This window comes from Acidovorax sp. Leaf78 (assembly GCF_001422735.1).
GTDB lineage: Bacteria > Pseudomonadota > Gammaproteobacteria > Burkholderiales > Burkholderiaceae_C > Acidovorax.
On sequence record NZ_LMLZ01000003.1, the window covers coordinates 55,069 to 112,316 of the forward strand.

Annotated in this window: 48 protein-coding genes (2 of these 48 only partly in view); 22 read left to right on the forward strand and 26 right to left on the reverse strand. The window is 68.4% G+C overall.

What is annotated here, in order from left to right:
- Positions 1–193, reverse strand: the 5' portion of a protein-coding gene (locus tag ASF16_RS04135) for a hypothetical protein (protein ID WP_056163159.1). Its footprint begins 101 nt before the window's first position; 193 of the gene's 294 nt are visible here — the first part of the coding sequence; the start codon lies at positions 191–193; its stop codon lies beyond the left edge, outside the window.
- Positions 190–768, reverse strand: coding sequence for a hypothetical protein (locus tag ASF16_RS04140; protein ID WP_235507254.1), 579 nt, complete (start codon positions 766–768; stop codon positions 190–192). The genes ASF16_RS04135 and ASF16_RS04140 overlap by 4 nt, the downstream gene beginning before the upstream one ends.
- Positions 769–1,113: 345 nt before the next feature.
- Between ASF16_RS04140 and ASF16_RS04145 the strand changes: the two genes are divergently transcribed.
- Complete coding sequence (locus tag ASF16_RS04145) at positions 1,114–2,223, forward strand: hypothetical protein (RefSeq protein WP_056163165.1); 1,110 nt, start codon at positions 1,114–1,116, stop codon at positions 2,221–2,223.
- Positions 2,224–2,489: 266 nt separating this feature from the next.
- Positions 2,490–3,317 (forward strand): EAL domain-containing protein, encoded by an 828-nt coding sequence (locus ASF16_RS04150; RefSeq protein WP_056163168.1) that lies wholly within the window; start codon positions 2,490–2,492, stop codon positions 3,315–3,317.
- A 103-nt stretch (positions 3,318–3,420) separates the two neighbouring features.
- Here the strand turns inward: ASF16_RS04150 and ASF16_RS04155 are convergent, their stop codons facing one another.
- From ASF16_RS04155 to ASF16_RS04175, 5 genes are all read right to left on the reverse strand, one after another.
- Positions 3,421–4,818 carry an MFS transporter gene (locus tag ASF16_RS04155; RefSeq protein WP_056163170.1) on the reverse strand — a complete coding sequence of 466 codons (1,398 nt, stop codon included), beginning with the start codon at positions 4,816–4,818 and terminating at the stop codon, positions 3,421–3,423.
- A complete protein-coding gene (locus ASF16_RS04160) occupies positions 4,818–6,479 on the reverse strand; it encodes a class I adenylate-forming enzyme family protein (RefSeq protein WP_056163173.1) in 1,662 nt (553 codons plus the stop codon). The genes ASF16_RS04155 and ASF16_RS04160 overlap by 1 nt, the downstream gene beginning before the upstream one ends.
- 579 nt (positions 6,480–7,058) lie before the next feature.
- Positions 7,059–8,381, reverse strand: a complete 1,323-nt coding sequence (locus tag ASF16_RS04165; RefSeq protein WP_056163176.1) for a Glu/Leu/Phe/Val dehydrogenase — start codon at positions 8,379–8,381, stop codon at positions 7,059–7,061.
- Positions 8,382–8,545: 164 nt separating this feature from the next.
- Positions 8,546–9,439, reverse strand: coding sequence for a PPK2 family polyphosphate kinase (locus ASF16_RS04170; protein WP_056163180.1), 894 nt, complete (start codon positions 9,437–9,439; stop codon positions 8,546–8,548).
- A 182-nt stretch (positions 9,440–9,621) separates the two neighbouring features.
- A complete protein-coding gene (locus ASF16_RS04175) occupies positions 9,622–10,632 on the reverse strand; it encodes a GlxA family transcriptional regulator (RefSeq protein ID WP_082516736.1) in 1,011 nt (336 codons plus the stop codon).
- Between the two features lie 126 nt (positions 10,633–10,758).
- On the opposite strand from ASF16_RS04175, the gene ASF16_RS04180 reads away from it, so the two are divergent.
- Positions 10,759–11,571: an MBL fold metallo-hydrolase gene (locus ASF16_RS04180; protein ID WP_056163183.1), complete on the forward strand. Its 813-nt coding sequence runs from the start codon at positions 10,759–10,761 to the stop codon at positions 11,569–11,571.
- Positions 11,572–11,620: 49 nt separating this feature from the next.
- On the opposite strand, the gene ASF16_RS04185 is transcribed toward ASF16_RS04180, so the two are convergent.
- Both ASF16_RS04185 and ASF16_RS04190 read right to left on the reverse strand, forming a co-directional pair.
- Positions 11,621–13,780, reverse strand: coding sequence for a TonB-dependent siderophore receptor (locus tag ASF16_RS04185; protein ID WP_056163185.1), 2,160 nt, complete (start codon positions 13,778–13,780; stop codon positions 11,621–11,623).
- Between the two features lie 251 nt (positions 13,781–14,031).
- Entirely contained in the window at positions 14,032–14,967 is a 936-nt protein-coding gene (locus ASF16_RS04190) for a LysR family transcriptional regulator (protein ID WP_056163187.1), read from the reverse strand.
- Between the two features lie 72 nt (positions 14,968–15,039).
- On the opposite strand from ASF16_RS04190, the gene ASF16_RS04195 reads away from it, so the two are divergent.
- Complete coding sequence (locus tag ASF16_RS04195) at positions 15,040–15,522, forward strand: PACE efflux transporter (RefSeq protein ID WP_235507255.1); 483 nt, start codon at positions 15,040–15,042, stop codon at positions 15,520–15,522.
- A 27-nt stretch (positions 15,523–15,549) separates the two neighbouring features.
- On the opposite strand, the gene ASF16_RS04200 is transcribed toward ASF16_RS04195, so the two are convergent.
- Complete coding sequence (locus tag ASF16_RS04200) at positions 15,550–15,936, reverse strand: hypothetical protein (RefSeq protein ID WP_056163189.1); 387 nt, start codon at positions 15,934–15,936, stop codon at positions 15,550–15,552.
- Between the two features lie 228 nt (positions 15,937–16,164).
- Between ASF16_RS04200 and metH the strand changes: the two genes are divergently transcribed.
- The gene (gene metH / locus ASF16_RS04205; protein ID WP_082516737.1) at positions 16,165–18,903 is read left to right on the forward strand and encodes a methionine synthase; all 2,739 of its coding nucleotides are present in this window, start codon (positions 16,165–16,167) and stop codon (positions 18,901–18,903) included.
- A gap of 16 nt (positions 18,904–18,919) precedes the next feature.
- A complete protein-coding gene (locus ASF16_RS04210; protein ID WP_056163191.1) occupies positions 18,920–19,306 on the forward strand; it encodes a hypothetical protein in 387 nt (128 codons plus the stop codon).
- 92 nt (positions 19,307–19,398) lie between these two features.
- Here the strand turns inward: ASF16_RS04210 and ASF16_RS04215 are convergent, their stop codons facing one another.
- Positions 19,399–19,965: a shikimate kinase gene (locus ASF16_RS04215; RefSeq protein ID WP_056163194.1), complete on the reverse strand. Its 567-nt coding sequence runs from the start codon at positions 19,963–19,965 to the stop codon at positions 19,399–19,401.
- Between the two features lie 92 nt (positions 19,966–20,057).
- On the reverse strand, positions 20,058–21,203 hold the full coding sequence (locus ASF16_RS04220) for a serine hydrolase (RefSeq protein WP_056163196.1): 1,146 nt from the start codon (positions 21,201–21,203) through the stop codon (positions 20,058–20,060).
- A gap of 182 nt (positions 21,204–21,385) precedes the next feature.
- On the opposite strand from ASF16_RS04220, the gene ASF16_RS04225 reads away from it, so the two are divergent.
- Together ASF16_RS04225 and ASF16_RS04230 are read left to right on the forward strand one after the other, a co-directional pair.
- Entirely contained in the window at positions 21,386–22,324 is a 939-nt protein-coding gene (locus ASF16_RS04225; RefSeq protein WP_056163199.1) for a YihY/virulence factor BrkB family protein, read from the forward strand.
- A 166-nt stretch (positions 22,325–22,490) separates the two neighbouring features.
- Entirely contained in the window at positions 22,491–23,324 is an 834-nt protein-coding gene (locus ASF16_RS04230; RefSeq protein WP_056163200.1) for a glycine zipper 2TM domain-containing protein, read from the forward strand.
- 77 nt (positions 23,325–23,401) lie between these two features.
- Here the strand turns inward: ASF16_RS04230 and ASF16_RS04235 are convergent, their stop codons facing one another.
- From ASF16_RS04235 to fdxA, 4 genes are all read right to left on the reverse strand, one after another.
- On the reverse strand, positions 23,402–24,589 hold the full coding sequence (locus ASF16_RS04235) for an amidohydrolase family protein (protein WP_056163203.1): 1,188 nt from the start codon (positions 24,587–24,589) through the stop codon (positions 23,402–23,404).
- A 104-nt stretch (positions 24,590–24,693) separates the two neighbouring features.
- Complete coding sequence (locus ASF16_RS04240) at positions 24,694–25,410, reverse strand: TetR/AcrR family transcriptional regulator (RefSeq protein WP_056163205.1); 717 nt, start codon at positions 25,408–25,410, stop codon at positions 24,694–24,696.
- 67 nt (positions 25,411–25,477) lie between these two features.
- Positions 25,478–26,254 (reverse strand): ferredoxin--NADP reductase, encoded by a 777-nt coding sequence (locus ASF16_RS04245; protein ID WP_056163208.1) that lies wholly within the window; start codon positions 26,252–26,254, stop codon positions 25,478–25,480.
- 76 nt (positions 26,255–26,330) lie between these two features.
- Positions 26,331–26,660, reverse strand: coding sequence for a ferredoxin FdxA (fdxA, locus tag ASF16_RS04250; RefSeq protein ID WP_056163211.1), 330 nt, complete (start codon positions 26,658–26,660; stop codon positions 26,331–26,333).
- Positions 26,661–26,834: 174 nt separating this feature from the next.
- Between fdxA and ASF16_RS04255 the strand changes: the two genes are divergently transcribed.
- The 13 genes from ASF16_RS04255 (at position 26,835) to ASF16_RS04315 (ending at position 43,404) form a co-directional block, all read left to right on the forward strand.
- Positions 26,835–28,481: a hypothetical protein gene (locus ASF16_RS04255; protein ID WP_056163214.1), complete on the forward strand. Its 1,647-nt coding sequence runs from the start codon at positions 26,835–26,837 to the stop codon at positions 28,479–28,481.
- Positions 28,482–28,494: 13 nt separating this feature from the next.
- A complete protein-coding gene (locus ASF16_RS04260; RefSeq protein WP_056163217.1) occupies positions 28,495–29,436 on the forward strand; it encodes a UPF0280 family protein in 942 nt (313 codons plus the stop codon).
- Between the two features lie 27 nt (positions 29,437–29,463).
- Positions 29,464–30,105: an amino acid synthesis family protein gene (locus ASF16_RS04265; RefSeq protein WP_056163220.1), complete on the forward strand. Its 642-nt coding sequence runs from the start codon at positions 29,464–29,466 to the stop codon at positions 30,103–30,105.
- A 53-nt stretch (positions 30,106–30,158) separates the two neighbouring features.
- Positions 30,159–30,743, forward strand: a complete 585-nt coding sequence (locus ASF16_RS04270; protein ID WP_056163222.1) for an amino acid synthesis family protein — start codon at positions 30,159–30,161, stop codon at positions 30,741–30,743.
- A gap of 78 nt (positions 30,744–30,821) precedes the next feature.
- Positions 30,822–32,027: an ABC transporter substrate-binding protein gene (locus ASF16_RS04275; protein ID WP_056163224.1), complete on the forward strand. Its 1,206-nt coding sequence runs from the start codon at positions 30,822–30,824 to the stop codon at positions 32,025–32,027.
- Between the two features lie 229 nt (positions 32,028–32,256).
- Entirely contained in the window at positions 32,257–34,164 is a 1,908-nt protein-coding gene (locus ASF16_RS04280; RefSeq protein ID WP_056163228.1) for an ABC transporter permease, read from the forward strand.
- The gene (locus tag ASF16_RS04285) at positions 34,161–34,961 is read left to right on the forward strand and encodes an ABC transporter ATP-binding protein (protein WP_056163231.1); all 801 of its coding nucleotides are present in this window, start codon (positions 34,161–34,163) and stop codon (positions 34,959–34,961) included. Before ASF16_RS04280 ends, ASF16_RS04285 begins: the two co-directional genes overlap by 4 nt.
- 2 nt (positions 34,962–34,963) lie before the next feature.
- Complete coding sequence (locus ASF16_RS04290) at positions 34,964–35,719, forward strand: ABC transporter ATP-binding protein (RefSeq protein ID WP_369817110.1); 756 nt, start codon at positions 34,964–34,966, stop codon at positions 35,717–35,719.
- Between the two features lie 72 nt (positions 35,720–35,791).
- Positions 35,792–36,517 (forward strand): bifunctional nicotinamidase/pyrazinamidase, encoded by a 726-nt coding sequence (gene pncA, locus ASF16_RS04295; RefSeq protein WP_200926863.1) that lies wholly within the window; start codon positions 35,792–35,794, stop codon positions 36,515–36,517.
- 118 nt (positions 36,518–36,635) lie between these two features.
- Entirely contained in the window at positions 36,636–37,808 is a 1,173-nt protein-coding gene (locus ASF16_RS04300) for an ABC transporter substrate-binding protein (protein WP_200926864.1), read from the forward strand.
- Positions 37,809–38,003: 195 nt separating this feature from the next.
- The gene (locus ASF16_RS04305; RefSeq protein WP_056163234.1) at positions 38,004–38,495 is read left to right on the forward strand and encodes a (2Fe-2S)-binding protein; all 492 of its coding nucleotides are present in this window, start codon (positions 38,004–38,006) and stop codon (positions 38,493–38,495) included.
- Positions 38,492–42,319, forward strand: coding sequence for a molybdopterin cofactor-binding domain-containing protein (locus ASF16_RS04310; protein WP_056163237.1), 3,828 nt, complete (start codon positions 38,492–38,494; stop codon positions 42,317–42,319). Before ASF16_RS04305 ends, ASF16_RS04310 begins: the two co-directional genes overlap by 4 nt.
- Positions 42,320–42,447: 128 nt before the next feature.
- Positions 42,448–43,404, forward strand: a complete 957-nt coding sequence (locus ASF16_RS04315) for an SMI1/KNR4 family protein (RefSeq protein ID WP_235507256.1) — start codon at positions 42,448–42,450, stop codon at positions 43,402–43,404.
- Positions 43,405–43,464: 60 nt separating this feature from the next.
- Here the strand turns inward: ASF16_RS04315 and ASF16_RS04320 are convergent, their stop codons facing one another.
- On the reverse strand, positions 43,465–44,010 hold the full coding sequence (locus ASF16_RS04320) for an EVE domain-containing protein (RefSeq protein WP_082516739.1): 546 nt from the start codon (positions 44,008–44,010) through the stop codon (positions 43,465–43,467).
- 185 nt (positions 44,011–44,195) lie between these two features.
- A complete protein-coding gene (locus ASF16_RS04325) occupies positions 44,196–44,573 on the reverse strand; it encodes a VOC family protein (protein ID WP_056163242.1) in 378 nt (125 codons plus the stop codon).
- Between the two features lie 188 nt (positions 44,574–44,761).
- Here ASF16_RS04325 and ASF16_RS04330 point away from each other — a divergent pair, with 188 nt between their 5' ends.
- The gene (locus ASF16_RS04330; protein ID WP_056163245.1) at positions 44,762–46,090 is read left to right on the forward strand and encodes a flavin-dependent oxidoreductase; all 1,329 of its coding nucleotides are present in this window, start codon (positions 44,762–44,764) and stop codon (positions 46,088–46,090) included.
- Between the two features lie 60 nt (positions 46,091–46,150).
- Here the strand turns inward: ASF16_RS04330 and ASF16_RS04335 are convergent, their stop codons facing one another.
- From ASF16_RS04335 to ASF16_RS04370, 8 genes are all read right to left on the reverse strand, one after another.
- Complete coding sequence (locus ASF16_RS04335) at positions 46,151–46,579, reverse strand: VOC family protein (protein ID WP_056163248.1); 429 nt, start codon at positions 46,577–46,579, stop codon at positions 46,151–46,153.
- A gap of 307 nt (positions 46,580–46,886) precedes the next feature.
- Positions 46,887–48,617 carry a tannase/feruloyl esterase family alpha/beta hydrolase gene (locus tag ASF16_RS04340; RefSeq protein ID WP_056163251.1) on the reverse strand — a complete coding sequence of 577 codons (1,731 nt, stop codon included), beginning with the start codon at positions 48,615–48,617 and terminating at the stop codon, positions 46,887–46,889.
- 138 nt (positions 48,618–48,755) lie between these two features.
- Positions 48,756–50,465, reverse strand: a complete 1,710-nt coding sequence (locus ASF16_RS04345) for a tannase/feruloyl esterase family alpha/beta hydrolase (RefSeq protein WP_056163252.1) — start codon at positions 50,463–50,465, stop codon at positions 48,756–48,758.
- A 131-nt stretch (positions 50,466–50,596) separates the two neighbouring features.
- The gene (locus ASF16_RS04350) at positions 50,597–52,294 is read right to left on the reverse strand and encodes an acyl-CoA dehydrogenase family protein (protein WP_056163255.1); all 1,698 of its coding nucleotides are present in this window, start codon (positions 52,292–52,294) and stop codon (positions 50,597–50,599) included.
- Positions 52,295–52,765: 471 nt separating this feature from the next.
- The gene (locus tag ASF16_RS04355) at positions 52,766–53,755 is read right to left on the reverse strand and encodes a Bug family tripartite tricarboxylate transporter substrate binding protein (RefSeq protein WP_056163257.1); all 990 of its coding nucleotides are present in this window, start codon (positions 53,753–53,755) and stop codon (positions 52,766–52,768) included.
- Positions 53,756–53,854: 99 nt separating this feature from the next.
- Positions 53,855–54,619: an SDR family NAD(P)-dependent oxidoreductase gene (locus ASF16_RS04360; protein WP_056163260.1), complete on the reverse strand. Its 765-nt coding sequence runs from the start codon at positions 54,617–54,619 to the stop codon at positions 53,855–53,857.
- Between the two features lie 42 nt (positions 54,620–54,661).
- Entirely contained in the window at positions 54,662–56,530 is a 1,869-nt protein-coding gene (locus ASF16_RS04365; RefSeq protein WP_056163264.1) for a feruloyl-CoA synthase, read from the reverse strand.
- A 53-nt stretch (positions 56,531–56,583) separates the two neighbouring features.
- Positions 56,584–57,248: the 3' portion of a crotonase/enoyl-CoA hydratase family protein gene (locus tag ASF16_RS04370; protein WP_056163447.1), read on the reverse strand. Its footprint extends 121 nt past the window's final position; only the last 665 of its 786 coding nucleotides appear in the window; its start codon lies beyond the right edge, outside the window; the stop codon is at positions 56,584–56,586.

Consider the following 57,248-nt stretch of genomic DNA (forward strand, 5'->3'; position numbering starts at 1 on the left):
TGGCCAGCGCAGTGTCAAAAGACTTTCCAGCGAGAACCGCCAGAGCTTGGTTGTGCAGTGCGTAGGCTAGGTGTGCCGCCGCCCGAACCGATGGGTCACCGTCGGCAGTGGGCCCGAGTTGCCCAGCCAGCAACATCCTGAGCTCGAACACGGCAAATGCAAGGATCTTGTGGTGGTCTGGAGAAGGGTTCATGACGTCTGCTTTCTGCGTGAAGGTAACGGACGAATTCCTGGCTGCCGCAACAACGCCGCCAGCACCAGCGCCTCCGCCACCACCTCCATTGCCTCTTCCAAAGTAGCCAACAACTCCGGCAGCCACGCCCCGTGCGGCTGCACATTCGGCCACTGGTCCACCCCAATCGCCAAAAGCCCGACCGCAAAACCGGCCCACAGCCAGCCACGGGTACTGCGGTGCGACAACGCCCCGTGCAGCCACGCCAGCGTGGCTACGCCCACCACGGCCACCGCGAGCATCGGCGCCTCGCGCACCACACCCCACCGGCACGCATCCAGCCACTCGTGGCAGCGAAACTTCCAAAGCTCGTGCAGCATGAATTGTTCGTCCAGCGCCAGCGCGCCGAAGGCCAGCGTGAGACACACACCCAGCCGCCACGGCAGGCAGCGCTCGGCGGTCAGTCGCATCGCGGTGATGCACAGCGTGAGCAGCAGTGCGCTCGACAGCCACGATGCGGGTGAGGTGTCGGAGCGGAAGGCGCGCTCCCAGCCGGGCGCAAAGAGCCAGGCGCTGAGCAGCAGGAAGGCCAGCACCGCGCCCAGCAGCGCAGGCGCAACCCACGGGTGGGGCGCTGGGCTGAAGGCCTGGGAAGTGTGCGGTGCGATGGGGCGCGGGGACATGGCGGTTGGATGCTGAGGGCTGCCACCAACAATGTGTTGGGCAGAGCAGGCACAGCGGATTCTGAAGCAAAAATGTGCTGTACCGCGCTCTGGTTGAGCGCTAGGCGCTATACATTCAATAGCTGAATGCCTTGGAAGAGTGGACGCCGGCTGATCGGATGCGGTGGTGGCAGGTTGCGCGGCAGCCGTGGGTCACCGCCCACCCTGGTCATGCGATTGGAATCACTACAAAATCCACCATCCCCCCGCCCCCTTGCCATGGCCCTCCCCATCGACCCCTCCCGCAGCGCGCTCCCGCCCGTGGCCCAGTTCCTGGCCGAGGCGGCGCTGCAGCGGCAGACATCGCTGCTGGGGCTGGACAAGGCGCCGGCGGTGCATGCTCCGGCCGGCGCTGACCCGGCCGCGCCGCCTCCCACTGCGGGCTCGCCCCCGTCGCCCACCAGCCCACTGCCCCTGCCAGCCGACAAGGCCAGCATCTCGGCGCAGGCGCGCGAGCAGCTGGGGGCGGGCTTCGACCCCCGGCGCCCTGGGGCCGATGCTGCGCAGGGCGGTACCAGAACCGGTGGCGTACCGCTGCGCATGCCTGTGCCTCCACCATTGCCCACAGGGGCGCCCGCGGTGGCAGCGCCTAGTGCTGGGGCGGCGTCGGCCACTTCCAGCGCTGCCTGGCCGGCCACCGGCCTCGGTGCGCCGCTGATGCGCATGGTCAGCGCACTGGTGCAGCAGGTCACGGCCGGCAGTGGTGCGCCGCAGCGTGTGGTGTCCGCACAGCCCTGGCCGGTGGGTCTGGCGCAGGCGCTGGAGAACGGTTCCATCGACCCGGAGCAGCCTCCGCTGCAGACGTGGCTGGTGCGCCAGGGCTCGGCCCAGACGCCCGAGGGGCCGCGCGGCTTTGCGCTCACGCTGCGCGTGCCGGTGCCCTGGCTGGCCGCGCAGGCAGCCCCCTCCGCAGCCACCGCGGCCGCCGCTCTGCCCGCGGGCGCCCTGCAGGTGCCGTTTGCGGGCGGGGGCCAGGCGCTGCAGTCGGGAGTGATTGCACTGGTGCTGCAGGGCGCCGACGCTGCTACGCCCCGCACCAGCGCGCTGCTGGTGCTGGACTTTCAGCCCCAGCTGGCCGCCACGGTGTATGGCCGCGACATGCTGGCGCAGCAACAGGCCGGTCGCCTGGACCCATGGACGCAGATGGCCGTGCTGCAGGCCAGCGGCCAGGTGCCGCGGGAGGAAGACCGGGCGCGCAATGGTGCGTCGGGTTTGTGCGAGACGGCGGGCTGCCCCTATGCAGCCCGGTCCGAATGCTTGCAGCCGTTTTGCCTGGCGATGCGGGGCGTGGTGCCGGCCGAGCCGGTGGGGCCGGCACCCACGGCGTAGGGCGTCTGTGGGCTAGCCGCACGGGGCCGGTGCGGCTGGTGTGTCGACCGGCTGCGGGGCAAAGTTGCGTATGACTGCGGCGGCAACGGCTGCAAGCCTGCGGAATCGCATTGGCAGCGCTGCCTCTCAGCAGCTCCTCAGCAGCTCCTCAGCAGCCCCTTAGCCGCCTCGGTTGTCTCAGCTGTCCTACGGCCGCGGGTCTCCAAAGAGCGCACCCTTCTGGTGGATGGCTGCATAATTTTGCAGATCGAACGGACCTTTGAGCAATGCACGCAATTCCTCCCGCCCACGTCGTCAATGCTGCGTTTCCCGTCGATTTCGTTCCGCTGGCGGGCACGCCGCAGGACTGCGAAGCGTGCGGCAAGGGCGAGGGGCTGGGGTTTCAGTTCGACTTCGCGTACCAGCCCATCGTGGACGTGGAGCGGCGCGAGGTCTATGCCCACGAGGCCCTGGTGCGCGGCCCGGGCGGCGAGGGCGCGATGACGGTGCTGTCGCAGGTGAACGACCGCAACCGCTACCGGTTCGACCAGGCCTGCCGGGTCAAGGCGATCAAGGGCGCTGCCCGGCTGGGAATCGCGCAGCCGGTGTCCATCAATTTTCTGCCCAACGCCATCTACCGGCCCGAGGTCTGCATCCGCACCACGCTGGAGGCAGCGCGGGCGCACGGCTTTCCGCTCGAGCAGATCATCTTCGAGGTGACCGAGGGAGAGCGTGTCGAAGACGGCCCGTGGTTTGCGAGCATCCTGCGCGAGTACAAGCGCTGCGGATTTCGCACCGCCATCGACGACTTCGGTGCCGGCTATGCGGGCATGAAGCTGCTGTCGGATTTTCAGCCCGACATCATCAAGATCGACATGGACCTGATCCGCAACGTCGACACCAACCGCGCGCGCCAAGCCATCGTGCGCAGCCTGGTGCGCCTGTGCGAAGAGATGCACATCCAGGTGATTGCGGAAGGCATCGAAACCCCTGGTGAGCGCGACTTCCTGGCCGACACCGGCATCCGCCTGATGCAGGGCTACCTGTTCGCCAGGCCGGCCTATCGCGCGGTGGCTGCGCTGAACGCGTCAGCGTTCGACAGGCCGCGCCAGTAATTCAGGCGCTGACCCCGGGTGCCGCTGCCGCACTGCAGACCGGGCGTTGCGCGGTCTGCAGTGGGGGCGACGCAATGGCGCAGAAGCTCAGTGGTCCAGTGGCTCAGGACGTGCCCATGCGCGACAGGATGCCTGCATGCCGCGCGCGGGTGATCGGGTAGGCCACCAGCAGCGGAATCGCCAGCACCAGGCACACCGCCGGCAGCACGCCGGTCATCAGGGTGATGCCCTGCAGCGCACTGGCCGACTGCGCCACGTTGGGCACGTAGCCCGTCACGTCCAGCATGCCCGCCACCATCACCGTGGCCAGCGTGCGCGCCAGCTTGTCCATCAGGCCGTACAGCCCGTAGTACATGCCCGTCTGGCGTTCGCCGGCCTGCATGTGGCCGTGGTCGATGGTGTCGGGCACCATGGCAAAGGGCACGATCCAGTGCGCACCCATGCCGATGCCGATGACGACCAGGATCCCGGTGACCATGCGCTGGTCGCCCGGCCCCACCCAGTAGAGCGCCACCAAGCCGCCAGCGCACAGCACCAGGCCCAGCACGTACGCCCAGTTCTTCTCCCAGCGGTCGACCACGTACTTCCACCCGAACAGCGACAGGCCCACCACGCCGAGCAGCGTGCCCATGTAGCGCGGCAGGTCGCCCTTGTCGCCCTGCAGCTGGTAGATCACGAAGTATGCGAGCGAGGCCTGCACCAGCGTGAGGCCCAGGCGCACCAGGGTCGCGGCGCTCATCAGCAGCAGGAAGGGGCGGTTGCGCAGCGTGGTGCGCAGGGTCTCGCGCACGCTGTCCCACATGGGCCGCGCGTCGGCGGGGGCGTCGGTCTGCGCGGTGGGTGCGGCGCTGCCCTGGGGCTCGCGCACGCGCCAGGCCACCACGGCCACGGCCACACCGGCGATCAGGCCGAAGCATGAGCCCGCCAGCGCATAGCCCGTGCGCGCGTCGGGTGCGGCCCGCACCAGGATCGGCATGAACACGCTGCCCGCAAAAAAGCCGATCAGCGCGCCCATCGATGCATAGGCCGTGAGGCTGGTGCGCTCGTCGTAGTCGGTGGTCATGTTCGCGGCCATGGCCTGGTAGGGCAACTGCACCAGCGTCATGAGCGTGTCGAACACCGTGTACGTGATGGCGATCCACAGGAACGCAGCCACGGGCGACAGCCCTGGCGGCACCATCCACACCGCAGCCGCGGCAATGCCCAGCGGGATTGCGCCATAGATGAGGTAGACGCGGTGGCGGCCCCAGCGCGAGCGCGTGCGGTCGGTCACCCAGCCGAACAGCGGGTCGTTGACGGTGTCCCACACCTTGCCCACCAGCAGCGCCGCGCCGGCCACGGCGGGCGCGACCAGGGCCACGTCGGTGTAGAAGATCATGAGCATGAAATTCATCGCCGCGATCAGCATCTGCAGGCCGACGTTGCCGACCGCGTAGCTGAGCTTGGTGCCCAGGGTCAGGGGCGATGGCGTGGCGGTACCCGGTACGTTGCTGGGGTGCATCACGGTGCCACCGCCGGGATGGACGCGGGCACTGCGGCGGACGTGGTTGCAGGGGCGGCTGCGGCGCGCGGCGGTGCGGCTTCGAGCATCAGCCGCACTTCGCGGCGCAGCATCTTGTTCAGGAAGCTGCGCGGAATCTCCTCGACGATGCGCACATCGTCAGGCTGCAGATGCGCGGGCAGCTGCTGCACCAGGTACTGCGCGATCTCGCCTTCCAGCGTGCGCCAGTCGTGCTCCTTGCGCCAGCTCTGGCGCAGGCTCAGCACCAGCACGGCCTGCGCACCATGCTGCACCAGGCAGGCCTCCTTGACCGAGGGGTGGGTGTGCGCCACCTCTTCCACTTCGCGCGGGTTGAGCAATTGGCCGTTGCGCGAGACACGGTCCGCGCTGCGTCCCAGCACGTGCAGGTAACCCGCCTTGTCGAAATACCCCAGGTCGCCCATCACCACCCAGCCGTCTCGCAGGGTCTCGCTGGTCTTCTCGGGGTCGAGCCAGTAGCCGTCGAAGCGCACGGGTGTCAGCACGGTGATCAGGCCCATCTCGCCCTGCGGCAGCGGCTTGAAGTCGTCGCTGCGGATGACCACCTGCACGCCCGGCATGACGCGGCCCACGGTGGAGAGCACCTCCAGCCCCAGCGGGTTGCCCTGGGCATCCACGTGTTCGTGCGGCAGCAGCCAGGTGATGGGCGGCAGCGCCTCCAGGCAACCGTAGCCCTGCTGGAAGATCGGCCCGAAGCGGCGGATGGCCTCGGCGATCTTGGGGGCGGGCGTCATCTCGGAGCCGTATGGCACATGGGTCAGCGACGACAGGTCGTACTGGTCCAGCGTAGGCTCGTCAAGCAGGTCAATGATGGCCGAGGGCGAGAGGAACGCGCGCGATACGCGGTGCTTCTGGATCAGTCCGGCCAGCGTGGTGGCGCTGAAGTCCTCGGGCATCACCAGCGCTGCGCCCGACAGCAGCGTGGGCAGCACCAGGCCCGAGCCCGGCCCCGTGAGCGGCAGGCCCAGCATGTTCACATCCGGCCCCCCCACGGGCGGCGTGAAGTTGATCGAGCGCGAAATGAAGCGCACGCTGTCCAGGTACTTGCGGTTGCTGTAGCCGATGGACTTGGGCAGCCCGGTGGTGCCCGACGTCATGTGCAGCGCAAAGATGTCGTCCTCGTGCACCTCGGCCGTGCCACGCGCGGGCGTGGTCTGGGCCAGGGCCTTTTCGTACTCTTCACCGATGGCCAGCGTGCGCAGGCCCGGCAGCTTCTCGCGCACGGCCTGCAGGATGGGGGCGCTCAGCAGCGGGTCATGGATGAACACCGTGGGCTTGACGCGGCCCATGGTGGTCAGCGCCGCATCGGCCGGCAGGTGCTTGTGAAAGCTGGCAAAGATGGTGCCGTTCTCGAACGTGGCCAGCCGCACCTCGTACTGCTCGCCGGTCTCGGGCAGCAGGGTGAACACCACGTCGCCTTTTTTCACGCCCTGCGCCTGCATCCAGGCCTGCAGCCGGTGCACGCGGTCCTGCAGCTGTGCATAGGTCAGCGTGCCGCGCCGGTCGATGAGCGCAGGCTTGTCCGGGTTCCGAAGGTAGGCCAGGCGGGCCACGGCGCGCGCGGTGCGCAGGCGGTTGAGCATGAAGCGCGCTACAAAGCTGCGCAATGAAGGTAAGGCCACCAGAATCTCCCGAAAATCGCATGAACTAAGCAAGGAAGTTTTTCACGGCTTACCGTTTCAAGAGATGACCATTTGTATGTGCACGTATCCATTGGTTTCGGATTCGCCTGTGCGGCGCGTTTGCCTTGTTGAACGGTTTGCATCGACCCCCCACACCGTCGCCACCGCGCAACAGCAGGGCACTGAGCCCTTGTTCGGGGTCCATCAAAGCCAGCGATAAACGCTGCTTCAAAGCACTCCGCGGTCAGTTCTTTGGATGCATCGAACCCAGCATCAAAGACCAGCAAAGTTACAAATACGCCACTGCAACCGCACACCGACGACCATCAGTCCGCAGCCGCAGCATCGCCGCGGTTTGCGGTTCCGCCCGCCAAGTAAAACGCATAAAAAAACCGCCAGCACCGGATCACGGCACTGGCGGTTTTCTCAAGTCCAGCCCCCGAATAAGGGACCGGGCAATTTCAACTCACACCGCCCCACCACAGGGCGCGCCCCACACCAGGGCCACCGTGGAACTGGCTTCGCCAGGCCACTGGTGGCGTCCCCCTCGGGGGGAAGCGGCGCAGCCGCTCAGGGGGGTCAAGGGTAAAGTCCACGCATCTCGCGCGCATGCAGGATGCGCTGGCAGGCCACGATGAAGGTGGCGGTGCGCAGGCTCACCTTGTGCTCTTGCGACACCTGCCAGATGCCCGCAAAGGCCTCCTGCATGATGCGCACTAGGCGGGCGTTGATTTCGTCCTCGCTCCAGAAGAAGCTGGAGAAGTCCTGCACCCATTCGAAGTAGCTCACCGTCACGCCACCGGCGTTGGCGATCACGTCGGGCAGCACCAGCACGCCCTTGTCGTGCAGGATGTCGTCGGCCTCGGTGGTCGTGGGGCCGTTGGCGCCTTCGATCACGAGCTTGGCCTTGATCTGGCCCGCGTTGTCCTTGGTGATCTGGCCTTCCAGGGCCGCAGGGATCAGGATCTCGCAATCCACACCCCAGAACTCCTCGGGCTTCATCACGTCGGCGCCGGCAAAGCCGCCCACGCCGCCACGGGTCTTCACGTGGGCCAGCAGGGCGGGCACGTCCAGGCCGTTGCCATTGAAGATGGTGCCGGTGTGGTCCTGCACGGCCACCACCTTGGCGCCGGCTTCGGCAAACAGCTTGGCGGCAATGCCGCCCACGTTGCCAAAGCCCTGCACCGCCACGCGGGCGCCGCTGAGCGCCAGGCCCGTCAGCTTGGCCGCTTCGACACCCACGGTGTACACGCCGCGGCCGGTGGCCTCCACGCGGCCGAGCGAGCCGCCCAGGTCCACGGGCTTGCCGGTGACCACGCCGGTGGCGGTGGCGCCGGTGTTCATCGAATACGTGTCCATCATCCAGGCCATGATCTGGCCGTTGGTGTTCACGTCGGGTGCCGGGATGTCCTTGGAGGGGCCGATCAGCAGGCCGATCTCGCTGGTGTAGCGGCGCGTCAGGCGCTCCAGCTCACCCATCGACAGCTTCTTGGGGTCCACGCGGATGCCGCCCTTGGCACCGCCGTAGGGCACGTTCACCGCGGCGTTCTTGACCGACATCCAGGCCGACAGGGCCATCACTTCGGACAGCGTCACGTCCTGGTGAAAACGCACGCCGCCCTTGCCGGGGCCGCGGCTCAGGTTGTGCTGCACGCGGTAGCCTTCGTAGTGGGCGATGGTGCCGTTGTCGAGTTCGATCGGCACGTCCACGATCAGGATGCGCTTGGGGCGCTTGAGCGTTTCCACCCAGCGCGCCAGGTTGCCCAGGTAGGGGGTGACGCGGTCGACCTGCTGCAGGTAGTTGCCCCACGGGCCGAGGTGGTCGGCTTGCAGGTACGAAGGCACGCTGTGGACGACGGCGCCCGCAGCGGTGGTGGCAGGGGCGCCGGAAGATGAAGACATGGTGAGTTCCTTGTGGGATCGATCAGTTCAGGCTGCGAAGCTTATGCCTGTGCCCTCACGCTGTCTAAGGCCGGAGTGTTTGCGGGTTATGCGTTTGATGCATAACCTGCCGAAAGCGCCTGTTCATGCGGCATTGCAGCAAAACCGGCGCTTTCCACTGCGGGTCATTCGACCTTGAGCTGTGCCAGCGCCGGGTCGCCCTCGGGGTAGCGCAGGTCCAGGTTCTGCAGCACCTCGCGCAGCACGGTGGCGATCATCAGGTTGCGGTGCGTCTTGGAGTTGGCCGGCACGATGGTCCACGGCGCCCAGGGGGTGTGCGTGGCGGACAGCAGCGTGTCGTACGCGTTCTGGTACTCGGCCCACTGCTTGCGCACCTCGATGTCGCCCTGGCTGAACTTCCAGTGCTTGGCCGGGTCGTCCAGGCGCTCCTGAAGACGCTGCTTCTGCTCGTCGGCGCTGATGTGCAGCAGGAACTTGAGCACCACCGTGCCCGTCTCGCTGAGCATGCGCTCGAAGTCGTTGATGTGGGCCAGCCGCTGCTGGTGCTGCTCGGGCGTGATCCAGCCGTTGACCACCGGCACCAGCACGTCCTCGTACTGGCTGCGGTTGAAGACCGTGATGTCGCCCGCCTGCGGCACCTGCTGGTGGATGCGCCACAGGTAGTCGCGGGCGCGCTCGGCCTCGGTCGGTGCCTTCCAGCCCACGGCGTGCACCCCCAGCGCGCTCATGCGGCCGAACACGCCGCGGATGGTGCCGTCCTTGCCGGAGGTGTCGGTGCCCTGCAGCACCACCAGCAGCTTGTAGCGCTTGTCGGCGTAGAACAGGTCCTGCAGCGTGTCGAGCTCCGCGGCCAGCGCGTCCACGGCCGCCTTGTCCTGCGCCTTCCCGCCCAGGGAAAACGGCTTGGCGCCCGGGTCGTAGTCGCCCAGCGACACGCCGCGCTGCGGCTTGCCGCGGCTGCCGTCCTTGCCGTCATCGGCGGTGGGTTTGCCGGGCTGCCATTGCGACCACAGGTCGGCGGTCTTGCTGCGGGATTTGGGGATCAGGGGTGAGGGCATGGATGTGAGGGGCGGTGCGTGGATGGGGCACAGGTTAGGGCAACAGGGCGCGTTTCACAAATGGTCTGCGCGGGCCGCTGCTGGTTGCCAAGGCCGTGCCGGGCGCCCAGGCGCACCCTGGCCCGCAGCGACAGCGACAGCCGTGCATGGGCGGGCCCGGGTTCGGATGAGCGGAAGGCGCGTCACCGCTGCGCCATTCGGTAGGCCAGCGGCGTCTGCCCGGTGGCCTGGCGGAAGGCGCGGTGCAGGCCGGCTTCGCTCGCAAAGCCCAGGTCTTCGGCGATGCGCTTCAAGGGGTGTGGCGTGTCGCACAGCGCCTCGCTCACCTGGCGCAGCTTGATGCGGCGCATCCAGTGCGCGGCCGACAGCCCCGTGTGCGCCTGCACCCGGCGCGCCAGCGTGCGGGGCGAGAGGCCCAGTGCCTCCGCCAGCGCGGGCAGGCGCAGTTCGGTGGCGGGGCTGCGCTGCACCCAGAGCATGGCGCGGCGCAGGTCGGCGTCGGCCGTGGCCATGAGGTCGTGCCCCGCAAACGCCGGGTGGGTGGTGCGCGGGCGCGGCAGCATCAGCAATGCCTGCAGGTCGGCCAGGGCCTCGGGCGCCAGGCGCGCACCCAGCGCGTGAAGCATCAGCGGCAGGTAGCCGTTGGCGCCGGCTGCCGTGGTGGCGGTGCCGTCCTGCACCAGGGGCTCGTCAAAACGCCAGTGCACGGCGCTGTATTGCCGCTCCAGCGCGGCCCGCAGCCACCAGGTGGCCGTGGCGCCGCGCCCGCGCAGGCGCCCGCTGGCGGCGGCCAGCAACACGCCAGCGCAGTAGCTCCACACCTGCGTGCGGCGGGGCAGCGCGGCCAGGGCCTGCACCGCCGGGGCCAGTGGCTGCAGTTGCGCGGCGAGGCCGTCGGTGGACGATAGCCACAGGCCGGGGACCAGCACCGCGTCCAGGTCCGCAGCGGCCAGTGCAGCGCTGGGCGTGAGCGAGGGTCCTTGCCAGGTGGGTACGGGCTGCAGGTCGGCGCCCACCCACAGCGTCTGCGCCACGGGCCGCTGCGCCCGCAGGCCGGCTGCGCGGGCCATGTCGGCGGCGGCGAACAGGCCGGCCGGCATGCAGCCGGGGTACAGCAGCAGGCCCAGGCGCAACGCTGTGGTCGGCGGCGGTGCGTGCCGACGGGGGGCCGATGGCACAAGGGGCGCGGTCATGGGCAAAAAATGGGGTGGCTAGAAATGGCAAGAAATTGTCAGATCAGGCCATTCTCGCGCAGGCCGTGGCATCCAACAATCGGGCATCGACCTATCCACCCACCGGCCTTGTTGGAGACCCCCGCCATGCACATCACCCATCTGCGCAATGCCACCGTCCTGCTGGAGTTCTCAAGCCAAGGCCGCCCAGTGGGCCTGCTGGTGGACCCGATGCTCGCGCCGCGCGGCACGCTGCCGGCGCTGCGCTACCTGGGCAAGGGGCGTGAGCGCAATCCCATCGTCGACCTGCCGCCGGGCACGGACGCTGCGCTGGAGCGGGTGACGCACGCCCTCATCACCCACTGCCAGCGCGGCCACTTCGACCACCTGGACAGCGCGGGCAAGCGCTTTCTGCGCGAGCGGCAGATTCCGGTGATCTGCATGCCGCGCGATGCGGCCTACCTGGCGCAGCGGGGCCTGGTGGTGTTGCCGCTGTCAGGCCCGGAGCGCCAGCCGTTTGCACTGGGCGGCCACGTCACGCCGGTGGCCTGCGTGCACGGGCGGGGCTGGATCGCCCGCTTCATGGAGCACGGCCATGGCTACCTGCTGGAGTTGCCCGGCCAGCCCAGCGTGTACCTGGCGGGCGATACGCTGCTGACCCCCGCCGTGCGCGACTGCCTGGCGCGCCTGCGGCCGGACGTGGCCGTGCTGCCCGCAGGCGGCGCGCGCTTCGATGTGGGCGCGGAGATCCTCATGGACGCCGCCGACATGGCCCAGGCCGCCGCGCTGACCCCGGGCACCCTGGTGGTGAACCACCTGCAGGCGCTGGACCACTGCCCGACCACCCGCGAAGCAGTGCGGGCGCTGGCGCAGCAGGGTGGCTGGGACCACCGCCTGTGGGTGCCCGAGGACGGAGAGCGCAGGCGCTTCCTCCCCACGGACACTGCTGTGTGCTATTAAAACAATAGCTGTTTGCGCTTGCTGATCCAGCGGCAGGGGCAGTTTTCGTTCAAAACGACACCTGCACGCCCGCCACCACCTGCCGCTGCGCGCCCGGGATGACGGTGAGCGCGCCCCACGACGCCGTGTAGTAGGTCTTGTTGAACAGGTTGTGCACGTCCAGCGTCAGGCGCGTGCGCTTGTCGATCTGCCAGTAGCCCGTGAGGCGTGCCGTGGTGTAGGCCGGCAGGCGGTAGGTGTCGGTCGCGGTGCCGGTGCGCTCGCCCACGTGCACCAGGCCGCCGCCCACGCCGTAGCGGCCGCCCCAGGGGGCCTGGTCTTCGCGAATGGCGAACAGGCCGGCGCTCACGCGGGGCACGTTCAGCAGGCGCTTGCCCAGCAGGGCGGCGTTGTTGTCGCGGGTCACCTCGGTGTCGGTGTAGGCCAGGTTGGCGGTCATGCGCCAGTGGGCGTCGATCTGCCCGGCCACATCCAGCTCCAGGCCGCGGCTTTGCACCTCGCCTGCGGCGATGCTGAAGTTGGCGTTGGTGGGGCTGCGCGTGAGCACGTTGGTCTTGCGGATGTCGAACAGCGCCACGCTCGCGTTCAGCCGCTGGTCGGCCGACTGCCACTTGGCGCCCAGCTCCAGCGCCTGGCCCTTTTGCGGGTCGAACGCGCGGCCGCCTTCGTCGGTGCCCGCGTTGGGGCGGAACGAGCGCCCAGCCGAGGCGTAGACGGACGTGTTCGGATCGATCAGGTACGTGACGCCGATGCGCGGCGTGGCGGCGGAATGCTCCTGCACCTGGCGCGTGGCGGCCAGGCGGTTTTCGCTGTCCTGGTGGAAGCGGTCAAAGCGCACACCGGCCAGCAACTTCCATTTTTCTGTCAGGTCGATCTGGTCCTGCACGAACAGGCCCGTGGCGCGGGTGCGGTCCACCAGGTCGAAGCCTGGGGTCAGGTTGCCCACGGGCTGGTTGTACACGGGGTTGTAGATGTCGATGGCGAACGGCTGGCTGGCCAGGCTGGAGTAGCGGATGTCCTGCGCCGCGGTCAGGCGCCAGGTCTCCACGCCGGCCAGCACGGTGTGGGCGAGGCCGCCGGTGCGCAGCTTGCCCTCGACTTCGGCCTGCAGCGACGCATCGCGTGCGGGCAGGCTGCGCCAGCTGTCGCGGCGCGTCAGGGTGCGGCCGTCGGCGGCCAGGGCGCCGGTCAGGTCCACGGCGGCGCCATACAGGTCCGTCTCGCGGTACGACGCGCCCACGCGCGTGCGCCAGCCCTGGCCCAGGTCGTGGTCCAGCGTCACCTGGTGCGTGTCGCCGTTCACGTGCAGGTTGGGGCGGCTGGGGTCGCCCAGGTAGCGGTCGGACGGCAGCGCGCCCACGTTGCCGCGCACCTGCACGATGCCGCGGTCCAGCGGCGTGCGGATGCGGATGAACTCCGCCTCGTAGTTCAGCACCGTGTTGGGCCCCAGGTTCCAGGTGATGGACGGGGCCACCACCAGCTTGCGGTTGTCCACCAGCGCGGTGCGGCTGGCGCCGTCTTCGGCCGCCACGTTCAGGCGGTAGGCCACGTCCTTGCCCAGCGGGCCGGTGGTGTCGAGCGTGGCACGCCGGTAGCCCTGGCCGCCCACCTGCAGGCCGGCCTTGTGGGCGGCGGTGAACTGCGGCTTCTTGGTGACGATGTTGAGCGTGCCCCCTGGCTCGCTGCTGCCGTACAGCGCGGCCGCCGGGCCCTTCAGGAATTCGATGCGTTCGACCGAGCTCACGTCGCGCTGCGGGCCGTAGCCCCGGTTGGACGCAAAGCCGTTGAGCAACTGGCCGCCGTCGGTGTTGCTGAAGCCGCGGATCGCGTAGTTGTCCCACGTGCCGCCGAAGTCGTTCAGCCGGGTGATGCCGCTCACGTAGTCCACCGTATCGGCCAGGCGCGTCGCGCCCAGGTCCTCCATCAGCTGCTGGGGCACCACGCGCACGGACTGCGGGGTTTCGATCAGCGGGGTGTCGGTGCGCGTGGCGCCGGTGTTGCGCTGGGCGCCCTGGTAGCCGGTGGCGGCACTGCTGTCGCGCACCTGCACTTCCGACAGCGCAGGGCTGGCGGTGGTGTCGGTCCGTGGAGCCGATGGGGCGGTGGGGGCCGTCTGGGCCATGGCGGCGCTGGCCGTGAAGGCGCACAGGGCCAGGGTGGCGCGCGCCACGGCAGACTGCCGTGCGGGCGGGGAAATCAAGGGATGCATGGTGCAGATCGGTGAAGAAAAAACGGCGGGGCTTGCTGCCGCGCGCCGTGCCAGCCGCCGCACGGCAGAGGGGTCTTGCTGAGCGGGGCCACAGGCGGGGTTGCGGACCAAAGGCCGCCATTATCATTGCAAATGCAAACTATTCGCATTTGCTTTGGTGGCAATGCTCCGATGCTTTCCAGGTCGGGGTCGGGGTTCCGCTCCTGGTTCAAGCGCCAGCGCCCGGCCTCCTCGGCGGCGCTCAGCGGGGCTCAGCGGGGCTCTGCCTTGGCCGCCGTTCCCATCAACGCCACAAAACGCGTGGCCCCCAGGCCCAGGGGCCGTTCCTTGGACCACACCACATCCACCCACAGAGCGGTGCCGTTGCTCAGGTTCTCGAACGGCATCTCCACCAGCCGCCCTGCCTCGATGCGCGGCTGCACCAGCGCACGCGGCTGCCAGCCCCAGCCCAGTCCCGCCTCGATCAGGCCCAGCGCGGCCAGGTGGTTGTCCGTACGCCAATGGTGGCGGGCAAACACAAAACGCGGGTCGGTCTGCGCCAGGTCACGGCTGGCCACGACGATCTGGCGGGTGGTGGTCAGGTGTTCTTCGCGCAGCATGGCGCGTTCGGGCAGCTCGCCCCGCGCCAGGGCCGAGGCGCGCGCGCCCTGCAGTACCGCGTGGTCCGGCGCCATCACGGCCACCAGGGTTTCGGTGCCCACTTCCTGAAAACCCTCGCGCCCGTCGATGCTGGGCCGCTCGAACACCAGCGCCAGCTGCGCGCGGCCGCTGTGCAGCAGTGCCAGGGCATCCACCTGCGGCGCGGTCAGCACCTCCACCTGCAGCAGCGGGTATTCCGACGCCAGCGTGGCCAACGGGCCCGTCCAGCGGGCGGCCAGCAACTCGGGGGCGATGGCCAGCGTCAGCCGCTCTTCCAGTCCCTGCGTCAGCGCCAGAGCCTGGGCGTTGAGCTGCTGCAGTTGCCCCGCGAGCAACCGGGCCTGCGGCTCCAGCGCGCGCGCCGCCGCTGTGGGCCGGGGCTCGCGGCCACTGCGGTCGAACAGCTGCACATCCAGCTCGGCCTCCAGGTGGGCGATGGTCATGCTGACGGCCGAAGGCACCCGCGACAGCGCCCGTGCAGCGGCCGAAAAAGAGCCGTGGTCGAGGGCGGCCAGGAACACCTGCAGGCTGTCGGAGGAGAAAGCCATGCGGGTCAATCTATCAGAAAATCTGAAACAAGCTGACTTTATGTATCAGTGCGGCGCACATAAAGTAGCGCCATGACTTCCAGCACGACGCATCTCCAGACCACGCCATCCACTCCCGCTAGCACGGGGCTGCAGGGCATCAAGCGCCGGGTGATCTACGTCACTCTGTACGAGCTCATCGCCATCGCGGCCGCCACGCTGGGGCTGGCGCTGCTGACGGGCCAGGGCGCGGGCCATTCGAGCGTGGTGGCCGTGGCGGCGTCGGCCATCGCCATCGTGTGGAACATCGTCTTCAACTGGGCCTTTGAGCGCTGGGAATCGCGCCAGGCCATGCGCGGGCGCAGCGTGGGCCGCCGGGTGGCGCATGCCATCGGCTTCGAGGGCGGGCTGGTGTTCACGCTGGTGCCGCTGTTCGCCTGGTGGTTCGGCGTGAGCCTGTGGACCGCCTTCGTCATGGACCTGGGGCTGATCGTGTTCTTTCTGTGCTACACGTTCGTTTTCAACTGGGGGTTCGACCGCATCTTCGGCCTGCCGGCGTCGGCACAGGCGGCCTGAGCGCCCTTGGCACCGGCCACGCAGGGTTCAAATGCGCTTGAGCCCGAGCGCCTTCAACTCGGCCTCGCTCAGGCGCGACAGCACGTCGCTGCGCAGCTTGTCCAGCTGGGCGCGGTGGCTGAAGTCCAGGTCCACGCCGTGCACCGGCAGGTTGCCGTCACCGCCCAGCGCATAGGCTTCGCCCGTGGTCTCGTTGAGCACCAGCCACATCCGGCGCACCTGGCCCCGCTGGCCGCCCGAGGTCTGCTGGGCGACGTAGCCGTCCGCGTCGGCGCGCCGCGTGAAGACGGCCTTGAGGATGTCGTCCCCGAGCAGCGATATCCACACGCCCCAGCCCTCACGGAGCGATGCATCGAAGCGTTGGCCGGGCAGTTGGGTCGCGGCGTAATAGGCGGTGTCTACGGGGTGTTTCATCAGCGCAAGGAAATGGAAGCAGCGGGAGCCACCGCATCTTAGCGGCGTGCAGGCGGCACATCACGGCTTTTGCGCCAGCCCCGCGGATTCAGCCCTGGCGGCTGGCGCCCGTAAAATCAGGGCTTCCCCAAAGAGCGTCGCAGCGGGCCCCCACGCCCGCAAGGTCGGTCATCCCTGGATGCGATGACGCTCGGTGGCCCCCACGAACCGATTGCACGAGTGAGCCTGATGTCCGCTGTCCCCGTTCCTCCCATGAAGCTGTCCGGCCTGGAGCCGGTAACCATCGGCGAGGGCACGCTGTTCGTCAACATCGGCGAGCGCACCAACGTCACCGGCTCCAAGGCGTTTGCCCGCATGATCCTGAACGGCCAGTACGAAGAGGCCCTGGCCGTGGCCCGCCAGCAGGTGGAAAACGGCGCCCAGGTGATCGACGTGAACATGGACGAGGCCATGCTCGACAGCAAGGCCGCCATGGTGCGCTTTTTGCAGCTCATCGCCTCCGAGCCCGACATCGCGCGGGTGCCCATCATGGTCGACAGCTCCAAGTGGGACGTGATCGAGGCCGGCCTGCGCTGCATCCAGGGCAAGGGCATCGTCAACTCCATCAGCATGAAGGAGGGCATCGACAAGTTCAAGCACGAGGCGCGCCTGGTCAAGCGCTACGGCGCGGCCGCCGTGGTCATGGCCTTCGACGAGAAAGGCCAGGCCGACACCTTCGAGCGCAAGATCGAGATCTGCGAGCGCGCCTACCGCGTGCTGGTCGACGAGGTGGACTTTCCGCCCGAGGACATCATCTTCGACCCCAACATCTTCGCGGTGGCCACGGGCATCGAGGAGCACAACAACTACGCGGTCGACTTCATCGAGGCCGTGCGCTGGATCAAGCAGAACCTGCCCGGTGCCAAGGTCTCGGGCGGCGTGTCGAATGTGTCTTTCAGCTTCCGCGGCAACGACCCGGTGCGCGAAGCCATCCACACCGTGTTCCTGTACCACGCCATTCAAGCTGGCATGGACATGGGCATCGTCAACGCCGGCATGGTCGGCGTGTACGACGACCTGGAGCCCACGCTGCGCGAGCGCGTGGAGGACGTGGTGCTCAACCGCCGGCCCGACGCGGGCGAGCGCCTGGTCGAGGTGGCCGAGACGGCCAAGAGCGGCGCCAAGGACGAGAGCAAGCGCCTGGAATGGCGCGGCACGCCCGAGGCCCCCAAAACCGTGGGCGAGCGCCTGTCGCACGCGCTGGTGCACGGCATCACCGACTTCATCGTCGAAGACACCGAAGAGGCCTACCAGGCCATCGTCGCCAAGGGCGGACGCCCGCTGCACGTGATCGAAGGCCCGCTGATGGACGGCATGAATGTGGTGGGCGACCTGTTTGGCGCGGGCAAGATGTTCCTGCCCCAGGTGGTCAAGAGCGCACGCGTGATGAAGTCCGCCGTGGCCCACCTCATCCCCTACATCGAGGAAGAAAAGCGCCAGGACGAGCTGGCCGGGCGCGACGTGCGCAGCAAGGGCAAGATCATCATCGCCACCGTGAAGGGCGACGTGCACGACATCGGCAAGAACATCGTCACCGTCGTCTTGCAATGCAACAACTTCGAGGTGGTGAACATGGGCGTGATGGTGCCCTGCCACGAGATCCTGGCGCGCGCCAAGGTCGAGGGGGCGGACATCGTGGGCCTGTCGGGCCTGATCACGCCCAGCCTGGAAGAAATGCAGTACGTGGCCGGCGAGATGCAGAAGGACGACCACTTCCGCATCAAGAAGATCCCGCTGCTCATCGGCGGCGCCACCACCAGCCGCGTGCACACCGCCGTCAAGATCGCGCCGCACTACGAAGGCCCCGTGGTCTACGTGCCCGACGCGTCCCGCAGCGTGAGCGTGGCCCAGAGCCTGCTGGGCGACGGCGTGCAGACCTATGTCGACGAACTCAACGCCGACTACGACAAGGTCCGCATCCAGCACGCCAACAAGAAGCAGACCCCGCTGTGGTCGCTGGCCAAGATCCGCGCCAACAAGACGCCGGTGGACTGGGTCTCTTTCAAGCCCACCGTGCCGCGCGCGCTGGGCCGCCGCGTGTTCAAGAACTTCGACCTGGCGGAGCTGGCCCGCTACATCGACTGGGGCCCGTTCTTTCAGACCTGGGACCTGGCCGGCCCGTACCCCGCCATCCTGACCGACGAGGTCGTGGGCGTGGAGGCCGCGCGCGTGTTCGCCGACGCGCAGGCCATGCTGAAAAAGATCATCGAAGGCCGCTGGCTCACCGCCAACGGCGTGATGGGCCTGTACCCCGCCAACAGCGTGAACGACGACGACATCGAGTTCTACACCGACGAGACGCGCACCGAGGTGGCCATGACCTGGTACGGTCTGCGCCAGCAGGCCGAAAAGCACACCATCGACGGCGTGACGCGCCCCAGCCGCTGCCTGGCCGACTTCGTCGCGCCCAAGAGCAGCGGCATCGCCGACTACGCCGGCCTGTTCGCGGTGACGGCGGGCCTCGGGATCGAGAAGAAGGAAAAGGCCTTCATCGACGCGCTGGACGACTACTCGGCCATCCTATTCAAGAGCCTGGCCGACCGCCTGGCCGAAGCCTTTGCCGAAGCCCTGCACCACCGCGTGCGCACCGACTTGTGGGGCTATGCGGCTGGCGAGCAGCTGTCCAACGACGACATGATCGCCGAAAAATACACCGGCATCCGCCCCGCCCCCGGCTACCCCGCCTGCCCCGACCACAGCGCCAAGAGCGAACTGTTCCGCGTGTTGCAGTGCGAAGAAGTCGGCATGACCCTGACCGAGAGCCTGGCCATGATGCCCGCGGCCAGCGTGAGCGGCTTCTACATCGGCCACCCCGAGAGCGTGTACTTCAACGTCGGCAAGATCGGCGAGGACCAGTTGCACGACATGGCGACGCGCCGGGGCATGGAAGAGGCGGTGCTGGCGCGGTTGCTGGCGCCGAATCTGTAGTGCGGACGCAGTGCCGATGCCCGTGAAGATGTCGCTTGTGAAAAAGTCCTGCCTGGCCGCGGCCCTGCTGGGCGCAGCCTGCGCCGCAGCGCTGGCTGCCGACTGGGCGTTCGCTTTCAAACCGGTGGCCGCGCAGATGGCGATCTACTCCGGTGGCTTGGGCGACCCCGCTGCGCCGACGGCGCAGGATGCCAAGGTGTCGTTCCACATGCAGGGCAAAGCGGCCCGGGACCTTTTCGACCGCCTGGGCCCGGACGTGAAAAATGAGTGCACGACCGACCCCAAAGTCCGCGTCCGCATGAAAGAGCGGCTGCAATGCATTCAATACTCGAACTCGGACACCAGTTGCTATTTCGGATTCGATCTGAAAGACGGCAAAAGCATCGGCGGCAGCATCTGCTGATGCGGCTGGGCTGAGGGTTCCAGCATCGCGCTTGTTTGCCCTTTGCCAGGTGGGCGCCCCGGGCGGAGCGCCATCAGGCCTGTAGCGCAGGTTTATGCGACCGGTGTGGCCCCAGCGGCCGGCGCCGCTGTTCCCTCGACGCTCGCAGCCATCTCCAGCTGCATCATGATCATGTTGACCAACGTGTGCACCGTGGGGCGGCCGGTCTCGATGATGAAGTGGGCAGTCTCGCGGTACAGGCCGTCGCGCTGCGTGTAGAGCTCGCGCAGCTTGTCCATCGGGTTGCCGCCCTGCAGCAGGGGGCGCGTGCGGTCGTGCTTCACGCGCTTGTAGATCTCTTCGGCCGAGGCGCGCAGGTAGAGCACCGAGCCGAAATCGCGCAATACCCCGCGGTTCTCGGCACGCAGCACGGCGCCGCCGCCGGTGGACAGCACCATGCCGCCGCTGCCGCGGCACACCTCGGCCAGCACCTCGGATTCCAGGTCGCGAAAGCGGGCCTCGCCTTCCGCCTCGAAAAAGCTGCGGATGGTGGTGCCGATGGTCTGTTCCAGCCGGTGGTCCAGGTCGATGAAAGGTACCCCAGCGCGGTGGGCCAGCTGCCGGCCGACGGTGGATTTGCCCGAGCCGGGCATGCCGACCAGTGCACAGCGAATCTGCATAAATGTCCTGTTGTGATGCTGTACCAACTGGGCGCAGAGTGTAAGGGCCCGGCGCCTGCACGGCCCGGGGTGCAGGCGGCGCGGTGCAAAGGTCAGAGCGCGGCGTAGACCAGTGCGGGCCACAGGGCGCAGAGATAGCGCAGCTGCCCGGGCGCCTGGGTGAGCAGGATGGCGAACAAATCCTCGGCAGGGTCGACGAAGAAGCAGGTGCCGCCCATGCCGCTCCAGCTGTAGCTGCCGGCCGACCCGGGGCTGGTGGCCAGGCCGGTGGCGCTGCGCACGGCCACACCCAGGCCGAAGCCGTGGCCCGGCGGCAGGAGGTCGCCCACCACCGGGATGCCGCCAAGGTGGTCGGCGGTCATGAAGTCCACCGTGGCGCGGCTGGCCAAGCGGATGGGTCCATCCGGGCCGTGCAACGTACCACGGCCCAGCATCAGCGCCAGAAACCGTGCGTAGTCGGCCGCAGTGGACACGAGGCCGCCGCCAGCCGATTCAAAGGCCGGCGGCGCCGACACGTCGTTGAGCGCCATCGCTGCCGTGCCGGTCCGCGGGTCAACCGCAAAGGGCTCGGCCAGGTCCGCCAGCCGGTGGGCCGGCACCGCAAAGCCGGTGTCCCGCATGCCCAGCGGGCCCAGCACGCGCTGCTGCAGGATGGTGGAGAGCGGCGCGCCTTCGACCGCTTCCAGCACGGCGCCCAGCACGTCGGTGGCGCGGCTGTACTCCCAGGCGCTGCCGGGAGGGTGCACCAGCGGCAGCGGGCCCAGTGCCGACACCTGCGCGGCATTGGTCAGGCGGCGCGACCCGATGCGCGCCGCGCGGTAGGCATCGGCCACGGTGCCGGGCTCCCAGGCGTAGCTCAGGCCGGCCGTGTGGCGCAGCAGGTCGTGCACGGTGGCCTCGCGCGCTGGCGGGTTGCTGGTTCCGGTGGCCTCGTCGTACACGCGCTGGCCGGCAAACGCTGGCAGGTAGTGCGACACGGGCAGCGACAGCAGCAGCCGGCCTTCTTCCATCAGCATCAGCGCCACCAGGGAGGCGATCGGCTTGGTCATCGAATAAATGCGGAACACGGCATCGGCCGCCATGGCGGGCGCGTCGCTGCCCGGGCGCAGCGCGCCCACGGCCTCGTGCAGCACCGTGTGGCCGCGGTGGTGGACCAGCGCCACCGCGCCGGGCAGCAGGCCCTGGTCAACGTGGCGCTGCAGCGCCTCACGCAAGCGGGGCAGGGCAAGGGGGTTCATGATCGATCTCCAGGTTCCAGATGTGCGTGCATACGGCAGGGCCGCCGAGTATGCGCACACCGGGCGATGGTGCCGTCGCCTGTGCAACAGCGGTGGACGGGACCCAAGTGTCGGACCGAACCTACCTGCACTGCCGGCTATCGCGGCTGGATGCGGGCGCCGCGCCGCGCTAGGCTTGCCGCATGACCGCCTCCAGCCTGCTTCGCCGCGCCCTGCGCCTTGTCGATCCCTTGTGGAAAATGGTGCAGCCCTTCTGGCGCGCCATCAATTTGTGGCTGGACGCCGACGGGCTGCGCATGAGCGCCGCCATGTCCTTCTACGGCATGCTGAGCCTGGCCCCGTTGCTGCTGCTGCTGGTGGGCGTGCTGGGGTGGTGGATGGACCGCAGCTACCTGGAGACCAACCTCATCTCGCAGGTGCAGGCCGTCATGGGCCAGCAGGTGGCCGAGGTGATTCGGCAGGCCCTGGCCAGTGCCAAGGAGCCGTCGGAAGGGCGGCTCGCGTCCCTGGTGGGTTTTGTGGTGCTGGTGTCGGGCGCTACAGGCGTGTTCGTGGAGTTGCAGTCGGCACTGGAGCACTTGTGGCGCGGCGAAGCGCCGACGCAGCAGCGCGCCGCCTGGTGGCGCATGGCGTCGCTGCGGCTGCGGGGCCTGGCGTATGTGCTGGCCCTGGGCTTTTTGCTGTTGGTGTCGCTGGTTCTGTCCACGCTGATCAACCTGTTTGCGGGCTGGGCAGGGTCGCACCTGTCGTCTGCGCCGGTGGCGCCTGCCATGCAGATACTCAACGAGGTGGTGGCCTTCGGCTTTGCGGTGCTGCTGTTCATGGGGCTGATGCGCATTGGCGGCGGTGCCCGCCCGTCTTCGCGCTGCATCCTCGCGGGGGCCGTGGTGGGCGCGACGCTGTTCACCGTGGGCAAGCAGCTGCTGGCGTGGTACCTGTCCACCGCGGCGGTGGTGTCGGCCTATGGGGCTGCGGGGTCGCTGGTGGTGCTGCTGATGTGGATCTACTTTTCGTCGGCGGTGCTGCTGTTCTCGGCCAGTTGTGCACGCGCGTTCCAGGAGACGCATGGCGCGCCATCGGAGCCTGCGGTAGCGCCCGACCCGGCGTTCACCGCGCATTGATGTCGTCCACCGCCGCGCTGCCCAGGCCCGCCACGTGACCATCTGCCGGTAAACAGCTTCTTACGTCCTTTACAGGGGCTATGTCCGGTTTTCAGGCACCCGCAGGTACTCTGCAGCCACCCGTCCAGCGTTGTGTTGGTACCGCTGGATCTTTCGGAGAAAAATCATGAGCCTTATCGTTTCGTCATCGTCCCATCCTTTGTCCGCCACATCCCACGCAGGCGTTGCCGGTGCGGCCTCGGGTCACTCGCTCAAATGGCTGTGGGCTGCCATCGGTGTGCTGGGGGTGAGCGTGGTGGCCTTGGGCACCACCTTGGTGGTGCAGAACGCCGGCAAATCGTCTGCCGAAGCGCCTCCCGCCGCCGTGGCAGCCCTGGCGCAGCCGGCGCCCGGCATGCCCCCGGTCGATGGACCGGCACAAAACAAGCCTCTGCCGCAATCTGGACAAAGGAATGTTGCTACAAATAATGTAGCAAACCAGGCGCCAAGCTATTCGCAAGGCGCGTCTTACCAGGGGGGGTCTTACCAAGGTGGATCTTCGCAAGGCGGCTATGCGCCGTCCCAGCCTGCAATGCGCACCGCAGCGCCTGCGCCCGTGTGCGCATCGTGCGGCCGGGTCGAGTCCGTGCAGGCGGTGCAGCAGGCGGCACCCGCCACCGGGGTCGGCGCGGTGGCTGGCGGCGTGCTGGGTGCCGTGGTGGGCAACCAGGTTGGCAAGGGGTCTGGCCGAACCGCGGCCACGGTGCTGGGTGCCGTGGGCGGCGGTTATGTGGGCCACAAGGTCGAAGAGCGCACGCGCACGCAGACGGTCTACCAGATCGCCGTGCGCATGGAAGACGGTTCGGTGCGACGCTTCACCCGCGCGCAGCCTCCGGCCGTGGGCACACCGGTCGTTTTGCAGGGCAAGGGCTTCCGCGTGGATGACGGCACGGCCGCGCGCGCCGCAGAGTCCTATCCGCGCGCCCAGCCAGGCGCTGTGCGCGTGGCCGATACGTATTGAGCCAGCCCTGAACCCCAATGCAAAAGCCCGCAATTGCGGGCTTTTTTGCTGGGCGAAGGCGCAGTGAGTGGCTGCGGTTACAGCACCACCGGGATTTCCGTCGCAGGCGGCGTGTTGCGGCTGCGGCCGCAGCGCACCAGGCCGTCGATCATCACCATGCCGATGCCCGGGATGTCGCCCAGCTGCACGCTCTCCAGCAGCGTGGCGCCGGCCGTGTGTTGCGCGCGGTCCATGAACACGAAGTCCGCCGCGCGACCCGGCTCGATCAGCCCGCAGTTGAGGTTGCGGATGCGTGCCGTGTTGCCCGTGGCAAAGCAGAACACCAACTCGGCGGGAATGTCGGCAAAGCTCGATATCAAGGCAATCATGCGGAGCATGCCCAGCGGCTGCACACCCGAGCCGGCCGGGCCGTCAGTGCCCAGAATCACGCGGTGCGGGCACTTGAGTTCAATGGCGGCGCGCGCTGCCTGAATGGCGATCTTCTCGTTGCCGTTGTGCACTAGCTCGATCGCGCGGGATGACTTCTCGCACAGCTCGCACACGTGCTTCCAGGGCAGCGAGGTGTGGCCGCCGTTGATGTGGCCGATCACGTCGGCATCGGCCTCCAGCACCACATCCTTGTCGATCAGGCCCGAGCCCGGAATGGACGGACCGCCCGTGTGGATGGTGCTCTGGATGCCGTGCTTGCGCGCCCAGGCCACCATCTGCTGGGCCTCGTAGCCGGCCTTGACTGAGCCCAGGCCCACCTCGCCCAGCAGCGTCACACCCGCGTCGGCCAGGTCCTTGAAGTCCTGCTCGGTCATGCCTTTTTCGATGACCGGCGCGCCTGCGATCACCTTCACGCCGCCGGGGCGGAAGTTGTCGAACGAGCGCTGCGCGGTGATGGCCAGCGCCTTCAGGCCCACGATGTCTTTCGGGCGGCCCGGCAGGTGCACTTCACCGGCCGACACCATCGTGGTCACGCCGCCGTTCATGGTGGAGTCGATCCAGCCGATCTGGTTTTGCCGCGGCGTCCAGTCGCCAAAGACCGGGTGCACGTGGCTGTCGATCAGGCCGGGCGCCACGCAGGTCTGGCGCGCATCGATCACGGTCTGCGCGTGTTCGGTGTCGCAGTCCTTCTCGCGGCCCACGGCCACGATGAGTCCGTCGTTGACGACGATGGTGTCGGCATCGAGGATGGGGCGGTCGAGGTCGCCCGACAACAAAAGACCGATGTTCTTGATGACCACTTTGCCCGACTTGCCGCCGGCTGCTGCTTCTGCCATGGATTCTCCTCGTGGGTGGGGGTTCGGGGCTCGTTGCGGCCCTCGCTCAGAAAATCGTTGCGTCTTGTGGGCTCTGCGGCGCCTATCGGCCGGAGCAAAAACCTTCAGGCCGCTGCCTTGCTCTTGGGCAAACTGGGGCCTGGCGCCACCGTGCGCAGCACGCTGTCGATGACGAAGGACTCCCAGTGCGCCAGCGCATCGGGCGTCTCCAGGTCTTCGCCCAGAAAGGCCGACAGCGTGTGGCGGTTGGACATGTAGAAGTAGCCCGTGGCGGCGATCAGCAGGTACACGTCGCGCGCCGACACATCCTTGCGGAACAGCCCTTGTGCCTGGCCGCTTTCCAGCACGCGGCGGATCACCTCGATGGCGGGCGACGAGTATTCGCGGGCCCGCATCGACTTGGAGATGTGCTTGCCCTTGTGCAGGTTCTCGGTGTTGAGCAGCGTGATGAACTCGGGGTTCTTGCGGTAGTAGCCCACCACGAAGCGGATCACGGCCTGCAGTGCCTCGACCGGCTTGGCGGTGTCCAGCGTGAGCTTGGACTCCGCATCGTTCATGCGCCGGTAGGTTTCCTCCAGCACCTCGATGAACAGGCCTTCCTTGCTGCCGAAGTAGTAGTAGATCATCCGGTCGAAGGACTTGGCCGCCTTGGAGATCTTCTCCACGCTGCCGCCTTCGTAGCCGTAGCGGGCGAACACCTTGGTCGCCGCTTTCAGGATGTTGTCGCGCGTGGTCTGTGCGGCCTGCTCGCGCACCCCCGTCTTGCGCACGGTGGGAGATCGGCTGGACGCTGTCCGGGTCTTGGGAGGAGTGGCAGACATGGCGGGTCCTGGTGGGTGGGGCCGGCGCCCGGGGCCTGATCCTCAGGCCCCGCCGCCGGCCGGGAGATCACTGCTCTGCGAACGCGCGTTCGATCACGAAGTCGCCCGGCTTCGTGGTGTTGCCTTCCTTGAAGCCGCGCTCTTCCATCATGTGCTTGAGGTCGCGCAGCATCTCGGGGCTGCCGCAGATCATCACGCGGTCTTCCAGTGGGTTGAGCGCGGGCAGGCCCAGGTCGCGGGCGAGCTGGCCGTTCTCGATCACGGTGGTCACGCGGCCCTGGTGCTTGAACTCCTCGCGCGTCACGGTGGGGTAGTACTTGAGCTGCTTGCTCACGATCTCGCCCAGGAACTCGTGCTGGGGCAGTTCGTTGGTGATGTAGTCGTGGTAGGCCAGCTCCTTCACCTCGCGCACGCCGTGCACCAGGATGACTTCCTCGAACTTCTCATACGTCTCGGGGTCGCGCATCAGGCTCAGGAACGGCGCCACGCCGGTGCCGGTGGACAGCATGTACAGGCGCTTGGCGGGCAGCAGGTAGTCGATGAGCAGCGTGCCGGTGGGCTTCTTGCCCACCACGATGGTGTCGCCCACCTGGATGTGCTGCAGGCGCGAGGTCAGCGGGCCGTCGGGCACCTTGATCGACAGGAACTCCAGGTGCTCTTCGTAGTTGGCGCTGGCGATGCTGTAGGCGCGCAGCAGGGGTTTGCCGTTCTCGCCACGCAGGCCGATCATCGTGAAATGGCCGTTGGAAAAGCGCAGGGCCGTGTCCCGCGTGGTGGTGAAGGAGAAAAGGCGGTCCGTCCAGTGGTGGACGGAGAGGACGCGTTCTTCTAGAAAGGCGCTCATGGTGCTTAGTCGAAAAAGTTGAAAGTACAGAAGAAAACTGGCTGAAGTCCGCGCTGGCGGCGTACTGGAGCGGGGCTCAGAACGCGATATCCAGGCCGGAAAGCTTGTGGCTCACAACCCTCCATTGTTCCGCATCTGGCAAAGCCGGTTTTCTTTTGGTGATTGTGGGCAGGCCCGGGGCCAGCTTTTTGTTGAATTCGAGGAAGATTTCCAGGCCCGGGGGCAGGTCGTCTTCGGCATAGATGGCGTTGGCGGGGCACTCGGGGATGCAGACCGCGCAGTCGATGCACTCGTCGGGGTCGATGACGAGGTATTCAGGCCCCTCCTTGAAGCAGTCGACCGGGCAGACATCGACACAGTCGGTGTACTTGCACCGAATACATGCATCCGTCACTACGTGCGTCATTTTGGGGCTCCTCGTGCACCGTTTCAGGGGGTGCGAAAACACCATTGCGGACCATCATCGATTGCGCTACATTCGCGATCAATGTAGCAATCACAACATTTAAGTTAAGTGAATGCTACACAAAATGCAATGCGCGTACAAGCATTTGAAAAGATGCAATGAATGGGCTCCACGATGACTGAACACACCAAGACCGACGGGCTTCCAGGCATGGATGCGCCAGAGCTGCCGCAGGTGCTGGAGCGCGCCCGGCCGCGCAACGAGCGCATGAACGCCGCCAAGGTGGAGTGCAACGCGTGCCCGGTGCTGTGCCAGATATCGGAAGGCCGCGCCGGCGCGTGCGACCGCTATGCCAACCACGCCGGCGTGCTGGTGCGCGTGGACCCGGTGGTGCTGCTGCGCAAGACGCTGGAGGCGGGCGAAGTTGCGCTGGTGCCCTTCGCAGGCCGCTCGTCCGCGGCGGATGCCGACGCGCCGGTGGATGCCGCGGGCAGTACCGCCGAAGGTGCCGCCGCGCAGCCCGCCTGGAGCGGCGACCTTCTCTTGTCGGAAGAAGTGTTCGTCACCGGCGTGGGCTCGTCCACCACCTACCCCGACTACAAGCCCGCCCCTTTCATCGTGGGCTCCAAGGTCGATGGCGTGGACATGGTCACCGTGGTCACCGAGGGCATCTTCAGCTACTGCAGCTTCAAGGTGAAGATCGACACCGACCGCTTCCTCGGCCCCGAGCAGGCCAACGTGCGCTGCAAGGGCGAAGTGGTGGGCCACGTCACCACGGCCGAATACGGCTCGCAGATGCTGTCGCTCGGCGGCGTGCACCACCTCACGGGCGGCAGCAAGAAGGAAGGGCGCATCGCCAACGAGATGATGCAGCTCTTGGGCAACAAGCAGGCGGTGGAACTCACCATCGACGGCGGCTCGCAGCTCGTCATTCAGGCCGGGCAGGCGCCCATCGTCAACGGCGTGGCCGAGCAGCGCATGCGTGTGGGCTGCGGCTCCGCGGCCATCGGCATCTTCGCGCGCCAGTTCTTCGGCCAGGCCGACGAGGTGGTGGTGGTGGACGACCACATCACCGGCGTGCTCACCGAGCACCAGGCCGGCCGCTGCCTGGACATGAAGTCCTCGGGCATCCAGATGCGCGGGCGCAAGTCCACCCCGGGCCGCTACTTCCAGGTGGCCAATCCCGGCACGGGCTGGGGCGGCACCGACATCGCCGACCCTCTGTCCATCATCGAGGGCTGGGACGCATCGGTCGCGTGGCCGGGCCTGCGCCTGCTCATGACCTCCACCACGGGCGAGCACGCCAGCTGGTACGTGCTGAACGAATCGCTGGTGCCGGTGGAGGCCGAGATGCCCGATGCGGTGCGCCGCATCGTGGAGCGTATCGGCGAGAACTGCGAGCCCTCGCTCACCTCGGTGCTCTTCCTGGGCGGCGCGGGCGGCAGCCTGCGCGCGGGCGTGACGGAAAACCCCGTGCTGCTCACGCGCTCCATCAAGAACGCGCTGGTGAACGTGACCTGCGGCGGCGCACCCGCCTATGTGTGGCCCGGCGGCGGCATCACCGTGATGGCCGATGTGCTGCGCATGCCCGACAACAGCTTCGGCACTGTGCCCACCCCCGCCATCGTGGCGCCCATCGAGTTCAGCATGCGCCGCACCGACTACGAGGCCCTGGGCGGCCATGCCGAGCAGATCCGCAGCCTGCGCGAGGTGCTGGAGCACGGCGCGTGGCACAACGACGGCGCGCCGCAGGCACTGTCCTGGCAGGCACTGCCCGCTGCCAACCCCTGGCCGCTGGGCCGCCCGCCCCTGCTGGGCTGAACGGGCTCTTGTCATGCACGCCTGCCGCAACTTTCTGCCTGATGGCCGCTGGCACTTCCAGCACGGACCCATCGACCTGGTCATCCAGGCCGAGGGTGACCGCACCGCCGTGGCCGCTGCGCACGAGCGCGCCTGGCAGCGCTTCGAGGGCCTGTTGCAAGAGCTGGTGAACGAGCTGCCCGGCTTGCGCGCCCCGGTGGGTGAAACCACCTCCTTGCAGGGGGTGGTCGCGCAGCGCATGTGGCTGGCCTGCCACCCGTACCGCAAGGGCTTCATCACCCCCATGGCCGCCGTGGCCGGGGCGGTGGCGCAAGAGATCCTGGCGTGTTTTGCGCAGGACGGCATCGCGCGCGCCTGGGTCAACAACGGCGGCGACATCGCACTGCACCTCGCCCCCGGCCAGTCGGCCTCGGTGGGGGTGTATGCGGACATCGCCAGGCTCGATGCCGCCCAACTGCGCCACGGGCTGCTGCTGGACGGCCAACTGCGCATCAACAGCACCATGCCGGTGCGCGGCGTGGCCACCAGCGGTTGGCGCGGGCGCAGCCAGTCGCTGGGCATCGCCGACAGCGTCACGGTGCTCGCGCGCACCGCGGCCGAGGCCGACGCCGCCGCCACCGTGGTGGCCAACGCCGTGAACGTGCTGGACGAGCGCATCACCCGCATGCCCGCCTGGCTGGTGCGCGACGACAGCGACCTCGGTGCCATTCCCGTCACGGTGGATGTCCCGCCGCTGCCGCGTGCACAGGTGCTGCGCGCGCTGCACCAAGGGCTGCAAAAGGCGCAAGAATTGCAGTCCCGCGGGCTGATCTGGTGCGCGCTGCTCGCGTGCCAGGGCGAGTTCGCGGCCACCCGCATGCCCGAGGCAGCGCTGGCGGGGCTGCCCGCACGCACCGAAGGCCCGGCAGGCGCGGTGAGCGCGGTGCACGAAGAAGTTGGTTCAGTATTTGCTTAACGAATTCACAAGCCCACAGGCCATCCCATGATCCAGATACGACGCGTTTTCACCCACCTCGAGGACATCCGGCACGAGTTCGGTCCCGTGGCCGATGTGCCGCTGCTGCGGGGTGCCATCGGCGCGGTGCTGACCAACCCCTACGCCGGCCGCTACGAGGCCGACATCCTGCCCATGATGGAGGCGCTGCAGGACGTGGGCCTGGACATGGCGCAGCGCCTGCTCAAGGCCATGGGCGTGCCCGCCGAGCGCATCGAGACCTACGGCAAGGGCTCCATCGTGGGCGCGGCCGGCGAACTGGAGCACGGCGCGCTGTGGCATGTGCCGGGCGGCTACGCCATGCGCGAACTGCTGGGCTGGAAAGGCGACCGCAACGCCTACGCCAAGGGCCAGGCCGAAGAGAAGACGGGGCAGCCCGCCAACGCGCTGTCCATCGTGCCTTCCACCAAGAAGGTGGGCGGCCCGGGTGCTGCGCTCGACGTGCCGCTCACGCACATCAACGCCAGCTACGTGCGCAGCCACTTCGATGCCATGGAGGTGCGCGTGCCCGGCGCGCCGCTGGCCGACGAGATCGTCTTCATCCTGGCCATGACCACCGGCCCGCGCGTGCACGCCCGCGTGGGCGGTCTCAAGGCGCAGGACATCAGCCAGTGGAACGGCCTGCGCTAGGGTCCCGCACCACAACACGACCGCAACAGTACAAGAACCCAGGAGTACAAGACATGCCCGCCAAGATCCGGAAAATCATCGTGCAGACCGACGAAGTGCGTGTGGAGATGGGGCGCGACGTGCAGCCGCCCGTGCGCAAGGCCCTGGCCATGGCCGTCATCGAGAACCCGTTCGCCGGCCGCTACGCCGAGAACCTCGATGAGCTCACGGCCATCGGCGAAGAGTTGGGCGCGCTGCTCGGCCAGCGCTGCGTGTTGGCCCTGGGCATCGAGCCCGGCCAGGCGCACAGCTACGGCAAGGCCGCCATCGTGGGCGAGGCCGGCGAGCTGGAACACGCCGCAGCCATCCTCCACCCCAAGCTCGGCGCGCCGCTGCGCGTGGCGGTCGAAAAGGGGGCCGCCCTCGTGCCGTCCAGCAAGAAGATCGGCGGCCTGGGCACCGCCATCGATGTGCCCCTGGGCCACAAGGATGCCGCCTACGTGCGCAGCCACTTCGACGCCATGGAGGCCCGCGTGGCCGATGCGCCCCGCGCCAACGAGATCGTGGTCGCCATCGTCGTCACCGACAGTGGCCGGCCGCTGCCCCGCATCGGCGGCCTGCAGGTCTCCGACATCCAGGGCGTGGACGGCCTGCGCTGAATGCGCCGTACCGCACTACCATCTCCCCCGTTCCCGACCATCTCCCACACCCACCCTACCTTTTCCAGGAGTGTTCCCATGACGATGCGACAAAACCTCATGCGTGCCACGGCCGCAGCCGCGCTGGCCATCACGCTGGCCCCTGTGCACGCACAGGATGTCATCAAGATTGGTGAGATCAACAGCTACAAGGCGCAGCCCGCTTTCCTGGAGCCCTACAAGAAGGGCATGGAGCTGGCGGTGGACGAGATCAACGCATCGGGCGGCCTGCTGGGCAAGAAGGTGCAGTTGGTGATCCGCGACGACAACGCCAACCCGGGCGATGCCGTGCGCGTGGCCGAAGAGCTGGTCTCGCGCGAGAAGGTGGATGTGCTCACCGGCTCATTCCTGTCGCACATCGGCCTGGCGCTGACCGACTTCGCCAAGCAAAAGAAATTCTTCTTCCTGGCCAGCGAGCCGCTGACCGACAAGATCGTCTGGCAAAACGGCAACCGCTACACCTACCGCCTGCGTGCGTCCACTTACATGCAGGTCGCCATGATGGTGCCCGACGCGGTGGCGCTCAAGAAAAAGCGCTGGGCGCTGGTGTACCCCAACTACGAGTACGGCCAGTCGGCCGTGGCCACGTTCAAGCAACTGCTCAAGGCCGCGCAGCCTGATGTCGAGTTCGTCGTCGAGCAAGCGCCGCCGCTGGGCAAGGTCGATTCGGGCAGCGTGGTGCAGGCCCTGGCCGACGCCAAGCCCGATGCCATCTTCAACGTGCTGTTCGGTGCCGACCTGTCCAAGTTCGTGCGCGAAGGCAACACCCGTGGCCTGTTCAAGGACCGCGAAGTGGTCAGCCTGCTGACCGGCGAGCCCGAGTACATGGACCCGCTCAAGGACGAGGCCCCCAACGGCTGGATCGTCACCGGCTACCCCTGGTACGGCATCCAGACCCCTGAGCACAAGGCCTTCATGACGGCCTACCAGGGCAAGTTCAACGACTACCCGCGCCTGGGCTCCGTCGTGGGCTACAGCGCGATCAAGTCGCTGGCTGAAGGCATCAAGAAGGCCGGGTCGACCGACACCGAAAAACTCATCGTCGCGTTCAAGGGCCTGCAGGTGACCACACCGTTCGGTCGCGCCACCTACCGCGCCGAAGACAACCAGTCCACGATGGGCAGCTACGTGGGCCGCACCAAGAACGAAGGCGGCAAGGGCGTGATGGTGGATTACCGCTATGTGGACGGCGCCAAGGTGCAGCCGACCAACGAAGAAGTCAAGAAGCTGCGCGCGGCAGACTGAGTGCGCGTTCAACAGGCGGCCCCGCGCGGGCGCCTGCGATCGCCATCTCCCTGCCAGTGTGATCTGTAAAAAGCTGCACCACCGTTCACGCTGAGCTTGTCGAAGCGCTGCGAAGGGCTTCGACAAGCTCAGCCCGAACGGCTTGGGATGGCGCTGCGCGTTTGCCTCACCCACACCGCAGGCACCGACCTGCAGGGATGAACTTTGCCGTGACCCCGAAGGATCTGGAATGAGTTTTTCGAGTTTTATCGTTCAGCTGCTCAACGGATTGGCGGGCGCGTCCTCGCTGTTCCTCGTGGGCGCCGGGCTCTCGCTGATCTTCGGCGTCACGCGCATCGTGAACTTTGCGCACGGCTCGTTCTTCATGGTGGGCATCTACGTGGCCTATTCCATGGTGGCCAAGCTGGGCACGGGCCTCGCGTTCTGGCCTGCGCTGCTGCTGTCTGCCGTGGTGGTGGGCGCGCTCGGCGCGGTGGTCGAGGTGGTGCTGCTGCGCCGCATCTACAAGGCGCCCGAGCTCTTCCAGCTCCTGGCCACTTTCGCGCTGGTGCTGGTCATCAAGGATGCGGCGCTGTGGATCTGGGGCCCTGAAGAACTGCTCGGCCCGCGCGCGCCGGGCCTGTCGGGGTCGGTGGACATCCTGGGCCGCCAGTTCCCGTCGTACGACCTGTTCCTCATCGTCGTGGGCCCGGTGGTGCTGGGCCTGTTGTGGCTGCTGCTCACCCGCACCCGGTGGGGCACGCTGGTGCGCGCTGCCACGCAGGACCGCGAGATGGTCAGCGCGCTGGGCGTGAACCAGGCCTGGCTGTTCACGGCGGTTTTCGCGCTGGGCGCGCTGCTGGCGGGCCTGGGCGGCGCACTGCAGCTGCCGCGCGAGCCGGCCACGCTGGAGATGGACCTCAACACCATCGGCGCCGCCTTCGTGGTGGTGGTGGTGGGCGGCATGGGCTCCATTCCGGGGGCGTATGTCGCGGCGCTGCTCATTGCAGAAATCAAGGCCGTGTGTATCTGGCTCGGTGTGGTCGAAATCTTCGGCTACAGCGTCTCGTTCTCCAAGCTCACGCTGGTGGTCGAATTCCTCGTGATGGCCGTGGTGCTGGTGGTGCGCCCCTGGGGCCTCATGGGCCGCCCGCAGGCCGCCAGCCGCAATACCGGCCTGCCCGAGGCACCGCTGCGTGCGCCGGACCGCTGGTTCAAGATCGGCGGCATGGCGCTGCTGGCCGTGTTGGTGCTGTTGCCGATGCTCACGGCCGGCTCGCCCTACCTCACCGTGCTGTTCATCGACCTGTTGATCGCCGCGCTGTTCGCGGCCAGCCTGCACTTCATCATGGGGCCGGCGGGCATGCATTCGTTCGGCCATGCGGCGTACTTTGGCCTGGGGGCCTACGCGGCAGCGCTGCTGGTGCGCTCGGCCGGCATTCCGATGGAGCTGGCCCTGGTGGTGGCGCCGCTCGCGGCGGCCGCCGGTGCGCTTCTGTACGGCTGGTTCTGCGTGCGGTTGTCGGGCGTGTACCTGGCCATGCTCACGCTGGCCTTCGCGCAGATCACCTGGGCCATCTGCTACCAGTGGGACGGTTTCACCGGCGGCAGCAATGGCCTTACCGGCGTGTGGCCCGCGGCCTGGCTGTCGGACAAGCGCAACTACTACTACCTCACGCTCGCGCTGGTCGTGGGCGGCGTGCTGCTGCTGCGGCGCATCCTGTACTCGCCCTTCGGCTACGCGCTGCGGGCGGGGCGCGACTCGGTGCTGCGCGCGGATGCCATCGGCATCGACGTCAAGCGCATGCAGTGGACGGCCTTCGTCATCGCCGGGCTGTTCGCGGGCCTGGGCGGCGCGCTGTTCGCGTTCTCCAAGGGCAGTATCTCTCCCGAGACGCTGCACGTGGGCCGCTCGGTCGACGGCCTGGTGATGGTGCTGCTCGGCGGCATCCAGACCCTGGCCGGCCCCGTGGTGGGCGCGGTCACCTTCACCTGGCTGCACGACACCGTGGCGCGCAACACCGACTACTGGCGCGCCATGCTGGGCGCCATCATCCTCATCCTGGTGCTGCTCTTCCCGCAGGGCATTGCAGGCGCCATCAAGCAGGTCTTCGACAACCGGCGCGAAGCCAAGAACATGAAGGAGGGCCAGGCATGAGCCTGCTCAAAGTCACGGGCCTGGGCAAGTCGTTCGGCGGCGTCAAGGCGGTGGATGGCATCCACTTCGAGCTGGCCGCGGGCGAGCTGCTGGCGCTCATCGGCCCCAACGGCGCCGGCAAGTCCACCACCTTCAACATGGTCAACGGCCAGCTGCCGGCCGACGTGGGCTCCATCCAGCTCGACGGCCAGGAGCTGGTGGGCCGAAAGCCCCGCGACATCTGGCGCATGGGCGTGGGCCGCACCTTCCAGATCGCCGAGACCTTCGCCTCGCTCACCGTGGTGGAGAACGTGCAGATGGCGCTGATCTCCAGCGACAGCCGCCTGTTCTCGATGTGGCGCAAGGCCGCGGACCACAAGCGCGACGAGGCGCTGGCGCTGCTCGACCAGGTGGGCATGAAGTCCCAGGCCGACCGCCCCTGCAGCGTGCTGGCCTATGGCGACGTCAAGCGCGTGGAGCTGGCCATCGCCATGGCCAACAGCCCGAAGCTGTTGCTCATGGACGAGCCCACCGCCGGCATGGCGCCCAAGGAGCGCAACGAACTGATGGCGCTGACCAAGCAGCTCGTGATCGACCGCGGCATGGCCGTGCTGTTCACCGAGCACAGCATGGACGTGGTGTTCGCGTACGCCGACCGCATGATCGTGCTGGCGCGCGGGCGCCTCATCGCCGAGGGCAAGCCCCTGGAGCTGCGCGACCACCCCAAGGTGCAGGAGGTCTACTTCGGCACCGGCAAGACCTTCGAGAAGAAAACAGCAGCAGCGGCCGCAGCGGCCCCGTCTGCGGAGACGGCATGACCATGACCATGACCATGACGAGCAGCGCAACGAACGAAGTTCTCCTCAAGGCCCAGGGCCTGCAGGCCTGGTACGGCGCCGCGCAGATCCTGTACGACGTCGACCTGGAAGTGCGCCGCGGCGAGGTCGTGGCGCTGATGGGCCGCAACGGCGCGGGCAAGTCCACCACGCTCAAGACGCTGATGGGCATGCTCGCCAAGCGCAAAGGCAGCATCCAGTTCATGGGCAAGGACCTGTCCAAGAGCGACCCGCACGACGCGGCCCGCCTGGGCCTGGGCTTCGTGCCCGAAGACCGGCGCGTGTTCACCGACCTCACGGTGATGGAGAACCTGGAGGTAGGCCGCCAGCCCGCGCGCCACTGGCCCGACGGCACGGCCGCGCCGGTGTGGACGCCCGAGCGCCTGTTCAAGCTCTTCCCCAACCTGGGCGAGATGCCCCAGCGCCCCGGCGGCCGCATGAGCGGTGGCGAGCAGCAGATGCTGACCGTGGCCCGCACGCTCATGGGCAACCCGTACCTGGTGCTGCTCGATGAGCCTTCCGAAGGCGTGGCGCCTGTGATCGTGGAGCAGATGGCGCAGATGATCCTGGAGCTCAAGGAGCAGGGCGTGAGCATCCTGCTGTCCGAGCAGAACATGCATTTTGCCGAGCTGGTCTCCGACCGCGCCTATGTGCTGGAGAAGGGCCAGATCCGCTACCAGGCCACGATGGCCGAACTGGCGGCCAACGAAGAGGTGCGCAGGGCCTACCTCAGCGTGTGAAGCGAATCCCCGGCGGTGGCCCCACCGGGCCGCCGCCGATGTGTCAGTGCGTTCCCAACCGGAGTGATCACCATGCCAACTGCACTGCGTCGTCGCCTTCTTCTCCAATCGGCCGCGTTCACCGTGGCCGGAGTCTGCCTTCCCACCGCGTGGGCGGCGGGCAAGATCAAACCCGGCGAGCGCGCAGCGCTCATCGTGGTGGATGTGCAGAACTGCTTCGTGCCGGGTGGCACCTTGCCGGTGGCCCAGGGCGACGAGGTGGTGCCGGTCATCAACCGCATCGCCACCGCCTTCGAGAACGTGGTGGTCACGCAGGACTGGCACACGCAGGGCCACGCGTCGTTTGCCAGCAGCCATGCGGGCAAGAAGCCGTTTGAAACCGCCAAGCTCAGCTACGGCCCGCAGGTGCTGTGGCCCGACCACTGCGTGCAGGGCACCGACGACGCAGCGCTGCACAAGGACCTCAAGGTCCCGCAGGCGCAGGTGATCTTGCGCAAGGGCTTCCACCAGCATGTGGACAGCTACTCGGCATTCGAAGAAGCGGACCGCAAGACGTCCACGGGCCTGGCGGGGTACCTCAAGCAGCGCGGCATCCGGGCGGTGTTCGTCACCGGTCTGGCCACCGACTTCTGCGTGGCCTGGACGGCGCTCGACGCCAGGCGCCTGGGCTTTGAGACCTATGTGGTCGAGGACGCCTGCCGCGCCATCGACCTCAACGGCTCGCTCGCAGCCGCCTGGAAAAACATGGCAGCGAAAGGCGTCAAGCGCATTCAGTCCAGCGATATCGAGGTCGCGTAAGGCCGTCCCACCGGAGCACACGGCACCCGGTTAGACGGATTCACAACACACCGCAGAAAGTGTTGCAAAGCCCCTCTGATTAAAGGGAAGATTGCGCCTTTGATGTAAGGAGCGTTTCATGAAGTTTCGTGGGATGGAGGAAGGGCGCATCGACCGCCGGGTGGTGCTCGCAAGCCTGGGCGCCGCCGCTCTGGCAGGGGCGGGGCCGGCCGCCGCCGAGACCGGAGTGACGGACTCCCGCATCAAGGTGGGGCAGTCGGCCGTGTTCACCGGGCCTGCCAAGGATTTCGGGGTGGACTACAAGGCCGGCATCGCGCTGGTCTTCGACAAAGTCAACAAAAGCGGCGGCGTGCAGGGCCGCACGCTCGAGCTGGTGTCGCACGACGACGCCTACGACCCCAAGAAGACGGCCGAGAACACCGCCAAGCTGATCGACGAGGACAAGGTCTTCGCGCTGATCGGCTACGTGGCCACGGGCAACCTCATCGCCGCCATGCCGCTGGCCGAAAAGGCGGGCGTGCCCATGTTCGCGCCGCTGGTGGGCACCACGTCGTTTCGCACAACGCACAACCGCTATTTGTTCCACGTGCGCGCCAGCTACGAGACCGAGCTGCGCAAGATCGTGGGCCACCTGGCCACGCTGGGCATCACCAACATCGCGGTCATCTACCAGAACAGCGCGTTCGGCAAGTCCAACCTCGACACCTGCCTGCAGATCGCGCAGGGCCTGAAGGTCAAGGTGGTCGAGTCCGTGCCCATGGAGATCGCCGCCACCGACGCCAAGGCGCAGGTCGCCACGCTCACCAAGGCCCAGCCCGGCGCGGTGGTGATGATCATGGCCGGCAAGATGGTGGAGGTCTTCCTGCGCGACTACCGCGCGGCGGGCGCCGCGTCGCCGCTGTACACCATCTCGGTGGGCATCACCGATGCGCCGGGCTCGGCGCAGCGCCTGAACGGCGGCATCGAAGGCCTGGTCACGGCGAGCATCGTGCCGTCGCCACAGGCCAGCCGCATGCCCATCGTGGTGGACTACCGCAAGGACCGCACCGACGCGGGCGAGAAGATCGACAGCTACACCATGCTGGAGGGTTACATCGCCGCGCGCGTGTTCGTGGAAGGCCTCAAGCGCGCGGGCCGCAACCTCACGCGCGACGGTTTCATCAAGGCGCTGGAAGACATGGGCACGACCAAGATCGGCGACTTTCCGCTGCAGTACGGCCCCACCAACCACAACGGCTCGAACTTCGTGGACCTGGAGATGTACACGCGCACCGGAGCGCTCAAGCGCTAAGGATATGGTGCAACCCCCTGTGGCGCTTCGCGCCTTCCCCCTTCTCTCGCATTGCTGCGCAATGCGGGAAGGGGGACGCCGCCAGCGGGGCGGGGCGGCCCTTCCGCGGCGGCCCCTGACTTGGGCTGCGTCAGTGTCGTACGTCGCTGACGCAGCAACCGTGTCTTTCGTCCGAAGTAAACAACCATCCAGCAAATGCAGTTAGTCGCTGTTGTCAACGGCCAGCCCTGCCCCCTGCCTGCGGCCACGTCCGGCAGCGCCACGCTGCTGCACGTGCTGCGCAACGACCTGGCGCTCAACGGCCCCAAGTACGGCTGCGGGCTGGGGCAGTGCGGGGCGTGCACGGTGCTGGTGGACGGCGTGGCCGCGCGGGCCTGCGTGATTCCGGCGCAGGGCGTGGCAGGGCGTGAGGTGACCACGCTGGAGGGCCTGCCCGCGCGCTGCGGCACTGCGGCGGGGCGCCACCCGGTGCAGCAGGCCTTCATCGACGAGCAGGCCGCGCAGTGCGGCTACTGCCTGAACGGCATGGTCATGATGGCCGTGGCGCTGCTGGAGCGAAACCCCCACCCCGACGAGGCCGCCATCCGCCGCGAGCTGTCGGCCAACCTGTGCCGCTGCGGCACGCATGTGGAGATCATCCGCGCCGTGCAGCGCGCGGCGGTGTTGATGCAGGAGGCCAGGGCATGAGCACGCCGCCCGCCAGCACTGCGCCGCTGCGCGCCCACACGCCGCTGACCCGCGCCGACTTCCACGCGGCCGACGGCGTGCTGCTGGTGGTGCGCAACCCGCCGCCCGCGCCGCCGCCGGTCAAGGGCCAGCCCGCGCTGGTGGCCGGCAACCCGGCCGAGGGCGTCGAAATACTGATCGCCGTGTGGGACGACGGCAGCGTGACCGCGCTCAACGGCCATGTGGACCTGGGCACCGGCATCCGCACGGCGCTGGCGCAGATCGTGGCCGAAGAGCTGGACGTGGACCTGGCCCGGGTGAACATGGTGCTGGGCGACACCACGCGCGCGCCCAACCAGGGCGCCACCATCGCAAGCGCCTCCATCCAGATCCACGCCAAGCCGCTGCGCCTTGCCGCAGCGCAGGCGCGCCACTGGCTGGTGGCCCGCGCTGCAGCGCGCCTGAACGTGCCGGCGGACGCGCTGCAGGTGTCGGGCGGCGTGGTGCAGCTGGCGGCCGACTCCGCGCAGCAGTTGCGCTACGGCGACCTGCTGGCGGGCCAGCACACGGTGCTGGAGCTGGCCGACGCCACACCCACCAAACCCACGGCCGACTACCGCGTGGTCGGCCAGTCGGTGCCGCGCGTGGACATCCCTGCCAAGGTCAGCGGCGAGCTGGTCTTTGTGCACGACATGCGCGTGCCCGGCATGCTGCACGGCCGCGTGGTGCGCCCGCCGTATGCGGGGGCCGACCATGGCGACTTCATCGGCAACACGCTGGCATCGGTGGACCAGGCGTCCATCGCGCACATCGCCGGCATCCGCGCGGTGGTGGTGATCCGCGACTTCGTGGGCATCGTCGCCGAGCGCGAGGAGCAGGCCGAGCAGGCCCTGCGCGAGCTGCGCGTGCACTGGAAGGACTGGCCCGGCTTTCCGCGCCAGGACAGCCCCGAGGCCATCGCCCAGGCCATCCGCGCCAACCCGGCCACACAGCGCCGCCTGGTGGAGGAAGGCGATGTGGACGCAGCCCTGGCCGCGGCCGACCAGCCCATGCCGCGCACCTACGTGTGGCCCTACCAGATGCACGCGTCCATCGGCCCGTCGTGCGCGGTGGCCGAGTGGCGGGCGCAGGATGGCACCGGTCGCCCGCGCATGACCGTGTGGGCCGGCACGCAGAACCCGCACGTGCTGCGCGCCGACCTGGCCCGCCTCATGGGCATGGGCGATGTGGACATCGACCTCATCCGCATGGAGGCCGCAGGCTGCTACGGCCGCAACGGTGCCGACGATGTGGCGGCCGACGCCGCGCTGTTGTCGCGCGCCGTGGGCGCCCCGGTGCGGGTGCAGCTCACGCGCGAGCAGGAGCATTTGTGGGAGCCCAAGGGCACCGCGCAGCTCATGCAGGTGCGTGGCGGGCTCAACGCCGATGGCTCGGTGGCAGCGTACGACTTCGAGACCTCTTACCCGTCCAACGGCGCGCCCACGCTGGCCCTGCTGCTCACCCGCACCATCGAGCCCGTGGCCCAGGCCTACGAGATGGGCGACCGCACCGCACGCCCGCCTTATCAGTACGACAACCTGCGCGTGGCGGTCAACGACATGCCGCCCATCGTGCGCGCATCGTGGCTGCGGGGCGTGTCCGCGCTGCCCAACTCCTTTGCGCACGAATCGTATGTGGACGAACTGGCCACCGCCGCCGGCGTGGACCCGGTGGCCTTTCGCCTGCAGCTGCTGAACGACCCGCGCGCGGCCGAGCTGGTGCAGGCCACGGCCGAGAAGGCCGGCTGGGTTCGCCGCACCGGCCCGCAGCAGCGTGAGCTGGACGGTGGCAGCGATGGCGACTGGGTGCAGGGCCAGGGCTTTGCGTACGCCCGCTACATCCACAGCAAGTGGCCCGGCTTCGGCGCGGCCTTGGCCGCCTGGGTGGCCGATGTCGAGGTCAACAAGCGGACCGGCGAGGTGCATGTGCGCCGCGTGGTCGTGGGGCACGACGCGGGCCTCATGGTCAACCCGGCGGGCGTGGAGCAGCAGGTGCACGGCAACGTGCTGCAGACCACCAGCCGCGCGCTCAAGGAGCAGGTGACGTTCGAGCCCGTGAAGCAGGCCGTGGACAACCGCGAATGGGGCAGCTACCCCATCCTGAGCTTTCGCGAAGTGCCCGTCATCGAGGTCATGCACATGCCCCGGCAGGACGAGGCGCCGCTGGGCTCGGGCGAGTCGTCCTCGGTGCCCGGCACGGCGGCCATTGCCAACGCGATCTTCGACGCCACGGGCGTGCGGTTTCGGGCGCCCCCGTTCACGCCCGAGGTCGTGCGTGCGGGCTTGAACCCCCTCACCGCGGCGGCCGAGGCCGCAGGCCGCGGGCGGCCCGGCGACGAGGGTGGCACGCCCACCCCGCCGGCCGACGTGCTGCCCACGCTGGAGCTGCCGGCACCTGCCGTGCCCGCCACCGCCACCTGGCCGCGCCGGCGCAGCCTGTGGGCGCGCGGCGGCGCACTGCTGGCTGGCGGGATCGCCCTGGGCGCCGCACTGCTGGGCTGGCGCCCGTCCATCGCGCCCGTGGTGCAGACCGCGGGCGGGGCCGCGGTGTACAACGCCGCCACCATCGAACGCGGCCGCCTGCTGGCCGCTGCAGGCGACTGCGTGGTCTGCCACACGGCGCCCGGCGGCACGCCCAACACCGGCGGGCGCGGCATGGAGACGCCGTTCGGCACCGTCTACACCACCAACCTCACACCCGACGCCGAGACCGGCATCGGCCAGTGGTCGTTCAGCGCGTTCCAGCGCGCCATGCGCGAAGGCATCTCGCGCGACGGCAAGCATCTGTACCCCGCGTTCCCGTACACCGCGTTCGCGAAGATGGGCGACGACGACCTCACCGCGCTGTACGCCTACCTGATGGCGCAGCCTGCGGTGCGCGCGGAGGTGCCCAAGACCGACCTGGCCTTTCCGTTCAGCGTGCGCCCGCTCATGGCCGGCTGGAACGCGCTGTTCCACGACGCCACGCCGTTCAAGCCCGACTCCACGCGCCCGCCCGAGTGGAACCGCGGCGCTTACCTGGTGCAGGGCGTGGGCCACTGCGGCGCCTGCCACACGCCGCGCAATGCGATGGGTGCAGAAATGGGTGGTGCCGCCTTCCTGTCGGGCGCGATGGTGGATGGGTGGGAAGCGCCCGCGCTCACCGCCTTGTCCAAGGCCCCTGTGCCGTGGAGCGCCGAGTCGCTCTACAGCTACCTGCGCCACGGCCACAGCGCGCAGCACGGCAGCGCCTCGGGCCCGATGGCGCCCGTGGTGCGCGAGTTGGCGCACCTGCCGGACGGCGACATCCGCGCCATGGCGAGCTATCTCGCGTCCTTCCAGCCGGTGACCGAGCCGGCAACGACCAAAGCCACCGCAGCCAACTCAGCCAGCGGATCAGCTGCAGCCCATGTGGCCGTCGCCGCGAACACGGATGCAGCCCAGACCCGCGCCACCGCCGCCGTGGCCCAGGCCGCCGCACTCGCACCCCAGCCCGGCCAGGCGCAGCGCCTGTTCAACGGCGCCTGCGCCGCCTGCCACCACGACGGCGACGGCCCGAAGCTGCTGGGCGTGAACATTCCGCTCGCGCTCAACAGCAACCTGCACAGCGACCGGCCCGACAACCTGCTGCAGGTCATCGTGCACGGCATCCGCGAACCCGCCGCGCGCGACATCGGCTTCATGCCCGCGTTCGGCCACGCACTCAGCGATGCGCAGGTCACCGAGCTGGCGCACTACATGCGCCAGCGCTACGCGCCGGGCCGGCCCGCGTGGAGCGATGTGCCTGAGGCGCTGGCGCGCGTACGGGCGGGGCCTGCGCATCCTTGATGTACGGCTTTGCATGGCCTGGCGCTTGCTGAATCAGCGCCAGGCGCTATTAAAAAGATAGCGTCAGTGGCGCATGCACCTGCATGTCCACACGTCTGCAGGCCGGCCGGGCAAGGCTACGATGCCGCATGACTGTGCCAACGACTCCACCACACCCTGCCGCAGCTGTCGCAGCTGATGCGGCCTTCGCCAATGCCGACGCGCTCGATGACTTGGCCACCCAGGTGGGCATCGAAGTACCCGCCCTGTTGCGCGCCTTGGTTGCCGCTGGCGCCACTTTCTACGGCCCCGACTGGCCTGGGCAGTGGCGCACGCTGTGCCTGACGCAGCCGCCGGCCTTCATCAGCTGCGAGGATTTCGAGTGGATGGATGCGCAAGAGCGCGCAGACGCGGCGCAGGAATGGCTGCACGCAGCCGCGCAGGGTGGTCGCAGGTTTCTCCCCTTCGCCCAGAACGGCGCGGGCGACGCGTATTGCCTGACCCTGGGCGTTAATGCACTACCCCACACAGTGGCGCCGGTCGCCCTGGTGCCCCACGACGATGACGAGGCGATGGTGCTGCACGCCAGCTTCGACGACTTTGCTGCCGCGATGCTGCTGCAGTCCATGGCCGACCTCAGCCACCAGATGGACGAGTTCTCGCTGGAAGAAGCCGTTACCCAAACCCGCCTTGATGTCGCGTGCACATCTGCGCTGATGCTTGCCGACAGCGCTGAACGCCTGCAGGCGATGGCCGGGCAAGCGCCGCAGCAGCAATCAGTGCAGGACGGGCCGCGTGCGCGGCCGCGCGACGTGTGGGCGCTGATCTCGCCACAGCAACTGGCGCAGGAACTGGAGCGGCTGCCGGATGCGCAGGCAGCGCCGCTGCGGTTTTCAGTGGTGCCCCGCTGGGAACTTCGATCTGCCCCTGCGCAGGAGGTGAACGCGCCGACCGCCGTGCAAAGCCCCGCTGCGCTAACATGGCAATCGCTGGCAGCGGACCCGGCCACGCGTCGGCAGGCCATCCGCGCCTACCAGGCAGAGTTCGGCGGCGACCTGCCCACCGCCAAGGCCGCGGTGGATGCGCTCAACCCACTGTCGCGCTAGATGGCGTTGGAACCTGATAAAAAATGCCGCTACCGCTCCATGGCCGGGCGCTAGCAGCTATCAAAAATGTAGCAATTGCTCCGACGCCCCCATCGCCAGTGCAATCACGCGCATATCGTGGTCGCTGATGGCAAACAGCCCGAAGCGAAACTTCGCGCCCCAGCGCTGGAGGTCTTCCACAAACTCCAGTTGCGCCAGCAGCGGGCGAATGGGTGCCTCGAGGGCGTCCGGCACATAGGCCACATCCTTGCGGTAGGGCACAAAGCCGCTGCCCATGTCGAACGCGTACGCCGCGCCCGGCAGCACCGTGCCGATGGAGACGAACGCCTGCACCCGGTCCGACCCGCCCATCGTCAGCGCGGAGGCGTAGTAGGCCACCCGGTCACCCGCCTGCACGCGCTGCAGTGGCGCCACCTTGCCGTGGCACACCTGCATGTAGCCCGCGCCGGGCACGGCGCAGCCCCGGCGCGCATGCTCGGCACTGGCCACGGCGATCCAGTTGCGGGGCGAGTGCAGCTGCTTTTCGGTGTTCGGCTCAGCGGCCTGCCGCGATGGCCGTGCGATGCCGGTGATCACGGGCGCATCTGCCCACAGTGCGTGCTGCATGGCGCGCTCCTTTTTTGGTGTGTGGTGTTGTTATCGTTGCGGCGGTCGCATGGGCTTTCGAGCCGCCTCTGGCCTGCGATGCGAGCGCAGCGCCTACCAGCGCACCCGTGGATCCGGCTTCGCCGGTCCACCGGGTGCGTCCCCCCTCCGGGGGGAAGACGCCGCCAGGCGGCTCAGGGGGGAGCCTATTCCGCGGCGTGCAGGCCCACGCGGTTGCCGTCCAGGTCGTGGATCTGCGCAAAGAACCCCATGCCTGGCGGCAGGGCCGTGCGCGGTACGGCCACGCGGCCGCCCTCTGCCACGGCGCGCTCCAGGGCGGCGTCGAGCGATGGCGATGCGTCCAGGTACACCAGCGTGCCGCCGTCCGACACACGCGGGGCCGTGGGGCCTTGCATCAGCGCGCCGCCCACGCCGTCGGCAGCGTTGTCGTACGGAAAGACGGCGCCTTCGCTCGGCCCCATGTTTTCGCGGCGCATGGCTTGGCCGAGCACGGCCTCGTAAAAGGCCTGGGCGCGGTCCAGTTGGGTGGTGGGGATCTCAAACCAGGCGATAGCGTTCTTCATGACAGGGCTCCATCTATGTGCCGACAGGCACGTGTTGTTGTTGAAGCCCTGATGGTGCTTGGGGGGTACTGACAACGGCATGTCAGTAGCGTTCAGCAGCCTTGGCTGGGTGCGCCAGTTGCGCGCCGCCGGAGTCCGCTGGCCATGACGCAATCCTTCCGGGCACTCTCTGCAGGGACAATATCGTTATGTCCGGTAATGTTTCACCCCCATCTTCTTCCCGCCCCGTCCTCATTGCCGGTGGCGGCATCGGCGGCATGGCCACCGCCCTCACACTGCACCAGATCGGCGTGCCCTGCGTCGTGTTCGAATCGGTGCCCGAGCTGCAGCCGCTGGGCGTCGGCATCAACCTGCAGCCCAATGCCGTGCGCGAGCTGCACGACCTGGGGTTCGGCAACGAGGTGCTGGACACCATCGGCCTGCAGGCACGCGAATGGGCGCTGGTGGGCCGCAACGGCAGCGAGATCTACGCCGAGCCCCGCGGCCTGCAGGCCGGCTACCGCTGGCCGCAGTACTCGGTGCACCGGGGGCAGCTGCAGATGCTGCTGTTCAACGCGGTCAAAGACCGCCTGGGCGACGGTGCCGTGCGGCTGGGCCAGCGGGTGACGGGCTACCGGCAGGATGCCGATGGCGTCACGGCCTTGGTCGAGACCCGCAGCGGTGAACGCCTGAAAGTGCCGGGGGCGCTGCTGATCGCGGCCGACGGCCTGCACTCGGCCGTGCGCGCGCAGATGCACCCCGCGCAGCCGCCCATCCAGTGGGGCGGCGCCATCATGTGGCGCGGTACCACGCCCGGGGTGCCGGTGCGCACCGGCGCGTCTTTTGTGGGTGTGGGCTCGCTGCGCCACCGCGTGGTGTTCTACCCGATCTCGCCGCCTGACCCGGTCACCGGCCTGGCCACCATCAACTGGATCGCCGAGATCACGGTGGACAACCAGGGCGGCTGGCAGCAGGGCGACTGGAACCGGCGCGTGGCGCTCGAGGAGTTCATCCACCACTTCGAGGGCTGGAACTACAGCTGGCTGGATGTGCCGGCGATGCTGCGCGGCGCGACGGACATCTTCGAATACCCCATGATCGACCGCGACCCCGTGTCCACCTGGGTGGATGGCCGTGTGGCCCTGCTGGGCGATGCGGCGCACGTGATGTACCCCGTGGGCTCCAACGGTGCGAGCCAGGCCATCGTGGACGCCCGAGTGCTGGGCGCGCAGATGCTTGCGCAGGGCGTGGGCCCCCAGGCCCTGCGCGCCTACGACGACAAGCTCTGCCAGGACATCTCCGCGCTGGTGCTGCGCAATCGGGGGTCGGGCCCCTTCGGCCTGCTGGGGCTGGTGGACGAGCGCTGCGGCGGCGTCTTCGACAACATCGACGACGTGCTGCCGCGCGAAGAGCGCGAGGCCTTCATGGCGCGCTACAAGCAGGCGGCAGGCTTTGCGATCGAGACGCTGAATGCGGCGCCGCCCACCATCGCGCCGGGCCAGCGTGTGGCGGGGGCTGGTGGGCAGCCTGTGGCGTGAGGGCGGTGATCCCAGCGGGGTTCTGTCAACGCTGGGTCAGAGATTGAGCCCCGCTGTGATCTAGAACGTCACTTTGACCGACGCGGCGCTGCGCTGCGCCTCGCCGTGGAACACGGCCTCGATGTTGTTGCCGTCCGGGTCCAGCACAAAGGCGGCGTAGTAGCCGGGGTGGTAGGGGCGCTCGCCCGGCGCGCCATTGTCCTTGCCGCCGTGCGCGAGTGCGGCGCGGTAGAACGCTTCGACCATCGCCCGGTCTTTTGCCTGGAAGGCCAGGTGGTGCCGGCCCGTCAGGTGGCCCTGGGCCGCCGCGCTGTCGGCGGTGGAGACAAAAAGCTCGTCGGCCCAGAAGTAGCCTTCGCCCGTGCCGCCCATCGGCACGTCGAGCACTGCGAACACGGCGGTGTAGAAGGCCTGGCTGGCCGGCAGGTCGCGCACAACCAGCTGGATGTGGTCGATGAGGCGGCCGCGGTGCAGTTCCTGCGTTTCCATGGTGGTTCTCCGGTGCATGGGATCGGCGCAGTGTAGGCACGCTCCCGAAGGGCGGCGTGTCAGACCCTGCCGCCATCTCGGATTTGGAACCGCTTCTCCAGCGTGGCTGGAAGGCAGTGTGGACGCCTCGCGCTGCACACCGCTTGATTCCCGCCACAACACGCGGTAGCTGAAGGGGAAGCCCTCGCTCGCCGAGCACGTGCCGTGCTTGCAGTGCTCGACCTGGTGGTCGGGGCCCTCACGCCCACGCCGAGCCACCCGTCCCGGCCTCCAGCCGAAGTGGGGTGGGTGGGGCGAGGGCGGGCCGCTACTTGCAGCTGAAGCTGCTCGCGCTCTCCACGTCGCCGCTGCCGTTGTAGCGCGCCACCTTGGGGTACACGCACAGCGGCCGGGTGCGGTTGGCCGACCAGCTGGAGGGCAACTCGGCGTTGACCAGGTTGCTGCCGGCACCGCGGGCGCGGGCGGTCACGCTGTCGGGCGCCTGGCCTTGCTCCACCCAGGCCACCAGGGGCGCCAGCATGTCGAACTGGTCGGTGGCGGGGCCGCCGGAGCAGTGGTTCATGCCCGGCACCAGGAAAAGGCGGGCGAATGCATCGGCCTGGCCGCCATGGCGGGCCTGCAGGCGGTCCATCCAGTGTGCCGTGTCCACGGGCGAGAACACGCCATCGGCCACGCCGTGAAAGACCATCATCTTGGCGCCGCGGTTGCGGAGCGCGCCCAGGTCCGCCGGGTTGGGCGGCGTCATGTACGACCAGGGGGACTCGGCGTACTGCGCCGTGGTGGCGAACATTTTGGGGTAGTCCTTGTCCATGCTGAAATCCATGGCGTATTGCAGGCCCGTGGTGGCCTTGAAGGCCTCCAGCGTGGCCGGTGGCGTGGTGAAAAGGAACGCCACCGCCCCCGCGTCGCGTGTGGTCGGGGCGTTGAAGTGCCAGAACGCAAAGTTGCTGCCCGCGATGCCGGGGTCGAACCAGGTGCCGGTGTACAGCGCCTCGCCCTGGCTGTTCTTCGGCCCCGCGAAAATGCGGGACAGCACGGTCTTTTGCGCCGGCGACAGGCAGCTGCCATCGCGTGCGCCGGTGCAGCTGGGTACATCGGTCTGCAGCTGAAAGGTGGCCTGGCAGGCTTTCACATCGTTCACCTGTCCGTCTGTCGCGCCATCGAGCGCATCGCACCGCTCGACGATCTTGCGGCCGATGAGCTTGAACTCCGCGGGTGAGATGGCGCTGGCCAGATCGGGCTGGCCGTTGGCGCCTGGCGTGGCCACGCTGGCGTATTGCTGCGCCTTCCACAGTTGCGCCGTGGCGGCCTTGGGCAGGCTGAAGCCCGGGTTGCCTGCCAGCACGCCGTCGTACTGGTCGGCATAGCGCGACGCGGCCACCATGGCGTGGCGCCCACCGTTGGAGCAGCCGGCGATGTAGGAGCGGTCGGGCGCCTTGCCGTAGGCGCCGCGGATCAGGTCCTTGGCCATGGGTGTGAGCGTGCCGACTGCCTGGTAACCGTAGTCCAGTCGAGCCTGTGGGTCCAGCCCGAAGAACGGCGTGGGCGCACCGTGGCCTGCGTCGGAACTGAGCACCGCGAAGCCCTGCACCAAGGCCGGCGCCACCGGCGCTGCGCCGCTGACCGAACCCAGCGCCGTGACCACACTGCCGTCCAGCCCGCCGTTGACCTGGTGCAGGAAGCGGCCGTTCCAGGCCACGGGCATGCGGATCTCGAACCCGATGGCGTAGGTGGCACCGTCCACGGAGCTGGTGCGCTCTTTCATCCGGCCTTTAACCAGGCAGTGCGCGGGTGCCTGGGTCGTCACGTTCTGCAGCGTGATCGGCCCGGCCGCCACGAGCTCCGACGATGTGAGGCGCGTGTCCGGCAGTGCCAGGCTGCCCGCGAGGTCGGCGCAGGTTTTCAGTGTGGCGGGCGTGGCGGCCGCCAGCTGGGGCAGGGCGCTGCGCGGAACGGTGCCGCAGCCTGCGAGCAGGGCGGCCAGTGCGGCGGCACCCAGGACGGCGGGGCGGGTGCGCAGAGGGTTGCGGGTGTTCATGCGATGTCTCCTCAAAAAGTGAAATCGCGGCGTTGGCCTGCCGCAATCCTGGCAGCGGCGCGTGCCGCGTGCAACTGAAATGCCGCTCAGCGCCGCAAATGGGCCGACCTGCAGGCCGGCCACCCACGGCGCGCAGGGCTACTTGCAGCTGAAGCTGCTGGCGCGTTCGATGTCGCCCGTGCCGTTGTAGCGCGCCACCTTGGGGTAGGCGCACACAGGGCGCGTGCGCTGGGCAGACCAGCTGGCGGGCACATCCGGGTTGGGGCCGGCCACATTGCCGGCGGTCCGCACGCCCGCGACCACGCTGTCGGGGGCCTGGCCCTTCTCGACCCAGTTCACGAGCGGCGTCAGCATGTCGAACTGGTCGGTGGCGGGGCCCACGGTGCAGTGGGACATGCCGGGCACGGGGTAGTAGCGTGCGAAGTTCGATGCATCGCCGCTGTTGTTGGTGCGCACACCTTCATACCAGCTGGCAGTGTCGTTGGCCGAGAAGATCGGGTCGCTCACGCCGTGGTAGACCATGACCTTGGCGCCGCGCTGCTTGAGCGTCGACAGCTGGGTCGGGTTCACCGGCTGCATGAATGAGAGCCCCGACTCGGTGTACACGCCACTCGTGGCCGCCACCGATGCGAGCATGGTGTCGATGGGGGTGTTGAGCGCATAGGCCGCGCCGCTGAAGCCTGTGGGCGACACCGGTGGCGAGCCCCAGGTCATCGCCGTCATGGCCGGGTCGATGTTGGTGGAGACGAAGAACTCCCAGAACGACGAGTCTGCCGCGTTGTGGCCGCTGTCGAAAGGGAAGCTTGCATAGAACCTGTTGCCCTTGCCGTCCACCGCGCCCGAGAAGATGGGCGCAATCGCCGTCTTCTGGGCAGGCGTCAGGCAGCTGCCGGCCCTCGCACCGGAGCATGAGGGCACATCGCGCTGGAAGTCGAAGCTGGCCTGGCAGGCTGCGGTGTCCTGGACGATGCCGTCCTTCACGCCATCCAGAGCGTCGCACTTGTCCAGCACCTTGGCCGAGACCATGGCGCGCTCCGCACCCGTGAACGCGGTGGACAGGTCGGCCGGGTTGGTCGCGATGCTGGCGTACTGCTTGGCACCGAACTGGTTGGCGATGGCTGCCAGCGGCAGCCGGTAGCCAGGTGCGCCCGCCAGGTAGCCGTCGTATTCGCCGGGCATGCGCGTCATGGCCACGAAGGTGTGCCGCCCGCCGTTGGAGCAGCCTCCGATGTACGAGCGGTCGGGCCGCCGGCCGTAGGCGGCTGCGATCAGGTCCTTGGCCATGGGGGTCAGCTTGGCCACGGCCTGGTAGCCATAGTCGAGCCGAGCCTGCGCGTCGATGCCAAAGAATAGGTCCTGTCCGCCCTTGTGCCCGGCGTCCGAGCTGATGACCGCAAAGCCCTGCTGCAGCGCCGTGGTGGGTGCGGGGCCGCCGCCGCCGAGGGCCGGGAGCACCTCGCCGTCCGAACCGCCGTTGGCTTGGTAGAAGAACCGCCCGTTCCAGTCGAGGGGCATGCGCATTTCAAAACCCACGGCGTAGCGGCGGTCGTCCTGCGGGCTGGTGCGGGCGTTCATCTCGCCGCGCACCAGGCAGTGGGCGGCCACGGCCGAGTTGCCTCGGGTGAGCACGCCCGCCGCGACCTGCTCGGCCTGGGTGATCTGGGTGCCCGGGTGGCTGAACCGGCTGGCCAGCTCGGCACAGGTGGCCAGCTTGCCCGGCGACGCGGTTGCCAGCTGCGGCAGCGCCGTGTCGGACGAGCCGCCGCCGCAGCCGAGCAGTAGCGCCGCGGGCAGCGCCGCCATGGCGAGCGGGTGGATGGGCATTCTTCTTTTCTTCGCGATGCTCATGGTGATGTCTCCATTTTTTCGAGGCGCAGGAAAGCCCGCAGCGCAGCCTCGACACGCTGTGGGGGGTGTGAGCGGAGCGGTGCGTAACCCGGGTGGGTGCTACTGAATCAGGAGCTGCTGGCGCGCATCTGTCAAGCGGCAGCGGCCGATTCGGCCTTGGTATTGCGTGACTGTGCGATGCGCTCGCGCAGAATGCCGGCGCGCAACTCGAATTCCGGCAGCGCCCAGTGCGCAAACGCCTGGGCGGGCGTCTTCCAGCGCGGCGTGCCGCCGCCCGGTGCTGCCTCTATGCGCCCCCAGGCCCATTCCAGCAGCACCAGCGCTACGGCGCGCAGGTAGTCGTCGGCCACCCAGTAGGGCAGCTCGGGGTCGGCCTGCGCGGCGCGGGCGAGCTGTCGGGTAAGGTCGATCAGCGCTGTGTGCCGGGCCCGGGCGGCGGGTGTGGCGGGCAGTGCCTCCAGCAGCGCGGCCAGGCCCTCGCCGCCATCGGCCAGCACCTTGCGCACCAGCAGGTCGATCGCCTGGATCTCGTTCGTGCCTTCGTAGATCATGGCCACGCGGGCGTCGCGCACGATCTGCTCGATGCCCCATTCGCGCACATAGCCGTGGCCGCCGAACACCTGCAGGCAGGCGCTGGCGCCATGGAAGGCCTGATCGGTGAGCGCGGCCTTCAGCACTGGCGTGACCAGCGCGCACCAGCGCTGCGCAGCGGCGCGCTCGGCCGCGTCGGTGCTGTGTTGGGCGGCGTCCAGTTGCAGCGCCGTGTGGTACGCCAGCACCCGCCCGCCGTCGATCCACGCGCGCTGCGTGGCCAGGATGCGGCGGATGGCGGGGTGGTCCTGGATCAGGCTCGTGTCCCTGGCGCCGGGCGCGCGCATCTGGCGGCGCTCGGCGGCGTAGGCACTTGCCTTTTGCCATGCGGCCTCTAGCAGGCCGATGCCTTGCAGGCCCACGTGCAGGCGCGCCGCGTTCATCATCACGAACATGGCGTTTAAACCCTTGTTCGGCTCGCCCACCAGCCAGCCTGTGGCGTCGTCAAAACGCATCACGCAGGTGGGGCTGCCGTGCAGGCCCATCTTCTCTTCGATGCGCTCGCACACTACTGCATTGCGGGCGCCGCCCTCCAAAACTTTGGGCACGAGAAACAGCGACAGGCCCTTGGGCCCGGCAGGCGCATCGGGCAGGCGCGCCAGCACCAAGTGCACGATGTTGTCGGTCAGGTCGTGCTCGCCGCCGGAGATGAAAATCTTGCTGCCATTCACGCGCACGCTGCCGTCCGCCTGCGGCACGCCGCGCGTGCGCACCAGCCCCAGGTCGCTGCCCGCGTGCGCTTCGGTCAGGCACATGGTGGCCAGCCACTCGCCGCTGGCGATTTGGGGCAGGTACTGCGCCTTCAGGTTGTCGCTGGCGTGGTGCTGGATGCATTCGTACGCGCCGTGCAGCAACCCCGGCGCCATGGTCCAGCCGTGGTTGGCACCGGCCAGCCATTCGAACAGCACGCATTCGAGCACCGCCGGCAGGCCCTGCCCGCCGTCGTCCGGGTCGCACGACAACGACGGCCAGCCCGCCTGCCAGAACGCCTGGTACGCCTCGCGAAACCCTGCGGGTGTGTGCACCTGGCCCGCGTCGAAGCGGCAGCCTTCTTCGTCGCCGCTGCGCTGCAGCGGGGCGATGGCGCTGTCGACAAACTTCGCAGCCTCATCGAGCACCTGCGCGGCCAGATCGCCGTCGGTGTCCGCAAACGGCGCCAGCGCCTGCCACCGGGCGGGCGCCTGCAGCACCTCGGTCAGCAGGAACTCGATGTCGGCGAGGGACTGGCGTGCTGGCATGGTTTGCTCTTGATTTGATAGCTGTTAGCGCTTGCTGGATAAGCGATAGGGGCTGTTTTTTTTTGAATTCGGAAACTTCGTTGCCGTACCGTTCACCCTGCACCTGGCGAAGGGGCTGCGCAAGCGGTGCGCCCTGGCTTCGACAAGCTCAGCCCGAACGGTTTGGGGGGCGGCACGTCGTCATGCGGGCTGGCTGTATGCGCTGGCCCTGGCTTCGACAGGCTCAGCCCGAACGGGTTGGGGAAGAAGGGGCGCGGCCAGGAGAGACAATCAGCGTCCACATCTCGGCATCGGTCGCGCAACATCAGTAAGCAATCACCAACGCTCGCTGCCTCAAAACCCGGCCATCACCAGCGCCCCCACACTTCGCAACTGGCGCGCCCCCATGCCAGCGCCACCGTGGATCTGGCTCCGCCAGTCCACGGGTGGCGTCCCCCTCAGGGGGAAGGCGCGTAAGCGCCTCAGGGGGAGTCAAGACTCTGCCGTGAACCCGATCTTCTTGATCAGCGGCCCCCAGGTGTCGTACTCGGCCTTCTGCCAGCGCGCCTGTTCCTCGGGCGTGGAGCCGTGCGGCATCAGGCCCACGATGGCCAGGCTGTCGATGACCGACTTTTCCTTCAGCGCCGCGTTGATCGCGGCATTGGCGGCGGCGATCACGGGCTTGGGCGTGGCGGCCGGGGCGTAGAAGCCGAACCATTCTTCGGTCGTCAGCTCCGGAAAGCCTTGCTCGGCGAACGTGGGCACGTCGGGCACGTAGATGGAGCGCTTGGGGCCCGAGGTGGCCAGGATGCGCAGCTTGCCGGCCTTGTAGTTGGCGATGAAGTCACCGTGCGGCGTGACCATGGCGGCGATCTGCCCGCCCACCACGTCCGTCACGCCGGGGATGGAGCCGCGGTACGGCACGTGGCGCAGGTCCACGCCGCTGTTGATACCCAACAGCGCGCCCAAAAAGTGGGGCGTCGAGCCCGCGCCGGGCGAGCCGTAGCTCGCGTCCTTGGGGTTGGCCTTTGCCCAGGCCAGGAAGTCCTTCACCGACTTCACGCTGGCGGGCACCATGGGGCCCACGGCCAGGCCGTGGTGCATCACCGCGGCGATCGACACGGGCGCGAAGTCCTTGTCGGTGTAGTTCATCTTGCTGTAGATGTGCGGGTAGTTGGCCAGGGCCGACACCTGCGCCACGGCCAGCACCGAGCCGTCGGCCGGGGCGCCCTTGAGCGTCTCCAGCGCAATGCGGCCGCCCGCGCCGGGCTTGTTTTCCACCACGCCGGGGTTCTTGCTGAACGCACTGCCCGCCCACTTCTCCGCCACGCGGCGCGCCACGGTGTCGCCCGAGCTGCCGGCCGGAAAGCCGAAATACACCTTGACCTGGTCCACCTGCGCATGGGCGGCGAACGGATGCAGCGCGCCCAGTGCGGCGCTGGCGCCAAGGGCCTGAACGAATTGACGGCGTGTGGTGGTCATGGTTTGTCTCCTGGTGTGTATCGGATGGAAATCTCAAAAAGCAACTGGGGTGTTCTCACACTCTCTCGTTATGTCGGCGCTGCGCCGCTCCGCGGCGCGCTACCGTGGTGCCATGCGCAGGGCGCCGTCGAGGCGGATGACTTCGCCATTCAGGTGCCCGTTGGTCACGATGTGGCAGGCCAGCTCGGCAAACTCCTCGGGCTTGCCCAGGCGCGGGGGGAAGGGGATGCTCGCGGCCAGCGACTGCTGCACGGCCTCGGGCAGCTCCTTCATCAGCGGCGTGGCGAACAGGCCGGGCGCCACGGTGCACACGCGGATGCCGTGCTGCGCCAGGTCGCGCGCCATCGGCAGCGTCATGCCCACGAGGCCGCCCTTGGAGGCGCTGTACGCCTGCTGGCCCACCTGCCCGTCGAACGCGGCGGCCGAGGCGGTGAACATCATCACGCCGCGCTCGCCATTGGGCAGTGCGTCGAGCTTGGCGCAGGCGGCGGCGAACAGGCGGCTGACGTTGTAGCTGCCGATCAGGTTGATGGTGACGACGCGCGTGAAGTCCTCCAGCGGCGCAGCAGAGCCGTCGCGCTGCACGATGCGCTTGGCGCTGCCGATGCCGGCCACGTTCATCAGGATGCGCGCGGGGCCGTGGGCGGCAGCGGCCTTCTCCAGCGCAGCGGTGACGCTGGCGGGGTCGGTGATGTCACAGGCGCACGCCACGCCACCAATATCGGCCGCAACCTTCTCGGCCAGCTCGGCATTGCGGTCGAGCACGGCGACCTTGGCGCCCAGGCGGGCGAGTTCGCGGGCGGTGGCTTCACCGAGGCCCGATGCGCCGCCGGTCACGATGGCGGCTTGTCCTTGGATGTCCATGCTGTGTGTCCTTGAGAAAAATGGTGGGTGTGTCTTGGGCGTTCAGTGGCGCGGCACCAGCGTGCCGGGCAGCGTGCCGCCGTGCAGTGCGTCCACCACGTCCGCGCGGTGTTGCAGCACGGCGCGCTGGTTGATGGAGCCCTTGTCGGTGACCTCGCCCTTGTCGAGCGAGGGCGGCTCGGCCATCAGGTGCGCACGGGCCACGCGGGTGGCGCTGCCGGTGGACTCTGCCGAAAGCTTGTCCAGCACCTGCTGGAAGTGCTGCTGCACCGGGGCGCTGGCCAGCACCTCGTGCAGGCTGGCGCTCTCGGGCAGGTCGCTGAGCGTGCGGATGGTGGGGGTGGGCACCAGCAGCGCGCCGATCTCTTTGAGGTTGATGCCGGTGATGACCGCGTCCTGCACGTAGGGCGCGCAGGCGGCGATGATCTTGGCGCGCATCGGCCCCACGCTCACGAAGGTGCCGGTGCTGAGCTTGAAGTCCTCGGCAATGCGGCCGTCGAACTTCAGGCCCTTGTTCAGGTCGTTCTCGTCGATCCACTTCACCGCGTCGCCCGAGCAGTAGAAGCCCTCGTCATCGAAGGCGTCGCGTGTGGCGTCGGCATTGCGCCAGTAGCCGGGCGTGATGTTGGGGCCGCGGTAGCGTACCTCGACCTTGCCGTCCACGGGCACGAGCTTCAATTCGAGCCCCGGCGTGGGCACGCCGATGTCGCCGGCCTGCACGTCGGGGCTGTTCACCGCCACGCAGAAGGGGCAGCCTTCGGTCATGCCCAGGCCCGTGTTCATCACGATGCGCTCGCCCACTTCGCGCTCGGCGCTGTCGAACAGCGAGTCCCAGATCGGCTGCGACAGCGCGGCTGCGGCAAAGAAGAACATCTTCACGCGGCTGAGCAGGTTCTTGCGCAGTTGCGCGTCGGTCTTCATGGTCTGCGCGATCACCTCGAAACCCGTGGGCACGTTGAAGTACACCGTGGGCGCGATCTCGCGCAGGTTGCGGATGGTCTCGGCCATGCCCTTGGGCGTGGGCTTGCCCTCGTCCAGGTAGAGCGTGCCGCCGTTGTAGATGACGATGCCGAAGTTGTGGTTGCCGCCGAAGGTGTGGTTCCACGGCAGCCAGTCCACCAGCACCAGGGGCTCTTCGGCCAGCACCGGCATCGACTGGTTCATCTGCTGCAGGTTGGCGGCCCACATGCCGTGCGTCACGATCACGGCCTTGGGCAGCTTGGTGGAGCCCGAGGTGAACATGAACTTGGCGATGCTGTCGGCCGTGATGGCGCCATGCGCCGCATCCACGGCCGGCGTGGCGGGGGTGGCCAGCAGGTCGCTGAAGGCCACGGTGCTGCGGCCCGGGATGCTGCCGGTGCCCAGCACCACCTTCACGTCGGCCGCCACGGTGGCCTCGATGGCGCGCGCGAAGCGCGTGGCGTCGCTCGCGAACACCAGGCCGGGGGTCAGGGTGTCCAGCACGTGGCGCAGCTTGTCGAAGTCCTGGCTGATGGTGGAGTACGCGGTGGACACGGTGCACTGCGGCACGCCGGCCACCAGGCAGCCCAGCGACAGCAGCGCGTGGTCCAGGTCGTTCTCGCTCAGGATGGCCACGGGGCGCTCGGCGCTCAGGTGCATGTCGAGCAGGGCCTGGGCAATGCTGCGCGCGGCCTGCCAGGCCTGGCCGTAGGTGATGTGGCGCCACTCGCCCAGGCTGCCGTCGGCGTTCTTCACGCGCTGGGCCATCCAGGTGCGGTCGGGCACGGTCTGGGCCCAGTGCGCGAGCCGGTCGGTCAGGCGCAGCGGGTAGGCCTCCAGGTCCTGCGTGGCCCGCACATAGACGACGCCGTTGTCTGCCTGGCGGGTGCTGACTTCGGTCACGCCGAAGCGCAGCGGCCGGTAGCGGGGGGAGGGGTTGGTTGCCGTCATGGAAAAGCGTCTCGGTGGGGCTGGGGTGGCGCCGTGGGGAGCGTGTCGGTCGGTCAGTCCTTCTTGACCTTGGCGGCCTTGCCGTCGAGGAAGGCGCGCACACGCGCCTTGGCCTCGGGGGCGCTCTGGGCGATGGCGGCCATCATGGCTTCGGTCATCAGGCCCTGGTCCGACGGCTGTTCGGCGATGCGCGGCAGCGCGTGCATCAGCGCGTAGTTGGTCAGCGGCGCGTTCTGCGCAATGCGCTGGGCCAGCTCGAAGGCCTTGTCGAACGCCGTGCCGGTGGGCACGAGGTACTGCGCAAAGCCCACGCGCTCGCCGTCCACCGCGTTGTAGACGCGGCCGGTCATCATCATGTCGGTCATGCGCGCCGTGCCGATCAGGCGCGGAATGCGCACCGCGCCGCCACCGCCCACGAAGATGCCGCGCGAGCCTTCGGGCAGCGCGTAGAAGGTCGATTCATCGGCCACGCGGATGTGGCAGGCGCTGGCCAGCTCCAGGCCGCCGCCCACCACCGCACCGTGCAGCGCGGCCACCACGGGCACGGGGCCGAACTGCACGCGGTCCAGCGCCGCATGCCACATGCGCGAGTGGTGCAGGCCCTGGCCGGCATCGCGCTCTTTCAGTTCGGACAGGTCCAGGCCCGAGCAGAAATGGTCGCCTTCGCCATCGATCACGGCCGCGCCCACGGTGGCGGGCAGGTTGTCCATCACGTCCC

Coding starts and splice junctions, on each gene's coding strand:
- ASF16_RS04145 (WP_056163165.1), top strand. CDS start 1,114: ATGGCCCTCCCCATCGACCCCTCCCGCAGCGCGCTCCCGCCCGTGGCC.
- ASF16_RS04225 (WP_056163199.1), top strand. CDS start 21,386: ATGACCGCCTCCAGCCTGCTTCGCCGCGCCCTGCGCCTTGTCGATCCC.
- pncA (WP_200926863.1), top strand. CDS start 35,792: ATGCCAACTGCACTGCGTCGTCGCCTTCTTCTCCAATCGGCCGCGTTC.
- ASF16_RS04150 (WP_056163168.1), top strand. CDS start 2,490: ATGCACGCAATTCCTCCCGCCCACGTCGTCAATGCTGCGTTTCCCGTC.
- ASF16_RS04235 (WP_056163203.1), bottom strand. CDS start 24,589: ATGGCAGAAGCAGCAGCCGGCGGCAAGTCGGGCAAAGTGGTCATCAAG.
- ASF16_RS04345 (WP_056163252.1), bottom strand. CDS start 50,465: ATGAGCATCGCGAAGAAAAGAAGAATGCCCATCCACCCGCTCGCCATG.
- ASF16_RS04280 (WP_056163228.1), top strand. CDS start 32,257: ATGAGTTTTTCGAGTTTTATCGTTCAGCTGCTCAACGGATTGGCGGGC.
- ASF16_RS04365 (WP_056163264.1), bottom strand. CDS start 56,530: ATGACGGCAACCAACCCCTCCCCCCGCTACCGGCCGCTGCGCTTCGGC.
- ASF16_RS04340 (WP_056163251.1), bottom strand. CDS start 48,617: ATGAACACCCGCAACCCTCTGCGCACCCGCCCCGCCGTCCTGGGTGCC.
- ASF16_RS04170 (WP_056163180.1), bottom strand. CDS start 9,439: ATGCCCTCACCCCTGATCCCCAAATCCCGCAGCAAGACCGCCGACCTG.
- ASF16_RS04165 (WP_056163176.1), bottom strand. CDS start 8,381: ATGTCTTCATCTTCCGGCGCCCCTGCCACCACCGCTGCGGGCGCCGTC.
- ASF16_RS04230 (WP_056163200.1), top strand. CDS start 22,491: ATGAGCCTTATCGTTTCGTCATCGTCCCATCCTTTGTCCGCCACATCC.
- ASF16_RS04175 (WP_082516736.1), bottom strand. CDS start 10,632: ATGACCGCGCCCCTTGTGCCATCGGCCCCCCGTCGGCACGCACCGCCG.
- ASF16_RS04270 (WP_056163222.1), top strand. CDS start 30,159: ATGCCCGCCAAGATCCGGAAAATCATCGTGCAGACCGACGAAGTGCGT.
- ASF16_RS04200 (WP_056163189.1), bottom strand. CDS start 15,936: ATGAAACACCCCGTAGACACCGCCTATTACGCCGCGACCCAACTGCCC.
- ASF16_RS04240 (WP_056163205.1), bottom strand. CDS start 25,410: ATGTCTGCCACTCCTCCCAAGACCCGGACAGCGTCCAGCCGATCTCCC.
- ASF16_RS04215 (WP_056163194.1), bottom strand. CDS start 19,965: ATGCAGATTCGCTGTGCACTGGTCGGCATGCCCGGCTCGGGCAAATCC.
- ASF16_RS04210 (WP_056163191.1), top strand. CDS start 18,920: ATGCCCGTGAAGATGTCGCTTGTGAAAAAGTCCTGCCTGGCCGCGGCC.
- fdxA (WP_056163211.1), bottom strand. CDS start 26,660: ATGACGCACGTAGTGACGGATGCATGTATTCGGTGCAAGTACACCGAC.
- ASF16_RS04155 (WP_056163170.1), bottom strand. CDS start 4,818: ATGCACCCCAGCAACGTACCGGGTACCGCCACGCCATCGCCCCTGACC.
- ASF16_RS04300 (WP_200926864.1), top strand. CDS start 36,636: ATGAAGTTTCGTGGGATGGAGGAAGGGCGCATCGACCGCCGGGTGGTG.
- ASF16_RS04245 (WP_056163208.1), bottom strand. CDS start 26,254: ATGAGCGCCTTTCTAGAAGAACGCGTCCTCTCCGTCCACCACTGGACG.
- ASF16_RS04335 (WP_056163248.1), bottom strand. CDS start 46,579: ATGGAAACGCAGGAACTGCACCGCGGCCGCCTCATCGACCACATCCAG.
- ASF16_RS04220 (WP_056163196.1), bottom strand. CDS start 21,203: ATGAACCCCCTTGCCCTGCCCCGCTTGCGTGAGGCGCTGCAGCGCCAC.
- metH (WP_082516737.1), top strand. CDS start 16,165: ATGTCCGCTGTCCCCGTTCCTCCCATGAAGCTGTCCGGCCTGGAGCCG.
- ASF16_RS04360 (WP_056163260.1), bottom strand. CDS start 54,619: ATGGACATCCAAGGACAAGCCGCCATCGTGACCGGCGGCGCATCGGGC.
- ASF16_RS04320 (WP_082516739.1), bottom strand. CDS start 44,010: ATGCAGCACGCACTGTGGGCAGATGCGCCCGTGATCACCGGCATCGCA.
- ASF16_RS04190 (WP_056163187.1), bottom strand. CDS start 14,967: ATGGCTTTCTCCTCCGACAGCCTGCAGGTGTTCCTGGCCGCCCTCGAC.
- ASF16_RS04355 (WP_056163257.1), bottom strand. CDS start 53,755: ATGACCACCACACGCCGTCAATTCGTTCAGGCCCTTGGCGCCAGCGCC.
- ASF16_RS04305 (WP_056163234.1), top strand. CDS start 38,004: ATGCAGTTAGTCGCTGTTGTCAACGGCCAGCCCTGCCCCCTGCCTGCG.
- ASF16_RS04255 (WP_056163214.1), top strand. CDS start 26,835: ATGACTGAACACACCAAGACCGACGGGCTTCCAGGCATGGATGCGCCA.
- ASF16_RS04285 (WP_056163231.1), top strand. CDS start 34,161: ATGAGCCTGCTCAAAGTCACGGGCCTGGGCAAGTCGTTCGGCGGCGTC.
- ASF16_RS04180 (WP_056163183.1), top strand. CDS start 10,759: ATGCACATCACCCATCTGCGCAATGCCACCGTCCTGCTGGAGTTCTCA.
- ASF16_RS04290 (WP_369817110.1), top strand. CDS start 34,964: ATGACCATGACCATGACGAGCAGCGCAACGAACGAAGTTCTCCTCAAG.
- ASF16_RS04350 (WP_056163255.1), bottom strand. CDS start 52,294: ATGCCAGCACGCCAGTCCCTCGCCGACATCGAGTTCCTGCTGACCGAG.
- ASF16_RS04325 (WP_056163242.1), bottom strand. CDS start 44,573: ATGAAGAACGCTATCGCCTGGTTTGAGATCCCCACCACCCAACTGGAC.
- ASF16_RS04260 (WP_056163217.1), top strand. CDS start 28,495: ATGCACGCCTGCCGCAACTTTCTGCCTGATGGCCGCTGGCACTTCCAG.
- ASF16_RS04185 (WP_056163185.1), bottom strand. CDS start 13,780: ATGCATCCCTTGATTTCCCCGCCCGCACGGCAGTCTGCCGTGGCGCGC.
- ASF16_RS04275 (WP_056163224.1), top strand. CDS start 30,822: ATGACGATGCGACAAAACCTCATGCGTGCCACGGCCGCAGCCGCGCTG.
- ASF16_RS04195 (WP_235507255.1), top strand. CDS start 15,040: ATGACTTCCAGCACGACGCATCTCCAGACCACGCCATCCACTCCCGCT.
- ASF16_RS04310 (WP_056163237.1), top strand. CDS start 38,492: ATGAGCACGCCGCCCGCCAGCACTGCGCCGCTGCGCGCCCACACGCCG.
- ASF16_RS04265 (WP_056163220.1), top strand. CDS start 29,464: ATGATCCAGATACGACGCGTTTTCACCCACCTCGAGGACATCCGGCAC.
- ASF16_RS04330 (WP_056163245.1), top strand. CDS start 44,762: ATGTCCGGTAATGTTTCACCCCCATCTTCTTCCCGCCCCGTCCTCATT.
- ASF16_RS04315 (WP_235507256.1), top strand. CDS start 42,448: ATGACTGTGCCAACGACTCCACCACACCCTGCCGCAGCTGTCGCAGCT.